This window comes from Serratia proteamaculans (assembly GCF_004684015.1).
GTDB classification, from domain to species: Bacteria; Pseudomonadota; Gammaproteobacteria; order Enterobacterales; family Enterobacteriaceae; genus Serratia; species Serratia proteamaculans_F.
Genome location: NZ_SRIA01000016.1, coordinates 1 through 56,645, shown reverse-complemented (window position 1 = coordinate 56,645; position 56,645 = coordinate 1). Strand labels below are relative to the sequence as shown.

General features: G+C 53.6%; 60 protein-coding genes and 3 tRNA genes (1 of these 63 running past the window's edge). 34 read left to right on the top strand and 29 right to left on the bottom strand.

All coding sequences use genetic code 11. The features are described from left to right. Together E5C26_RS11320 and E5C26_RS11315 are read right to left on the bottom strand one after the other, a co-directional pair. A protein-coding gene (locus E5C26_RS11320) for a DUF2000 domain-containing protein (RefSeq protein WP_135316379.1) crosses the window boundary here: on the bottom strand, positions 1-304 show its 5' portion. It extends 131 nt beyond the left edge of the window; only the first 304 of its 435 coding nucleotides appear in the window; its start codon is at positions 302-304; its stop codon lies off the left edge, out of view. A gap of 49 nt (positions 305-353) precedes the next feature. Then, the gene (locus E5C26_RS11315) at positions 354-1,223 is read right to left on the bottom strand and encodes an AraC family transcriptional regulator (RefSeq protein ID WP_240775971.1); all 870 of its coding nucleotides are present in this window, start codon (positions 1,221-1,223) and stop codon (positions 354-356) included. A gap of 136 nt (positions 1,224-1,359) precedes the next feature. Here E5C26_RS11315 and E5C26_RS11310 point away from each other — a divergent pair, with 136 nt between their 5' ends. Then, the gene (locus tag E5C26_RS11310) at positions 1,360-1,839 is read left to right on the top strand and encodes an MEKHLA domain-containing protein (protein ID WP_135316378.1); all 480 of its coding nucleotides are present in this window, start codon (positions 1,360-1,362) and stop codon (positions 1,837-1,839) included. 47 nt (positions 1,840-1,886) lie between these two features. Then, positions 1,887-2,390: a cupin domain-containing protein gene (locus tag E5C26_RS11305; RefSeq protein WP_135316377.1), complete on the top strand. Its 504-nt coding sequence runs from the start codon at positions 1,887-1,889 to the stop codon at positions 2,388-2,390. On the opposite strand, the gene E5C26_RS11300 is transcribed toward E5C26_RS11305, so the two are convergent. Then, the gene (locus E5C26_RS11300; RefSeq protein WP_135316376.1) at positions 2,355-3,209 is read right to left on the bottom strand and encodes an aminoglycoside phosphotransferase family protein; all 855 of its coding nucleotides are present in this window, start codon (positions 3,207-3,209) and stop codon (positions 2,355-2,357) included. The two genes, E5C26_RS11305 and E5C26_RS11300, sit on opposite strands and share 36 nt — an antisense overlap. 144 nt (positions 3,210-3,353) lie before the next feature. On the opposite strand from E5C26_RS11300, the gene E5C26_RS11295 reads away from it, so the two are divergent. The 6 genes from E5C26_RS11295 to gstA all read left to right on the top strand — a co-directional run bounded on the left by E5C26_RS11295 (position 3,354) and on the right by gstA (position 7,244). Next, the gene (locus E5C26_RS11295; RefSeq protein ID WP_135316375.1) at positions 3,354-3,731 is read left to right on the top strand and encodes a RidA family protein; all 378 of its coding nucleotides are present in this window, start codon (positions 3,354-3,356) and stop codon (positions 3,729-3,731) included. A 113-nt stretch (positions 3,732-3,844) separates the two neighbouring features. Further along, the gene (locus tag E5C26_RS11290) at positions 3,845-4,114 is read left to right on the top strand and encodes a hypothetical protein (RefSeq protein ID WP_026142356.1); all 270 of its coding nucleotides are present in this window, start codon (positions 3,845-3,847) and stop codon (positions 4,112-4,114) included. Positions 4,115-4,436: 322 nt separating this feature from the next. Next, positions 4,437-5,102: an HD domain-containing protein gene (locus E5C26_RS11285; protein ID WP_135316374.1), complete on the top strand. Its 666-nt coding sequence runs from the start codon at positions 4,437-4,439 to the stop codon at positions 5,100-5,102. Positions 5,103-5,193: 91 nt separating this feature from the next. Continuing rightward, positions 5,194-5,460 carry a DUF3811 domain-containing protein gene (locus E5C26_RS11280; protein WP_012144954.1) on the top strand — a complete coding sequence of 89 codons (267 nt, stop codon included), beginning with the start codon at positions 5,194-5,196 and terminating at the stop codon, positions 5,458-5,460. Between the two features lie 201 nt (positions 5,461-5,661). After that, positions 5,662-6,546, top strand: coding sequence for a 4-hydroxy-tetrahydrodipicolinate synthase (dapA, locus tag E5C26_RS11275; RefSeq protein WP_135316373.1), 885 nt, complete (start codon positions 5,662-5,664; stop codon positions 6,544-6,546). A 92-nt stretch (positions 6,547-6,638) separates the two neighbouring features. Continuing rightward, positions 6,639-7,244, top strand: coding sequence for a glutathione transferase GstA (gene gstA / locus E5C26_RS11270; RefSeq protein WP_135316372.1), 606 nt, complete (start codon positions 6,639-6,641; stop codon positions 7,242-7,244). A 46-nt stretch (positions 7,245-7,290) separates the two neighbouring features. On the opposite strand, the gene pdxY is transcribed toward gstA, so the two are convergent. The 5 genes from pdxY to anmK all read right to left on the bottom strand — a co-directional run bounded on the left by pdxY (position 7,291) and on the right by anmK (position 11,841). Then, positions 7,291-8,151, bottom strand: a complete 861-nt coding sequence (gene pdxY / locus E5C26_RS11265) for a pyridoxal kinase PdxY (RefSeq protein ID WP_135316371.1) — start codon at positions 8,149-8,151, stop codon at positions 7,291-7,293. A 65-nt stretch (positions 8,152-8,216) separates the two neighbouring features. Continuing rightward, entirely contained in the window at positions 8,217-9,491 is a 1,275-nt protein-coding gene (gene tyrS / locus E5C26_RS11260; RefSeq protein WP_115184778.1) for a tyrosine--tRNA ligase, read from the bottom strand. Positions 9,492-9,630: 139 nt separating this feature from the next. Further along, positions 9,631-10,284, bottom strand: coding sequence for a pyridoxamine 5'-phosphate oxidase (pdxH, locus tag E5C26_RS11255; protein WP_135316370.1), 654 nt, complete (start codon positions 10,282-10,284; stop codon positions 9,631-9,633). 87 nt (positions 10,285-10,371) lie between these two features. After that, the gene (locus tag E5C26_RS11250) at positions 10,372-10,674 is read right to left on the bottom strand and encodes an MliC family protein (RefSeq protein WP_135316369.1); all 303 of its coding nucleotides are present in this window, start codon (positions 10,672-10,674) and stop codon (positions 10,372-10,374) included. 45 nt (positions 10,675-10,719) lie between these two features. Next, the gene (gene anmK / locus E5C26_RS11245; protein WP_135316368.1) at positions 10,720-11,841 is read right to left on the bottom strand and encodes an anhydro-N-acetylmuramic acid kinase; all 1,122 of its coding nucleotides are present in this window, start codon (positions 11,839-11,841) and stop codon (positions 10,720-10,722) included. Positions 11,842-12,209: 368 nt separating this feature from the next. Between anmK and E5C26_RS11240 the strand changes: the two genes are divergently transcribed. Further along, positions 12,210-12,674 carry a glycine zipper 2TM domain-containing protein gene (locus tag E5C26_RS11240; protein WP_099062075.1) on the top strand — a complete coding sequence of 155 codons (465 nt, stop codon included), beginning with the start codon at positions 12,210-12,212 and terminating at the stop codon, positions 12,672-12,674. A gap of 93 nt (positions 12,675-12,767) precedes the next feature. Here the strand turns inward: E5C26_RS11240 and slyA are convergent, their stop codons facing one another. Then, positions 12,768-13,202: a transcriptional regulator SlyA gene (slyA, locus tag E5C26_RS11235; protein WP_012144945.1), complete on the bottom strand. Its 435-nt coding sequence runs from the start codon at positions 13,200-13,202 to the stop codon at positions 12,768-12,770. A gap of 180 nt (positions 13,203-13,382) precedes the next feature. Here slyA and E5C26_RS11230 point away from each other — a divergent pair, with 180 nt between their 5' ends. From E5C26_RS11230 to E5C26_RS11220, 3 genes are read left to right on the top strand one after another with little or no spacing between them, the layout of a single operon-like run. Further along, complete coding sequence (locus E5C26_RS11230; RefSeq protein WP_012144944.1) at positions 13,383-13,619, top strand: DUF1656 domain-containing protein; 237 nt, start codon at positions 13,383-13,385, stop codon at positions 13,617-13,619. 3 nt (positions 13,620-13,622) lie between these two features. Then, entirely contained in the window at positions 13,623-14,480 is an 858-nt protein-coding gene (locus E5C26_RS11225) for an efflux RND transporter periplasmic adaptor subunit (protein ID WP_135316367.1), read from the top strand. A gap of 9 nt (positions 14,481-14,489) precedes the next feature. Then, on the top strand, positions 14,490-16,514 hold the full coding sequence (locus tag E5C26_RS11220; protein WP_135316366.1) for an FUSC family protein: 2,025 nt from the start codon (positions 14,490-14,492) through the stop codon (positions 16,512-16,514). A gap of 9 nt (positions 16,515-16,523) precedes the next feature. On the opposite strand, the gene sodC is transcribed toward E5C26_RS11220, so the two are convergent. Next, the gene (gene sodC, locus E5C26_RS11215; protein WP_135316365.1) at positions 16,524-17,045 is read right to left on the bottom strand and encodes a superoxide dismutase family protein; all 522 of its coding nucleotides are present in this window, start codon (positions 17,043-17,045) and stop codon (positions 16,524-16,526) included. 240 nt (positions 17,046-17,285) lie between these two features. On the opposite strand from sodC, the gene E5C26_RS11210 reads away from it, so the two are divergent. Continuing rightward, on the top strand, positions 17,286-19,130 hold the full coding sequence (locus tag E5C26_RS11210; protein ID WP_135316364.1) for a polyurethane esterase: 1,845 nt from the start codon (positions 17,286-17,288) through the stop codon (positions 19,128-19,130). A 52-nt stretch (positions 19,131-19,182) separates the two neighbouring features. On the opposite strand, the gene E5C26_RS11205 is transcribed toward E5C26_RS11210, so the two are convergent. The 3 genes from E5C26_RS11205 to E5C26_RS11195 form a co-directional block, all read right to left on the bottom strand. Then, a complete protein-coding gene (locus tag E5C26_RS11205; RefSeq protein WP_135316363.1) occupies positions 19,183-20,079 on the bottom strand; it encodes an aldo/keto reductase in 897 nt (298 codons plus the stop codon). Positions 20,080-20,178: 99 nt separating this feature from the next. After that, positions 20,179-20,418, bottom strand: a complete 240-nt coding sequence (locus E5C26_RS11200; protein WP_135316362.1) for a DUF1289 domain-containing protein — start codon at positions 20,416-20,418, stop codon at positions 20,179-20,181. Positions 20,419-20,439: 21 nt separating this feature from the next. Continuing rightward, positions 20,440-21,369, bottom strand: coding sequence for a LysR family transcriptional regulator (locus E5C26_RS11195; RefSeq protein WP_206194261.1), 930 nt, complete (start codon positions 21,367-21,369; stop codon positions 20,440-20,442). Between the two features lie 123 nt (positions 21,370-21,492). On the opposite strand from E5C26_RS11195, the gene E5C26_RS11190 reads away from it, so the two are divergent. The 6 genes from E5C26_RS11190 to E5C26_RS11165 all read left to right on the top strand — a co-directional run bounded on the left by E5C26_RS11190 (position 21,493) and on the right by E5C26_RS11165 (position 28,719). Next, positions 21,493-22,134: an NAD(P)-dependent oxidoreductase gene (locus E5C26_RS11190; protein ID WP_135316361.1), complete on the top strand. Its 642-nt coding sequence runs from the start codon at positions 21,493-21,495 to the stop codon at positions 22,132-22,134. Positions 22,135-22,296: 162 nt separating this feature from the next. Next, positions 22,297-23,934, top strand: a complete 1,638-nt coding sequence (eptA, locus tag E5C26_RS11185; RefSeq protein WP_135316360.1) for a phosphoethanolamine transferase EptA — start codon at positions 22,297-22,299, stop codon at positions 23,932-23,934. 283 nt (positions 23,935-24,217) lie between these two features. Further along, the gene (locus E5C26_RS11180) at positions 24,218-25,006 is read left to right on the top strand and encodes a peptidoglycan-binding domain-containing protein (RefSeq protein ID WP_135316359.1); all 789 of its coding nucleotides are present in this window, start codon (positions 24,218-24,220) and stop codon (positions 25,004-25,006) included. Positions 25,007-25,045: 39 nt separating this feature from the next. Beyond that, positions 25,046-26,809: an alpha/beta hydrolase gene (locus E5C26_RS11175; RefSeq protein WP_135316358.1), complete on the top strand. Its 1,764-nt coding sequence runs from the start codon at positions 25,046-25,048 to the stop codon at positions 26,807-26,809. A 103-nt stretch (positions 26,810-26,912) separates the two neighbouring features. Continuing rightward, positions 26,913-27,533, top strand: a complete 621-nt coding sequence (locus tag E5C26_RS11170) for a TetR/AcrR family transcriptional regulator (RefSeq protein ID WP_135316357.1) — start codon at positions 26,913-26,915, stop codon at positions 27,531-27,533. Between the two features lie 88 nt (positions 27,534-27,621). Then, complete coding sequence (locus tag E5C26_RS11165) at positions 27,622-28,719, top strand: alkene reductase (protein ID WP_135316356.1); 1,098 nt, start codon at positions 27,622-27,624, stop codon at positions 28,717-28,719. Between the two features lie 68 nt (positions 28,720-28,787). On the opposite strand, the gene idi is transcribed toward E5C26_RS11165, so the two are convergent. Continuing rightward, entirely contained in the window at positions 28,788-29,327 is a 540-nt protein-coding gene (gene idi, locus E5C26_RS11160) for an isopentenyl-diphosphate Delta-isomerase (RefSeq protein WP_135316355.1), read from the bottom strand. A 323-nt stretch (positions 29,328-29,650) separates the two neighbouring features. Between idi and gloA the strand changes: the two genes are divergently transcribed. Both gloA and rnt read left to right on the top strand, forming a co-directional pair. Then, on the top strand, positions 29,651-30,058 hold the full coding sequence (gloA, locus tag E5C26_RS11155; RefSeq protein ID WP_012144931.1) for a lactoylglutathione lyase: 408 nt from the start codon (positions 29,651-29,653) through the stop codon (positions 30,056-30,058). Positions 30,059-30,136: 78 nt separating this feature from the next. After that, positions 30,137-30,817, top strand: coding sequence for a ribonuclease T (gene rnt, locus E5C26_RS11150; RefSeq protein ID WP_135316354.1), 681 nt, complete (start codon positions 30,137-30,139; stop codon positions 30,815-30,817). A 70-nt stretch (positions 30,818-30,887) separates the two neighbouring features. Here the strand turns inward: rnt and E5C26_RS11145 are convergent, their stop codons facing one another. Further along, the gene (locus E5C26_RS11145; protein ID WP_012144929.1) at positions 30,888-31,235 is read right to left on the bottom strand and encodes a Grx4 family monothiol glutaredoxin; all 348 of its coding nucleotides are present in this window, start codon (positions 31,233-31,235) and stop codon (positions 30,888-30,890) included. A gap of 414 nt (positions 31,236-31,649) precedes the next feature. Between E5C26_RS11145 and E5C26_RS11140 the strand changes: the two genes are divergently transcribed. Both E5C26_RS11140 and sodB read left to right on the top strand, forming a co-directional pair. Further along, a complete protein-coding gene (locus E5C26_RS11140) occupies positions 31,650-32,471 on the top strand; it encodes a C40 family peptidase (RefSeq protein WP_135316353.1) in 822 nt (273 codons plus the stop codon). 192 nt (positions 32,472-32,663) lie between these two features. Beyond that, complete coding sequence (gene sodB / locus E5C26_RS11135; protein ID WP_135316352.1) at positions 32,664-33,242, top strand: superoxide dismutase [Fe]; 579 nt, start codon at positions 32,664-32,666, stop codon at positions 33,240-33,242. 53 nt (positions 33,243-33,295) lie between these two features. Here the strand turns inward: sodB and cydH are convergent, their stop codons facing one another. Next, the gene (cydH, locus tag E5C26_RS11130; protein ID WP_004943739.1) at positions 33,296-33,385 is read right to left on the bottom strand and encodes a cytochrome bd-I oxidase subunit CydH; all 90 of its coding nucleotides are present in this window, start codon (positions 33,383-33,385) and stop codon (positions 33,296-33,298) included. Positions 33,386-33,708: 323 nt separating this feature from the next. Here cydH and purR point away from each other — a divergent pair, with 323 nt between their 5' ends. Beyond that, positions 33,709-34,734: an HTH-type transcriptional repressor PurR gene (gene purR, locus E5C26_RS11125; RefSeq protein WP_135316351.1), complete on the top strand. Its 1,026-nt coding sequence runs from the start codon at positions 33,709-33,711 to the stop codon at positions 34,732-34,734. Here purR and punR read toward each other — a convergent pair. Beyond that, the gene (punR, locus tag E5C26_RS11120; protein ID WP_135316350.1) at positions 34,731-35,675 is read right to left on the bottom strand and encodes a DNA-binding transcriptional activator PunR; all 945 of its coding nucleotides are present in this window, start codon (positions 35,673-35,675) and stop codon (positions 34,731-34,733) included. The two genes, purR and punR, sit on opposite strands and share 4 nt — an antisense overlap. A gap of 123 nt (positions 35,676-35,798) precedes the next feature. On the opposite strand from punR, the gene punC reads away from it, so the two are divergent. Beyond that, positions 35,799-37,007, top strand: coding sequence for a purine nucleoside transporter PunC (gene punC / locus E5C26_RS11115; protein WP_135316349.1), 1,209 nt, complete (start codon positions 35,799-35,801; stop codon positions 37,005-37,007). Positions 37,008-37,347: 340 nt separating this feature from the next. Continuing rightward, positions 37,348-38,499, top strand: a complete 1,152-nt coding sequence (gene cfa / locus E5C26_RS11110) for a cyclopropane fatty acyl phospholipid synthase (protein ID WP_135316348.1) — start codon at positions 37,348-37,350, stop codon at positions 38,497-38,499. An 80-nt stretch (positions 38,500-38,579) separates the two neighbouring features. Here cfa and E5C26_RS11105 read toward each other — a convergent pair whose 3' ends face one another. Continuing rightward, entirely contained in the window at positions 38,580-38,876 is a 297-nt protein-coding gene (locus E5C26_RS11105; RefSeq protein ID WP_174352494.1) for an I78 family peptidase inhibitor, read from the bottom strand. Positions 38,877-38,905: 29 nt separating this feature from the next. Beyond that, positions 38,906-39,556: a riboflavin synthase subunit alpha gene (locus tag E5C26_RS11100; protein ID WP_135316347.1), complete on the bottom strand. Its 651-nt coding sequence runs from the start codon at positions 39,554-39,556 to the stop codon at positions 38,906-38,908. Between the two features lie 242 nt (positions 39,557-39,798). Here E5C26_RS11100 and E5C26_RS11095 point away from each other — a divergent pair, with 242 nt between their 5' ends. From E5C26_RS11095 to E5C26_RS11065, 7 genes are all read left to right on the top strand, one after another. After that, the gene (locus E5C26_RS11095) at positions 39,799-41,175 is read left to right on the top strand and encodes an MATE family efflux transporter (RefSeq protein WP_135316346.1); all 1,377 of its coding nucleotides are present in this window, start codon (positions 39,799-39,801) and stop codon (positions 41,173-41,175) included. A 188-nt stretch (positions 41,176-41,363) separates the two neighbouring features. Next, positions 41,364-41,440: transfer RNA gene (locus E5C26_RS11090), tRNA-Val, on the top strand. 21 nt (positions 41,441-41,461) lie between these two features. Continuing rightward, positions 41,462-41,538: transfer RNA gene (locus tag E5C26_RS11085), tRNA-Val, on the top strand. Between the two features lie 21 nt (positions 41,539-41,559). Continuing rightward, a tRNA-Val gene (locus E5C26_RS11080) sits at positions 41,560-41,636 on the top strand. A gap of 141 nt (positions 41,637-41,777) precedes the next feature. Further along, positions 41,778-42,083, top strand: a complete 306-nt coding sequence (locus tag E5C26_RS11075) for a cupin (protein ID WP_135316345.1) — start codon at positions 41,778-41,780, stop codon at positions 42,081-42,083. Between the two features lie 402 nt (positions 42,084-42,485). Further along, positions 42,486-43,898 (top strand): pyruvate kinase PykF, encoded by a 1,413-nt coding sequence (gene pykF, locus E5C26_RS11070; RefSeq protein ID WP_135316344.1) that lies wholly within the window; start codon positions 42,486-42,488, stop codon positions 43,896-43,898. A 308-nt stretch (positions 43,899-44,206) separates the two neighbouring features. Further along, positions 44,207-44,443, top strand: a complete 237-nt coding sequence (locus tag E5C26_RS11065; RefSeq protein WP_061795518.1) for a major outer membrane lipoprotein — start codon at positions 44,207-44,209, stop codon at positions 44,441-44,443. A gap of 146 nt (positions 44,444-44,589) precedes the next feature. Here E5C26_RS11065 and E5C26_RS11060 read toward each other — a convergent pair whose 3' ends face one another. The 7 genes from E5C26_RS11060 to sufA all read right to left on the bottom strand — a co-directional run bounded on the left by E5C26_RS11060 (position 44,590) and on the right by sufA (position 51,556). Further along, on the bottom strand, positions 44,590-45,603 hold the full coding sequence (locus E5C26_RS11060) for a L,D-transpeptidase family protein (RefSeq protein WP_135316343.1): 1,014 nt from the start codon (positions 45,601-45,603) through the stop codon (positions 44,590-44,592). A 294-nt stretch (positions 45,604-45,897) separates the two neighbouring features. Beyond that, entirely contained in the window at positions 45,898-46,311 is a 414-nt protein-coding gene (gene sufE / locus E5C26_RS11055) for a cysteine desulfuration protein SufE (protein WP_135316342.1), read from the bottom strand. A gap of 95 nt (positions 46,312-46,406) precedes the next feature. Beyond that, complete coding sequence (sufS, locus tag E5C26_RS11050; RefSeq protein ID WP_135316341.1) at positions 46,407-47,627, bottom strand: cysteine desulfurase SufS; 1,221 nt, start codon at positions 47,625-47,627, stop codon at positions 46,407-46,409. Continuing rightward, the gene (sufD, locus tag E5C26_RS11045; protein ID WP_135316340.1) at positions 47,624-48,910 is read right to left on the bottom strand and encodes a Fe-S cluster assembly protein SufD; all 1,287 of its coding nucleotides are present in this window, start codon (positions 48,908-48,910) and stop codon (positions 47,624-47,626) included. The genes sufS and sufD overlap by 4 nt, the downstream gene beginning before the upstream one ends. Continuing rightward, positions 48,885-49,631: a Fe-S cluster assembly ATPase SufC gene (gene sufC, locus E5C26_RS11040; RefSeq protein WP_135316339.1), complete on the bottom strand. Its 747-nt coding sequence runs from the start codon at positions 49,629-49,631 to the stop codon at positions 48,885-48,887. The genes sufD and sufC overlap by 26 nt, the downstream gene beginning before the upstream one ends. Positions 49,632-49,673: 42 nt before the next feature. Next, the gene (gene sufB / locus E5C26_RS11035; protein WP_026142350.1) at positions 49,674-51,170 is read right to left on the bottom strand and encodes a Fe-S cluster assembly protein SufB; all 1,497 of its coding nucleotides are present in this window, start codon (positions 51,168-51,170) and stop codon (positions 49,674-49,676) included. Positions 51,171-51,184: 14 nt separating this feature from the next. Further along, a complete protein-coding gene (gene sufA, locus E5C26_RS11030) occupies positions 51,185-51,556 on the bottom strand; it encodes a Fe-S cluster assembly scaffold SufA (RefSeq protein ID WP_135316338.1) in 372 nt (123 codons plus the stop codon). 555 nt (positions 51,557-52,111) lie between these two features. On the opposite strand from sufA, the gene E5C26_RS11025 reads away from it, so the two are divergent. Continuing rightward, entirely contained in the window at positions 52,112-52,516 is a 405-nt protein-coding gene (locus E5C26_RS11025; RefSeq protein WP_004943694.1) for a hypothetical protein, read from the top strand. Between the two features lie 52 nt (positions 52,517-52,568). Here E5C26_RS11025 and menI read toward each other — a convergent pair whose 3' ends face one another. The 3 genes from menI to E5C26_RS11010 form a co-directional block, all read right to left on the bottom strand. Continuing rightward, positions 52,569-52,985: a 1,4-dihydroxy-2-naphthoyl-CoA hydrolase gene (menI, locus tag E5C26_RS11020; RefSeq protein ID WP_135316337.1), complete on the bottom strand. Its 417-nt coding sequence runs from the start codon at positions 52,983-52,985 to the stop codon at positions 52,569-52,571. Next, the gene (gene ydiJ / locus E5C26_RS11015) at positions 52,982-56,038 is read right to left on the bottom strand and encodes a D-2-hydroxyglutarate dehydrogenase YdiJ (protein WP_135316336.1); all 3,057 of its coding nucleotides are present in this window, start codon (positions 56,036-56,038) and stop codon (positions 52,982-52,984) included. The genes menI and ydiJ overlap by 4 nt, the downstream gene beginning before the upstream one ends. A 292-nt stretch (positions 56,039-56,330) precedes the next feature. Then, on the bottom strand, positions 56,331-56,645 hold a 315-nt coding region (locus E5C26_RS11010; RefSeq protein WP_135316335.1), incomplete at its 5' end, for a zinc ribbon domain-containing protein.

Genomic DNA, 56,645 nt, shown 5'->3' with positions numbered 1-56,645 from the left:
TGGTTTGCTGGCCATCAACCGGGAACAGGATCCGGTCCACTTCCGCTGCACGCGGCTGTTGCAACAGAGCGCCCAACTGCTCCTCACTGGCCGCCAGCACGCTGATGCCTATCGGGATTAACCCCGGCCAACATTGCCCCTGGCTGTCCGCCAACACCTCGCCCACCAGCATCGGATGGCGTTGCCCCAGCGTTAACGCCAATACCGCTGCCGCATTGGCAATATTACCCAGCGGCAAATCCTGATTAATCACAATCACACAGCGCTCGGCGCTAATCATTCCTGGGGAGATCTCTTCCATCATTGGGTTTCCTGTCGATAAGTCAGCCTGCAGGATACCCAGCCGCGATGGCTTAATCTGGAAGATTTGTGCACAGTCTACGGTAATGCGCCGGGGTCAGACGATAGGCGCGCTGGAACCAGCGGCCCAGGTGGCTTTGATCGGCAAAACCCAGTTGTGCCGCCACGTCAATCGGCTTTGCCCCTGTGGCTAACAACCGCCGCGCCTGCGCCAACCTAAGCTGAACCAAATAGGCATGGGGCGGCAAACCAAAAGTCTGGCGGAACAGGCGGGTCAGTCGGAACCGATCCAGCCCGGTTAACGCCGTCAGCGTTTCCATACGAATATCCTGATGGCTATTGGCATGCAGATAATCACGGATGCACCGCGCCTGATAGCCGGAGGTTTCACTCGGCAAGGATCGCCGCCAATGCACGTGCCGGGTCAGGCCGCACAGCAGGTTATCCAACGCAAATTGACGCTGTAATTCGCCTTCAGCCTGTTGCTGTAACTGCGAGAAAGCCCGCATCGTCACCTGCGCCAGTAGCCGGTCGTCAGACAGTGTGGCAGCGAAACTGAGGCGGAAGCTGTCAGGCACCTCGGCAAATAACTGGCGTAGCTGCAGATCCAGCCATTGCGGATTGAGGTACAGCATCTGGTAGGTGAAACCTTCTTCTGCCGGCGCATCACCGTCATGCAACTCCCCCGGCTCGAGCAAAAACACCTGGCCCGGCGTACTGCGATGACGCTGACTTCGGCAGTGGAACTGTTGCACGCCCTGCTCGGTGACCCCCACCAGGTAATCATCATGCCAGTGGGGGTCATAGGCATGCGCATGCCCGCCAAAATGGGCGCGGATCAACTCTATGCCGGTCGGCCGGTCTTTCTTTAATTCGATCCAGCTGCTCATCGCCGCCCTATTTTCGTTAAGCCAACCTTTCATATAGCAGATGTCTCCCCAGCCGTCTGGAACAAATGTGCGCGCCAGAGTTACCGACGTCATTTTCCCCTTTGGCGATCTTCTGCTTAACTGAGAGAGGGACGAACGTTGCCCTCCAGGGATCGTTAAGGGAGTTTCTATGCCATCTTCTGCGCAGATTGACCTGATTCAACAGATAGACGCCGCGTACCGCCACTGGACAGGTGACGGATTGCCCGGCCCACAGGCCGCTGTCGGCGAACGAGGGTCCTGGCTGCATCAACAAGCGCCCTACAGCCTGCTGGCCCACACCGGCGGCGGCGATCCGGTGTTTATTTATGCCAACCACTGTGCACAGCAGTGCTTTGGTTATTCCTTCGATGAGTTTATCGCGCTGCCTTCCCGCTTGAGCGCTTCTCCGGCAGACCGTGCAGAACGCCAGCAATTGCTGGATAAGGTCACTGAGCAAGGCATCGCGCAGGGATATCGCGGCCTGCGCGTCGATAAATTCGGCGACACCTTCACCATTTATGACTGCGAGGTGTGGCAGATCCCAGGCGGAGGCCAGGCCGCGCTGTTCTGGCCACAGCCCAAGCGCCGGCCGGGTTGGTATGGCCATCAGGAACATGCAAATCGATAATGGCAGGTACGCGTCACTGATTAAGTTACAATGTCACGAGGGTAACAATGAATGAACAAGCCACGCTGCTAGCCCAGCGTTTGATCCGTAACTACGAACAGATTGAAAAAACACACGACGCCCGCCCGCCGCTGTACGACAGCCTTGGTGCCCGTTTGGGGACCGGCACCGCCGCCGGCAAGCTAGGTGCTTCCATAGACGTCGTGGCGCCGGGCATGCGTTCTTGCCCTTATCACTTCCACTATGCGCAGGAAGAAATGTTTATCGTGCTGGAGGGAACCGGTACCCTGCGGGTTGCCGGAGAGCGACTGCCTATCAAAAGTGGCGACGTTATTTTTATCCCACCGGGGCCGGAATACCCGCATCAGATCATCAATACATCGGACGCACCGTTGAAATATCTTTCCATCAGCACCCGTGAAATGCCCGAACTGGTGGAATATCCGGACTCAGGCAAGTTTCTGGCGGCGGCATTGGGCGATAATGGTGAGCCGGTGCGCTATATGCAACGCCCTTCAGCCTCGCTCGATTATTGGCAGGACGAACCCTGAATCTCCTTCAGGTAGTGAAAGCCCCAACGCACGGGCGGCCTGCTCTGCGACACGAAAATCGATATCCGCTGCCTCGCCGTCTTCCATGAACCAGGCCGCGGACAATCCGGCCCAGGCGAGGATCCACTGCAGCAGCCGCTGGCGATCAAGTCCGGCCAACCGGCAGACCTGATCGACCCGGCAAAGGAAAATATCAGGATCGGTGGCGATACCGTAGTTGGGATTGCAGAAGATATTGGCGTAATCGAAAGCACGCTCGCCATACAGACGCTTGGGATCAATCGCCAACCAGCCGCGCTCAGCGAAGTCCAGCACGTTGTCATGGTGAATATCGCCGTGCAGTACCGTCTGTTCACGTGGGCTGGTCAGTAGCTCAGCCGCGACGGTGGCACTGAGACGCAACATGCCGCCATGCGCCTGCGCCGCCGGCCACAGTGAGTTGAACCACTGGTGCAGAGGAATAAGCTCCGGCAAAGGCTCGGCACGTGGCGCATGCAGGTGAGCAACCACCTGGCACAAAATCGCCGTGGCCTGTCGATCTTCGCCATCGCGTACCATCTGCGCCAGCGAGAGGCGGCCTTGCGCACGCTCTAACAAAATGCCGTCCTCATGCCAGGCCAGCACTCGCGCCGCGCCCTCGCCCTGCCACCAGCACATCAACAGCCCACCGAACTTTTCTTCCTGCTCGCGGGCAACTTTCAACATGGCGGCGGCCCCCTGATAGCGTACCGGCATCAGCAGGCTGCTGTGAGTTTCAAATGCCTGGCCATCGGGCTGCAACTGCCAGCGTTGCATATAGGGAATTAAAGCCTTATTCATTACCCTGAAACGTCCTTCACAGTTAGAAATGAATGTTAGTGATATTATTAGAGAACAATAAATCTCAGCGTACTTCCGATGTTCATCGTTCCATCCTAGCCAAGTTTGTCTATTTTTTTAATTAATCTCTCGGGGTTTTTTACCATGACATCATTAAAACGCATTAATTATCCACAGTTGCCCACACCAGGCGGCCCCTATGTTCACGCCGTGCAGCATGGTGATACGTTGTACGTTTCCGGCCTGACGGCATTTGCCACCGAAGCGCAAGGGCAAAGTACCCAACAACAGACCCAGGCTATTTTAGAACAATTGGCGACCATCACCGCCGACGAGGGAACCAATCTAAAAGCGCTGATTAAAATCACGGTATTTTTAACCGATATCGGCGATCTGTCTGCCATACGACCGGTATTGTTTGACTACTTTGATGGCGCGTTGCCGGCCTGCTCGCTGGTTGCGGTCAGCGCCCTGTTCTCACCGCAGGTCAGCGTGGAGATCGAGGCCATAGTGGCGTTATGAGATTGACAGCTAAACGCCCCCTATAAAAACCGACCCGGCGCACGTTTGTCTTTACCACCAACAGGAAACTTCTGCTAATTTACCACTAAGAAATTTATTACCGACGAGAAGTTATGCAGCAAAAGCCGGTTATGCACGAAGCCAGACAGTTAAAGCGCCTCAACGCCGCCACGCGACGACAATCCCATATGTACAAGTGGATTGCCTTTATCGCGGCGACGGACGCCGTGCTGGTGTATTTTTATGACCGTGATATGCGCAACATAACCTTTTCAGGCGCCGTCGCGCTGGTATGCGGGTATTTGTGGATCCGCGATCGCAACAAGGCGCGCGGTTACCGACGGGAGTACGACCGTAAATTTGGCAAACACAGCGGCCTTTAGCCTTGCATGGCTTCCAGCACTTTTGCGCTGTCAACGATTTGCACAAACTTGATGATGGTAGCGCGTACAATTTCAAGATTCGTTGGCATGGGGTTTCTCCGGTAGCATAAGCAGAATATTCCGGCCACGCCCCACGGACACAGGCTTACACCAAGCGGGGGTGACCGGAATAAGAACATTCTAGGTTGCTTATTCCGGTATAAAAACCGCGATTACGGCAATAGTCTGTTGCAATAGAGTAAACAATGTTTTTTTGCATTGTCATAACCCCCTCATCAACGGCCGCTATTATTTAAGTTTTTTCGACCACAAGGATAAAAACGTGCATTCTTCAACCCTGGCGCAGACCTTGTTGCAACCCTTCTCACCCTATCAGGAACTGGCACAAGCCTTGTTGCCTCTGACACTCGCTTCCGATGACGGCTCTCACGACGTGGCTCATTTGCACCGTGTTTGGAAGAACACTCGCAATATCAGCAAGCACGAAGGTGGCGACCGCCGTATCCTTTGTGCCGCGGTGCTGCTGCATGACTGTGTCGCCGTGGAGAAGAACTCACCGCAGCGCCACATGGCTTCCCGCATGGCGGCGGAAAAAGCCACGCTGATGCTGACACAACTGGGTTGGGAGCCACAGGATATCGCTGGAACCGCCCATGCCATTGAAGCTCACAGTTTCTCCGCCGCCCTTACCCCGGAAACGCTGGAAGCCAAAATTCTGCAGGACGCCGATCGCCTGGATGCCATCGGCATGATTGGCGTAGCTCGTTGTTTCTATATTGGCGGACGCATGCGCAGCGCATTATACGATGCCGCCGATCCCCTGGCGCAACAACGCCAATACGACGACAAGCATTTCTGTCTGGACCACTTCGAAACCAAGCTGTTCAAGCTGCAGGAAGGTTTCCAAACCGCAACCGGCAAAAAAATGGCCCTGCAGCGCACCGAACGAATGCGCCGTTTTCTCGACGAACTGCAAGAAGAGATGTGAACCCCGTTTCGGCATTTCCGATACGCAGCAGCATCTTCGGCCGGCTAATTGCGGTACACTGGCTGACATCTTCACTGACCAGGCTATAACAATGAAAAAACTGACGCTGAAAGACATGACGGAAAGCGAGCAACGTGAAGTAAAAACCGAGCTGGACAAGGCACGCAAAAACCTCGGTAGAGCCTTAACCAATGCCGAGAATAACAAGATCAAGGACGAAGTGGTGGCGCGTATTACCGCCGCCCGTGCGAAAATTGAAAAGGCCACCCGAGCCGAACGTAAAGCCAATCGCATTCAACCCACTGGCGAAACCTTCAACTGGACGGCCTCGATCAACAGTACCCGCCGTCCTCGTTAACCGCCGAAAACCCTGCCAAGGCGGGGTTTTTTATTTCCCCCATTTTATTAGCCAAACTCATCCGTGCTGCTTAATCATGAATAACCGTGTTATCAAGCGGTTGTAAATTGACAGGCCCATGCAGAATATTCATTATCAGCGCATCGTCCCTCGCTTGTTTTCTTATCTGGCTTCTTATTGCTCGCACTGAAGGAACTTACTATGGCCTCATTTTCCGGTATTTGGGTTGCGCTGGTTACCCCATTTAATCATCACGCTGTCGACCTGCCAGCCACTCAGAGGTTGGCTCAGCATCTTATTGCCTCCGGCGTCGATGGATTAGTGGTCTGCGGCACTACCGGTGAGGCGGCCGCGTTAAGCCAGGACGAACAGTTGGCCGTGCTCGACGCGGTGCTGGCCGTCACCCCGGCTCATCAGGTGGTGATGGGCCTGTCCGGCAATAACATGATAGACACCTTGCAAATGCAGCAGGCTATCCAACTGCGTGATATTGCCGGCGTATTAATTCCGGCACCCTATTATATTCGCCCGTCGCAATGCGGCCTGGTGGACTACTTCACCCAGCTTGCCGATGCTTCGAGCGTGCCGGTGATCCTGTATAACATTCCGCAACGTACCGGCATCACTATCGAACTGGCCACCCTGCGCCAGATAGCTCGTCATCCGCAAGTGAAAGCGATCAAAGAATGTAGCGGCAATCCTGACACCATGATGGCGCTGATTGATGACGGTGAAATCGACGTGCTGACCGGTGAAGATAATCTGATCCTCACCACGCTGTGCCTGGGGGGCACCGGCGCAATCTCGGCTTCCGCACACATTCATCCAGAACGCTTTGTACAACTGGTGCAACAGGTGGCGGAAGGTGATTTGGTTGCCGCCCGTGCAAACTTCTATGCCCTGCTGCCGATGATCCACCAGATGTTCAGCTTCCCTAACCCCGCGCCGGTTAAAGCCGCACTGGCGCAGCAAGGGCTGATCGGTAACGAATTGCGTTCGCCAATGCAAGCCGTGCCACAGGCATTGCAACAGCAAATTGCGGCAACGCTGGCGCAGTTGCAGCCGCAAGCCGAGCTGATAAATTAAATTTGTTGATTAACCCGCTGTAATTTTAACACTATAGGGCTAGGATCAGAGGTTAAGCATGCTTGTCACTCATCACTATCAAGGAGCTTTCGATGAAACTGTTCTATAAAGCCGGTGCCTGTTCTCTTTCCCCTCATATTGTATTGCGCGAAGCGGGCCTGGATTTCACAGCGGAAAAGGTTGATCTGGCACTGAAAAAGACCGAAAGCGGTGCGGACTATCTGGCTATCAACCCGAAAGGACAGGTCCCGGCATTGCTGCTCGATGATGGCAGCCTGCTGACCGAAGGCGTGGCGATTGTGCAATATCTGGCGGACCGCGTGCCGGATCGCGGCCTGATCCCTGCTGCAGGTACGCTGTCGCGTTATCATGCGATTGAATGGCTGAACTATATTGCCACTGAGTTGCACAAGGGATTCAGCCCACTGTTTAACTCGAAAACACCGGAAGAATACAAAACCATCGCGCGGGAAAATCTGGATAAAAAATTCAACTATCTGGATTCAGTGCTGGAAAAGCAGCATTTCTTGTTGGGCAATAAATTCAGCGTGGCGGATGCTTATTTGTTTACCGTGCTGCGCTGGGCGATCGCCCTGCAGTTTGATATCAAAAAGCGCACCCATCTTTCGGCCTATTTTGATCGCGTGGCGGCACGACCAGCCGTAGAGGCAACATTGAACGCAGAAAGCTTGAAATAATACCTGTGCCCCGGCGGGTTAAGCCGCCGGGGCACTTTGCCAGGCGTTACAGTTTTACCGCTTTAAATTCGCAGCTTGGCTGAACAATACGATCCTGAGCCGCGACCACCTGCAACTCATACTCCCCCATCGCCTGAGTCGTCAACATCACCTCATACACCGCCGCCGTGACGTGCTCCAGCGCCTTGTCCAACGCCTCACCCTTCAGCAAATTCACCAGCAGCAGGCCACTGGTCAGGTCACCTACACCCACCGGTTGACGCTCGCCGAAGTCCACCAACGGCCGACTGATGTGCCAGGCTTGGCTCGCGGTGACCAACAGCATTTCGAAACAGTCGATATTATAACCGGCGCGGCTCAGATGCTTGACCAGCACCAGTTTCGGCCCTTTGGCAATCAGCTCGCGTGCGGCACTGACCGCCTGCTCCACGTTGGTGACGGTGTGCTGGCTCAGCAATTCCAGTTCCAGCAGGTTGGGCGCAATCATGTCACTGCACGGCAACGCCTGCTGACAATGAAACTCCGCCACGCCCGGTGCCACGATGCAGCCTTTTTCCGGATGTCCCATCACCGGATCGCAGAAGTACCAGGCGTTGGGATTAGCCTGCTTGACCTGACGCACAATTTCCAGGATATGACTGCCCTGCTCCGGCGAACCGATATAACCGCTCAGCACCGCATCGCAGTGCTTGAGTTGATCGATATCCGCAATACCCTGGGCAATTTCCGTCAGATGGCTGGCCGGCATCACGAAACCGGTCCACTTGCCGTACTGAGTATGATTGGAAAACTGCACGGTGTTCAGCGACCAGACGTTAACGCCCATACGGCGCATCGGAAACTCAGCCGCGCTGTTGCCTGCATGGCCAAACACCACATGAGATTGAATAGATAGAATGTTTTTCATCAAAAACCTGCTCTGAGGCCTTAAAAATAAAGGGGCCGCTGAGGGCCCCTTTGCTGAAATTCTGTTTACTGCCAATCGACCAGGCAGTAATGCTTTTTGCCGCGACGCAGCAGCGTGTAGCGACCGAACAGGCGATCGGCATCGCTGAAGCTGTATTCGGCGTTGGACTGTTTCTCACCGTTGATGGTCACCGCATTGGAACCGATCATGGTACGCGCCTGGCCGCGTGAAGGCACCAGCTCGGCGTTAACCAACGCCTGCTGCAGATCGGCATCACCATCGAGCTTGATGGTCGGCATGCCGTCCTGCGCCAATTGTGCGAAGTCGGCTTCGGTCATTTCGTGCAGTGCGCCGGAGAACAGGCTCTGGGTGATACGCTTGGCCGCAGCCAGACCTTCCGCACCGTGCACCATACCGGTCACTTCTTCTGCCAGCACATACTGGGCGCGTGGCGCTTTACCGCTGTTCTTGTCTTCTTCTTCCAGCGCGTTGATTTCGGCCAGATCCATAAAGGTGAAGAACTTCAGGAAGCGGTACACGTCGGCATCGGCGGTATTGATCCAGAACTGGTAGAACTTGTACGGGCTGGTTTTTTCTGGCGCCAGCCAGACTGCGCCGCCTTCGGTCTTGCCGAATTTGGTGCCGTCAGCTTTGGTGATCAACGGCACGGTCAGGCCAAACACCTGTTGCTGGTGCATACGACGGGTCAGATCGATACCGGAGGTGATATTGCCCCACTGGTCGGAGCCGCCAATCTGCAGTTCAACCTGATGACGGTTGTACAGCTCGGAGAAGTCGAAGCCCTGCAACAGGTTGTAGGAGAACTCGGTGAAAGAAATGCCCGAGTCGTCACGGTTCAGACGCTGCTTCACCGCTTCCTTGTTGATCATCTGGTTGACGGAGAAATGCTTGCCGATGTCACGCAGGAAGGTCAGCACGTTCATGCCGCCGAACCAGTCGTAGTTGTTGGCGGCAATTGCGCTGTTGCTACCACAGTCGAAATCGAGGAACGGAGAAACCTGTTTGCGGATTTTATCCACCCATTCATTCACCGTTTCGGTGGTGTTGAGCTTGCGCTCAGCCGCTTTGAAGCTCGGATCACCAATCAGACCCGTAGCACCACCCACCAAAGCTACCGGCTTATGCCCGGCGAGCTGGAAGCGCTTCAGGCACAACAGAGGAACCAGATGGCCCAAATGCAAGCTGTCAGCGGTCGGATCGAAACCGCAATACAGTGCAATAGGCCCTTGCGCCAGTCGCTCTGCTAACGCTTCTTCATCCGTAACCTGGGCAACGAGGCCCCGCTCTTGCAGTTGTTTAATCAAGTTGCTGCTTGCCATCAATGACTCCATGTATAAACGAATGCACCTTTGTCGGTACACGACCTTTCGCCCACTGGCGAAATATTAAATTCAGAATGACGCATAGAATAAAGCGCCGGCGACATCAGTGCCAGCGCTTAAGGGGGATTTTCGCTGTTCAGGGTGCCAGTCGGTCAATTTTCCAGTCATTCCCGTCCCGTTGATACAGGAAACGGTCATGCAGACGGTTGGCGCCGCCCTGCCAGAACTCGACGGAGTCGAAATTAACCCGGAATCCACCCCAGAAACTCGGCAGAGGCACTTCGCCCTGTTGGAATTTTTGCTTCAGTTCGAGGAATTTGCTCTCCAGCACGCCGCGCGCGGAAATACGCGATGACTGCTGCGAGACCCAGGCGCCGATCTGGCTGTCTTTCGGCCGGCTGGCAAAGTATTTCATGACTTCGAAGGTGGACAGGCGCTCCGCCTTGCCGAGGAAAATCACCTGACGATCGAGCATGTGCCACGGAAACAGCAGGCTGACGTGCGGGTTATTCGCCAACTGTTGCGCCTTGCGGCTGCCCAGGTTGGTGTAGAACACCAACCCTTTGTCATCAAAATGCTTGAGCAACACAATACGCTGGTAGGGCTGGCCGTTTTCGTCCACCGTGGCCACACACATGGCGGTAGGATCCGCCAGACGGGCGTCACAAGCCTGTTTCAGCCAATGCTCGAACAGTTCCAGCGGATTGGCGGTCAGGTCGTTACGGCGCAGGCCGCCACGGGTATATTCGCGGCGCAGGTCCGCAACATCAAATTCATTATTTTCAATCATTCGGTTATCAACCAACTGAAAAATCGTGATTCTATTCTGCGCCAGCGGCGTCAGGATCTCAATCGCTCTGACGCCGCAACTGCCGGATCAATTCGTCAGCGTACAGTCGCTCATAATCACTTTGCCATTACGCTCAAGGTAGGCGTTTTGTCCCTTCGACCAAAAGGTGTACTTATCATCGCTGTATTTTGCACCGGACATGGCCAGTACCTGTTTCAGCTTCAGTTGCTCGCCGTCCATCAACATACTGACGGTGCTTTCCTTACCGTCCAGTGACACCGTCAACGGCGTAGTGCCGCACTGGTAATGCAGGGTTTGGCTATTCTGCGGCAGAACATAACTGCAGCCGGCCAGCACCAATGCGCCGGCGGCAATAATGATTTTTTTCATGCTGTTACTCCTTAGGAAAATCTATCGATTTCTATCCTAACAGAGCTAACGGCCCCCCAAAGGCAAAACCGGATAAATCCCACCCAGCAGGGTTTCACAGCTGGCACCGGTCACCGAAGGCAGGTTGCCGGGCAACCCGGACAAGGTGCGAAATGCCAGCCAGGCAAAGGCCAGGGCTTCCATATCGTCGCCGCTAATGCCGAAATCGTCAGTCAGACAGACCTCGGTGCCTGGCAACAACGCAGACATCCGGGCCATCAGCAACAGATTCCGCGCCCCACCGCCGCAGACCAGCAGACGTTCACAACCGCCCGCCAATTGTACCTGCTCGCAGATGGTGACCGCCGTCAGTTCCGTCAACGTGGTTTGCACATCCACCGGGCTGACTGCCGCCAGCCCCGCGAGCTGACGCTCCAGCCAGGCCGCGTTGAAATATTCACGCCCGGTGCTTTTCGGTGCAGGTAGCGAGAAGTAAGGATCGGCCAGCATCTGTTGCAACAGCGGCAAGCAAACGCGCCCCGCCATCGCCCAGCCACCGTCCTTATCGTAAGGCTGTGATTGATGACGCCATATCCAGGCATCCATCAGCATATTACCCGGCCCGGTATCGAAGCCACGTACCGCAGCCCCCGGCAACAACATCGACAGATTGGCGATGCCACCGATATTCAGCACCATCCGACGCTCTACCGGATGCGCCAGCAGCGCCTGATGGAAGGCAGGTACCAATGGAGCCCCCTGACCGCCATAGGCCATGTCACGTCGGCGAAAATCGCCAACGGTGGTGATATTGGTCAGCGCGGCGATGCGATTATTGTCGCCCAGTTGCATAGAGAAACGCGCATCCCCCTCGGGTTCATGCCAAACCGTCTGGCCATGACAACCGATGGCGGTGATGTCGTGCGCCGCCACACCGGTTTGCTTCAGCAAGCCCAGTACCGCCTCACCGAACAGCGTACCAAGCTGTGCATCCAGCCGCCCGACCGCAGAAAGCGTGGTCTGCTGGCCCTGACACATCCCGAGAATATCCTGCTTCAGTTGGAGCGGCATCGGATGGCTGTAACTGGCCTGTTGCGCCACCATACGTCCGTCAATTGCAGCAAGCACCACATCGACCCCATCCAGACTGGTGCCAGACATAACACCTATATAGCGGCCTGACTTCATAGCAATATCCTTTACCCTAGCGGGGAAGCAAAAATTTTGACCTGACAAATAAACCAGAATTGCCACATTAACGCCATGAACTCTGTTGTATTTTCTCACCTCTGTGAGCAATGTGCCTGTTTTTAGCCCACACCGAATATTGATAAGTACGGCTAAACAGCGCCTCAACACGCAACGGAATTTCTTCCAGGGCTGTTATAAAGCTAAACCACCGTTTATTATTGGTTGAACAGAGCAAAGTTAAGCTGCGTGCAGTGACGAGTCGTGGTGATGTACGTGGGTTTAAGCCATACTTTGTTCTATCATTTTACTGAATCTGGCCTGGCAAGGTTTCCCAGGTTATGGACTACTACCAACAGGAGTTTTATATGATCAAGCGTCTTCTCGTCGTTGCCATCGCCGCAGTTACGCTGGCAGGGTGCGCCAATGATTCCATGTCCGGCGACGTTTATTCCGCCTCGCAGGCCAAACAGGTGCAAACCGTGACTTACGGCACGCTGGTTTCTGTGCGCCCGGTCAAGATCCAGGGTAGTGAAACATCAAACACCATTGGCGCCATCGGCGGTGCCGTGCTGGGTGGTTTCCTCGGTAACACCGTCGGCGGCGGCACAGGCCGTAGCCTGGCGACTGCAGCCGGCGCTGTAGCAGGTGGCGTAGCCGGTAACAGCATCGGTGAAGCTGCCGGCCGTACTACAGGCTATGAGCTGGAAATCAAGACCGACCAGAAAGAGAACATCGTGGTGGTTCAGAAGGCGGGCGACACCAAGTTCAGCCCAGGGCAACGCGTTCGTATGGCTCGCACTGGCGACACCATCACCGTATCCCCACTGTAAGTGTAAGCTGTACTTGGCAGGTAAAACCGGAGGCTTTAGGCCTCCGGTTTCATTTCCGATGCTGTGAAATCTAATCGTAAAAAGAAGAATTTCTTATTGTTTATTTTGCAGTTCAGTAATGTTTTGTTCCAACTTGCCAATCAGACCTACCAACAATTGCACTTCGTCAGTGGTAATCCCACTCAAAATTTCGCCCCGCGTCGAACTGATCACACTGTCCACCTCCCTGATAATGGGATCGGCAGCTTCAGTCAGCTTGATACGCTTCGCTCGCCGGTCATTGGCGCAGGTGTGACGAGTAATCAGCCCCTTTTCTTCTAACTGGTCCAGAGTACGAACCAGCGACGGTTGCTCAATGCCGATCGCCTTGGCCAGCTGGATCTGCGACTGCTCCGGCGGTAAGCGATTGATACTGTGCAGGGTGACCCAATGTGTTTGCGTCAGCGCCAGCGGCTTGAGCCGATGATCGATCAGCGCGCGCCAAACACGAACTAATCGTGCTAAATCGGAACCTAATGTTGACTCCACTTACCCCTCCTTATAATTAGCATGCTAATATACCCTCCCAGAGTTTAGACTATTTTGAGTAACAAACATTAAAAACACAAATGTATATAATGTATATTGTGGAAATAGCCACCATTTTGGCCAGTTATTGTTTATTCTCTATGCAAAGACTCAACATATTCACTCATCGGGATTGTTAATGTGAATACTTCATGGCTCCATGCCTCGTCCCCGTTGCCCGATTTGGTGCTGGGCGCCTCGCTTTATTTTCCGCCCATATTTAAGGCTGTGTTGCTTGGCCTGGTTTTATGGCTACTGGTACACCACCTGTTGCGAGACTGGATTTATTCCGGCGAAATTTGGCATCCCATGCTGATGGATTTGTCTATTTTCGTCATTGCCGTCAGCGGCGCCCTGTGGCTTTTAGCGAGTTGGTAACCGATGACACATAAAACATTAAAATATTTTTCTACGGTAATCGTCTGCGCCATTGCCCTCTGTGCCGGGTGGTGGCTATGGAATTATTATATGCAATCCCCGTGGACCCGTGATGGAAAGGTACGCGCCGAACTCGTCAATATCACACCAGAAGTTTCTGGAAGATTAGAGAAAATAACCGTTCATGACAATCAGTTCATACCTGCGGGAAGTCTGATTTTTGCGATCGACCCTGTGCCATACCAGATTGCGCTCGACAATGCTGAGGCCGCGCTGGCAAAAGCGCAGTCCGATATGGCCAAAACCGACCATGAAGCGGCTCGCCGTCGCAGCCTGCCAAAAAATGTTATTTCTGCAGAAGATATGGATGAGTCAAATTTAGCAGCCCAGGCAATGAAAGCTGCTTATAAAGCCGCTCAAGCCAATCTGGAACAGGCCAAGTGGAATTTAAGTAAAACTAAAATTTATGCCCCTACCGATGGCTATATCACCAATTTACAGACCCGGGTTGGAAACTATGCCAGCGTCGGTACCCCCTTGGTCGCACTGGTCGACGTACACTCTTTTTATGTCCTCGGCTATTTTGAAGAAACCAAGTTAAAGCATATAAAAGAAGGCAACAAAGCGGATATCGTTTTATATAATGGCAATACTCCTCTCCAGGGCGAAGTAGAAAGCATTGGCCGTGCCATTTACGATCAGAGCGTTGAAAGCAGCAGTGATTTATTAATGGACGTGAAGCCCAACGTGCCTTGGGTACGGCTGGCACAGCGCGTTCCGGTGCGGATAAAACTGCTGAATGTGCCCGCTGATTTACCCCTGGTGGCCGGCACCACCTGCACCATCTCCATTCATCAGTAAGGCTAACCAGTGAACCTGCCTTTTTTGGAATGGAGCCGTACCCCCTGGGGGAAAGCCAGCGCTGGGCAATGGCGTTATGCGCTGCGCAATTCGCTGGCGATGTGCCTTTCGTTGTGGGTAGCGTTCGTCCTCAATCTTGACGAGCCTTACTGGGCCCTCACCTCAGCGGCAGTGGTCAGTTTCCCCACCGTCGGTGGCGTGATCAGTAAAAGCATCGGGCGCGTTTTCGGTAGCCTGGTCGGTGCAGCCGCATCAGTGGCCATTGCCGGCCATTGCCTCAACGATCCCTGGCTGTTCACGCTGTTCATTGCCGCCTGGATCGGACTTTGCACTTATATTTCCAATCATTATCAAAACAACGTCTCCTACGCCTTTGCGCTGGCAGGCTATACCGCCGCCATCATCGCCTTTAGTACGGTCAACGTCACCGACACCCAGCAAATCTTTGATATCGCCCAGGCGCGCGTTTGCGAAGTGATTACCGGTATTCTGTGCGGCGGGCTGATGATGATGATCCTGCCCAGCACTTCGGACGGTGAAGCGCTGTTGACCTCCCTGCGGCGCATGCACCTGCGGTTGCTGGAGCACGCTGCGATGCTGTGGCAACCCGAGATCACCGTACAGATGCGCACGTCACATGAAGGGGTTATCGGCCAGATCCTGACCATGAACCTGTTGCGCATTCAGGCCTTTTGGAGCCACTACCGGCTGCGTCGGCAAAATAACCTGCTCAACTATATGCTGCATCAGCAACTGCGTATTACCAGCGTGATCTCCAGCCTGCGCCGCATGTTGTTGAACTGGCCGGATCGCCCGGCCAACCTGGCGACCGTTTTGGATCAGTTGCTGAACGAACTGCGCAATCCCGATACCGATAAATACCGCCTGGCCCGTATCCTGCAGCAGATTGCCCCACAGGATCCTGCCGATTACCGCCATCGTGCCTTTTGGCTACGTCTACGCCATTTCTGCTGGCTGTACCTTAACTGCAGCCGCTGGTTGCAACGGCTGGAAAGCGCCACCCCGGTCAGCGAGATACAACCGCCGCGTGTGACGTCTCTGGCCCGTCACACCGACAGTTACGAGGCCGCCTATAACGGCCTGCGTACTTTTCTGTGCATTATTCTCGGCTGTGCTTACTGGATTAACACCCAGTGGGATGCCGGCAGTTCGGCCCTGACGCTGGTTGCCATCAGTTGCGTGCTCTATTCCTCCACACCCTCACCGATCAACAGCATCACCACCCTGCTAAAGGCAGTGACACTGCTTTCGATCGTCTGTTTTATGGTGAAGTTTGGCCTGATGATTCAGATAGATGACTTGTGGCTATTCTGTGCCTTTCTGTTCCCGGTGTTGGTCACCATGCAGATGCTCAAGCTGCAGAATCCCTCCTATGCTGCACTCTGGGGGCAACTGATCGTGTTTATGGGCTCGTTTTTGTCCGTCACCAACCCGCCAAGCTACGATTATCAGTCGTTTATCAATGACAGTATCGGCAAAATTGTCGGCGTGCTGTTGGCCGGTCTGGCGTTCCAGATCTTGCGGCCGAGCTCAGACAAACGCAAAAGCCGGCGCATTATCCGCGCCCTGCGGCGAGACTTTATCGATCAGCTGAGTAAAAAGCCGCAGCAAAGCGAGAGCCAGTTTGAATCGCTGATTTATCACCGCATCAGCCAATTGAATCAAAGCCAGGATCAAGAGGCACGCAGTTGGTTATTGCGCTGGGGCGTGGTGCTGCTCAACTGCAGCCATATCGTTTGGCAACTGCGTGACTGGCAGACCCGATCCGATCCACTCTCGGCGGTGCGTGATGTCTGTATTCACTGTTTGCGGGGCATTATGACGGAAAAAGGCGTACAGCACCGTTCACTGGACGCCAGCTTACAAGAGCTGCAACGCATGAGTAATGCACTGGCGCACCACCCGGAACAGGCGGCGCGCGATCTTGCCGGGTTAATTTGGCGGCTTTATTGTTCGTTGCAACAGTTACAGCAGGCTATCACCCCGCCTGACAGTGCGGCAGCAGCGAGCTAAGCAGTTTTATCACTTAATGACACCACAGGCGAAACGCTCTCCACCACCACCCAGAGGTTTCGGGTGATCGGAGTGGTTATCGCCACCCGCATGTACCATCAGCGCTTTGCCGGTTATTTCACTGATTTTTTTCAGCCGTGGAGCCAATACCGGATAACTGGCCATGCCATCGTCCGTTACGTAAATCGCCGGCAGGTCACCCAAATGGCCGTCGGCATAAGGACCCAGGTGTTTACCGGTTTTTTGCGGATCAAAATGCCCACCCGCCGCCAGTGCAGCAACCGCTTTGCCATCTTTCATCCCCGGCTCGCAACTGCCGTTTTCATGTACATGGAAGCCGTGTACGCCAGCCGGTAACGCTTTGAGTTGCGGAGTAAATAACAGCCCATAAGGCGTTTCGCTGATCGTCACCTTGCCAATTTCCTGACCAATTCCCTGTCCGGTCACCAGATTCATGTCAACATCCACCGTCGCCGCCTGAGCGACTCCGCAAGCCATCAAACCGAAGGCCGCATACCAATAATGTTTCATTAATCAATCCTCCTGGAATCACTGTGAGCTCTAAAGTATAGGGGAAGCTGCAAGCCAGCGCTCAAAACGCGCACAATTTTGGCGATCAAATTCGCATTATCAATAATTAGTACTAATAATCATTCTACCGATGTCAGTCCTCTGACCAGCTGGCGTTCGGCACACTCTGTACACCGACACAAGCTGCAACGGCTATCCAAAGATTAACCCGGCAATGCAGCGAATTCATAAGGAACTGATATGGGAATCTTTAATTATCAAGGTCTCGATGATGAGAAATCCAAAGCGTTGTTTAGCGACGCCATGGCGATCTCTACCTACGCATATCACAATATCGATAATGGTTTTGATGAGGGCTACCACAATACCGGTTTTGGGCTGGGCTTACCCTTAACGCTGGTAACGGCGCTGATCGGCAGCACACAATCTCAGGGGGGATTACCCGGTATTCCCTGGAATCCGGATTCAGAAAAGGCAGCGCTGGATGCGGTGAATAACGCCGGATGGTCAGTGATAGGTGCCGACCAATTGGGTTATACCGGCAAAACGGATGCCCGCGGCACCTATTACGGCGAAACCCTGGGCTACACCACTGCACAAGCCGAGGTGCTGGGCAAATATGACAGTGAAGGCAACCTTACAGGGATCGGCATAGCTTTTCGCGGCACCAGTGGCCCACGAGAATCCTTGGTCACCGATACTATCGGCGATCTGATCAATGACCTGCTGGCCGGATTCGGGCCGAATGGCTATGCCGATAACTACAGTCTGAAAGCCTTTGGTACCCTGCTGGGGGATGTCGCCAAATTCGCCCAGGCGCACGGTTTGAGCGGCGATGACGTTACCGTCAGCGGCCACAGCCTTGGCGGGTTGGCGGTAAACAGCATGGCGGCACTCAGTGACGATAATTGGGGAGGATTTTACTCGCAGTCGAACTATCTCGCCTTCGCCTCCCCAACGCAATACGAAACGGGTGGCAAGGTGATCAATATTGGTTACGAAAACGATCCGGTCTTTCGCGCACTGGACGGCACCACGCTGACGCCTGCTTCTTTGGGCGTTCACGATAGCCCACAGGCGTCGGCCACCAATAATATCGTCAACTTCAACGACCACTACGCCTCTGACGCCTGGAATATTCTGCCCTTCTCGATCCTGAATGTTCCCACCTGGCTATCCCATCTGCCGTTCTTTTATCAGGATGGATTGATGCGGGTGCTCAATTCAGAGTTTTACTCGCTGACCAACAAAGACTCAACGGTGATCGTCTCCAACCTTTCCGATGTCACCCGTGGCAATACCTGGGTTGAGGATCTCAATCGCAATGCCGAGCAACACAGCGGCCCGACCTTTATCGTGGGCAGTGACAGCAATGACTTAATCAAGGGCGGCAGCGGTAATGATTATCTTGAAGGCCGTGCCGGTAATGACATTTTCCGCGACGATGGTGGCTACAATATTATTTCTGGCGGTAAGGGAAACAATATTTTCGATACCCAGCAAGCGCTTAAAAATACTCAGGTAGCCTACGACGGCGAAACACTCTATTTGCGCGACGCCAGGGGCGGCATCACTCTGGCCGAGGACATCGGCACACTGCGCACGAAAGAGACCTCCTGGTTAATCTTCAGCAAAGAGCTGGACCATCAAGTGACTAGTGCCGGCTTAAAATCGAGCGAAGGGTTGAAGGCTTATGCCTCATCGCTCAACGGCGGTGCCGGCGATGACAACTTACAGGCGCGCGCCAATGACACCTGGCTATTCGGCAACGACGGTAATGACACTCTGCTTGGTCATGCCGGCGGCAATTTGACCTTTGTCGGCGGCAAGGGCGATGACGTGTTGCAAAGCAGTGGCAGCAACAACACTTTCTTATTCAGCGGGGATTTCGGCAATGACCAGGTTTACCATTTCGGTGCCAGCGACAAACTGGTATTTATTGGTACCCAAGGCGCCAGCGGCGATTTCCATGACTATGTTTCGCAGCAGGACAACGATTTGGTATTTGCCTTCGGCACAAACAAAGTGACGTTGGTTGGCATGGCGCTGGATCACCTCAGCGACGGTCAGGTGGTTCTGGCTTAATATTTCGGGCATAACAATGGGCAGCCCCGGCTGCCCAATTTCTTACCGCCGATTAAGGCACGTCGTAACCCAGAGCCGCCTTGCGAATACGGAACCACTGCTGACGGTTTAACGTCAACTGCTGTGCCTTCAGCGCCGAACGCACGCGCTCAATCTTGCCAGAGCCAATAATCGGCAGCGGTGACGACGGCAAACGCATCACCCAGGCGTAGACCACCTGTTCGATAGTCTCGGCGCCAATCTCCTGTGCCACCGCCTGCAGTTCATCGCGCAGCGGTTGGAACTCGGCGTCATTGAACAGGCGGCCGCCCCCCAAACAAGACCAGGCCATCGGCTTGATACGCAATTGCTGGCACTGATCCAGGGTGCCATCCAGAATAGCCGGCTGATGGATCGGCGAAATTTCCAGTTGATTGGTCACCAGTGAGAACGGCAGACGCGACTGCAGCAGCGTGAACTGCGTCGTGGTGAAGTTGGATACGCCGAAATGGCGTACCTTGCCACTTTTATGCAGTGCCACGAAGGCCTCGGCCACCTCATCGGCATCCATCAGCGGATCCGGACGGTGGATCAGCAACAGATCGAGATAATCCGTGTGCAAGTGCTGCAACGAGCTTTCCGCACTGTTTACGATATGTTCGCGGCTGGTAATGTAATGGCCGATTGGATTACCCGGCTTGGCAGTAGTGGCGATACCGCATTTGGACACCAACTCCATCGACTGACGCAGTGAAGGCTTCAGACGCATCGCTTCACCAAAGGCTTGTTCGCAGGCATAGCCGCCGTAAATGTCCGCATGATCGGCAGTAGTGACACCCAGCTCAATATGCTGCTCAATAAACGCCAGCAACTGTTGCGGCGACATCCCCCATTCCATCAAACGCCAGTATCCGCAAATCATGTGGGAAAATTCAGGCCCCTGCGGCGCGAGTTGTATACGGTTTACCATTATTGAAACCTCATGACAGTGTTTAATGCCAGCATACACAAGCGGATAACTCGGTGGGAAGCGGAAAGCCGCGCTTACGTGCGGCAGATCAGAAATGACTTAGAACAGCGACGGTTGTTCCGGCAAGGGTTCGTCCGGTTGTTTACTGGCTCGCTGCAGGCGCAGCAAGCGTTGGTGGCACAGGCGCAGCACGTCCCGTTTTTGTGCATCGTTCATTTGCATCCAGCCAAAGCGTTCCTCACGGCTGCGCAGGCAACCACGGCAAAAGCCGCGATCATCCGCCTGACAAATGCCGCGACAGGGGCTGGGGATGTCAAAAAACTCAAGCTGCTGTGCCACACGTCCTCCTGCGTTCTCTTGCTAATTGAAGACGCCATCGGCGCCGCTGGCAAGTGACTTTTCGGCATGACGGTGAAAATAGTCGCGTAAATACCGCAGCGCCTGACGATTTTTCTCCGGCATTGCCCGTTCGAGCGTCATGGCGTGCAGCCGCAGTGGTGCTGGTCGCCATTCAGGCATCAGTTGGATCAGTTCACCGCGCTGCAATTCATCCTCTATTTCATACAGCGGTTGAATCGAGATCCCCAGACCGCTGCGGGTGAAGGCGCGCATCACGTTCATGCTGTCGCTGACGATCTGCCCTTCCGCCAGACGCAATTTTAGCTGTTGCCCACCCTGATGATGCAAATCCAGATGCGCCCCGCTGAAAGCGCCGGAGATCCAGCGGTGTTGCACCAGGTCCTGCGGCGTCTCGGGCACCCCGTGCTGGCTGAGGTAGCGCGGAGCGGCACACAGTACCATTGGCCATTCGGCCAGCGGATGGGCAATCATATTGGCATCCGCCAGTTGACGATTGACCCGCAGTGCAATGTCGATCCGTTGTTCAATCATGTCGACGATCCGATCGTCCGCCAACACTCGCAGAGTCAGGTTGGGATGCGCCTGCAGCAATGGTGCCAGCGCCTCCGCGAGCGGACGGCCACCTATGCCAATGGTGGTAGCGATACGCAGCTCCCCCACCAGAGTGTCGCGCAGCTCGGCCAGCCGCTGCTGAGCCTGTTGCGCCTGAAACAGCATCGCCTCGCAGCCGGGGTGAAATGCCGCCCCAGCCTCGGTAAGTGCCAGCCGTCGTGTAGAACGATGTAACAAGGGCACGCCAAGCGCTTTTTCCAACGAACGCATATGCTGGCTGACCGCCGATGGCGTCATGCCCAGCCGCCGGGCCGCACCGGCAAAGGATCCTTCCGCCACCACGGTGGCGAAAACCGCCATTCGATTCAGTTTATCCACGATTATGAAGTTTTACTTACTCAAGAAAGCACGAATATGGCACTAATCAAGCCTATTGTTAAGTACTACATTGTAGATACGCGCTCAGGTGAATCTGAGCTGATACACGACAGGAGCAAACAGATGAAAGTAGCCATTATTGGAGCAACGGGTTTTGTTGGCCGCCGCGTGGTGGATGAAGCACTGAACCGCGGTTTGCAGGTCACGGCGATTGCACGTCAGCACAAAGACTTGCCCGACAACGCAAACCTGACCATCGCATTGGGCGACGTCGCCGACACCGAATGGCTGGCGAAACAGCTAACCGGCCAGGACGCGGTAATCAGCGCCTTTAACCCGGGTTGGGCGGAAGAAAATCTGTACGAGAAAACCACCAGGGGCTCACAACAGATCCTGGACGCGGTGAAAAAATCCGGCGTAAAACGCCTGTTGGTGGTTGGCGGTGCCGGCAGCCTGGAAGTGGCTCCGGGCGTTGAACTGGTCGATACCCCGCAGTTCCCGGAAAATATCCGCCCGGGTGCCCAGGCCGTGCGTGATTTACGCAACAAATTGCGCAATGAATCCCAACTCGACTGGACCTATTTGTCTCCAGCGGCCCTGCTGGAACCCGGAAAACGCACCGGGCAATTCCGTCTGGGTACCACCAAGCTGTTGATGAACGGCCTGGCACCCGCGGGTATTTCGGTGGAAGACCTGTCGGTAGCGATTATCGACGAGATCGAAAAACCGCAGTTTATTAAAGCGCAATTTACCGCCGCCTATTAATCATTCTCGCCCTAATCCCCTCGCCAGACCGCCCGGTCTGGCGACTCTCAAGCTAAACCAAAAGTAAACGTCCCCTGTAACCATGATAAATCTCTAAGGTTTTCTTAAGTTTCATCCTGTAAATTTCAGCGCATTACTCAATATCAGGATTCAGATTTGGCAATGTCGTTACGTCAACGCTTACAGTGCAACAGCCTGGGTTTTATCCTCGCCAGTGCCTTATTCTTCACTCTGTTTCAGAATGCGTTATTTCTTCATAAAGCCTGGTCGTATATCAGCTTCGATAACGTCCACAGCGTGATTTTCGCCGCCACCATGCCGGTGGTGATTTTCTGTGCGCTGAATATTATCTTCAGCGTGCTGACCGTGCCGTTTTTACGCAAGCCACTGATGATTTTCTTCCTGCTCGGCAGCGCGGCCGCCAACTACTTTATGTTCAGTTACGGCGTGGTGATCGACGGCAATATGATGCAGAACGCCTTCGAAACCAATCCCCAGGAAGCCACGGCGCTGTTGACGCCACGCATGGGCCTGTGGCTGTTGCTGCTGGGTATTCTGCCTGCAGTATTGGTGTGCTTTATCGAAATCCGTAAGACTCGCCCATGGTGGTACATGGTCGGGTTGCGGGCCGCTAACGTGATGCTCTCGGTAGTGGTGATCCTGATTATCGCCGCCCTGTTTTATAAGGATTACGCGTCGCTGATCCGTAATAACAAAAGCGTGGTGAAAATGCTGACGCCGTCGAACTTCGTTTCCGGCACCATCAAATTTACCCAGCAACGTTATTTCACCCGCAATTTACCGCTGGTGAAAATTGGTGAAGATGCACGTAAAGGGCCGTTGATTACTGCACAGCAAAAGAAAACGCTGGTTGTTCTGGTGGTGGGCGAAACGGCACGTGCCGAGAACTTCTCATTGGGCGGCTACGGGCGCGAAACCAATCCACGCCTGAAACAGCAGAACGTGGTGTACTTTAAAAACGCCAGTTCCTGCGGCACCGAAACCGCGATCTCCGTGCCTTGCATGTTCTCCAACATGCCACGCCAGGATTACGATGCCACCCAGGCAACGCATCAGGAAGGTATGCTCGACGTGCTGGCGCATGCCGGTGTTAATGTGTTGTGGCGTGAAAACGACGGCGGATGCAAAGGTGCCTGCGATCGCGTGCCGCACGTTGACATGACCAAGTTGAAACTGCCGCAGGATTGCGACGGTGACGTCTGTATGGATAACGTGCTGCTGTATAAACTGAACGACTATATCAACAGCCTGAAAGATGACGGCGTGATAGTGCTGCACCAGATGGGTAGCCACGGTCCGGCCTATTACCGTCGCAGCACGCCAGAGTTCCAGAAGTTCTCGCCCACCTGCAACAGCAATCAGATCCAGGATTGCAGCCACGAGCAGTTGGTGAATACCTATGACAACTCACTGCTGTATACCGACGCCATGCTGGACGACACCATCAAGCTGTTGCAACAGCACAGTGACAAGTTCAACACCGCGCTGGTGTATCTCTCTGACCACGGTGAATCGCTGGGCGAAAACGGCATGTATCTGCACGGTACCCCTTACGTATTTGCGCCAAGCCAGCAGACCCACGTCCCCTTCCTGATGTGGATGTCCGCGGACTATGAGCGCAACTTCAAGGTTGATCGCCAGTGCCTGAGTAACATGGCGGAAAAGGATGATGTCTCGCAAGACAACCTGTTCCATACCATGCTTGGCATGCTGAACGTGCAAACACGGGAATATCAACCGCAGCTGGATATTCTGCAGCGCTGCCGGATAAACAGTTAATACTGCGTACATTTTCACTGCCGGTACCAATAACTATCTGTTGGATACCGGCAATGAAACCAACATATGCGCCACCAGAAATAATTAGTTGAAACATAATATCCATAGTCACAACAACAACAACTCATTGATACTCAAAAATTAATATTGATAAAAATAATATATTCAAAAAACAATTTACTTCCTTGCGGCCTGAGCTACATTAAAACTAACCCTTCACGTATAATCAAAGTTACACGCCTGTCATTTTCTCTCAATTATTCTAAGTATCCCGAGGTCAGTCATGGCTCAAAATGATTACACACAATATGCGAAAGATGAACTCACCCTGAATGAAAGCATTAAAAAAGGAAATAAAAGCAACGACGCTAAAAGAATTCAAGAGTGGCTAACATTTAATCATCAACAAGTCGTTATTGATGGCGAATTTGGTCCGGCAACAGAGCAAGCCGTTAAGAACTTTCAGAAAACATTGGGACTGAACGAAAATGGTATCGTCGACCCATTGACCTGGAAAATGCTCACCAGGCCGATGCAAAACGCCTTGGCTGGCATAGGTAACACACAGTCATTCGGTGATGCGCTTAAAGTAATTGCGACACAGCATTTAAATCAGCATCCAATTGAAATTGGAGGTGAAAATCGTGGCCCTTGGGTACGCCTTTATATGCAAGGAGCCGAGGGAGAAGACCAGCTTTGGTGCGCAGGTTTCGTGAGTTTTATTCTCCAGCAAACTCGCGATAATCTTGGCCTACAAGTCATGCCTATAGCCGGTTCACAATCCTGCGATATTTTAGCTAAACAGGCGAAACAAAAAGGACGACTAGTTCCTGCAGAACTGTTCGCATCAAGGCAAAAGCGTTGGCAGGAAATGGGTCAGATACAACTCTTTCTGGTGCGCTCTGATAAATCAGACCAAGACTGGGTCCATACCGGTTTCTCTTTTAACGGTCACGACTCATTGTTCTCCACAATCGAGGGAAACACCGACCATCAGGGAAGTGCTAATGGCTATGAAGTCTGCTCGAAGATCCGCAACATCAGTAATAAAGATTTTATTAGTCTGCTTTAAACAACCATATCATTGATAGTCCGGCTGCAGGAGTTTTATATGAAAGAAGAAACTTCATCTGCTATAACAAAAAAAGATTTAATCGTTTTGCTGCATGGCTTCAATGGTTCGGCAGACAACATGAAATATATTAACGCTATTATTTTAAACAAGTGGCGGCGACAGGGACGTTCCGACCCCATACTGGTAATTCCATCAATGCCACTGAGTTTGACAGCGTTTTCGGATCCCTACCTAATCACAAAAGAGGTATTTGATCAGATTAACTCAACATGGGAAAATAATAAAAACAATATCGAAGACATTTATTTTATTGGCCACAGCACAGGCGCATTAATTGCCAGAAAAGTTTATATCTATGCTTGCGGGCAAACACCTCGCGTTCCCTTTGACCCATTGTTTATCGGCTCGGCGGCAGTACCTTGGGCATCGCGAGTTAAACGAATCGTTTTGTTGTCAGCCATGAACCGAGGATGGACAATTTCGCCGCATCTTTCGCTTAAAAATGCCTTCGTGTGGGGTATCGGTAACCTGCTGGGAAATATCATCATGATGTGTAGCAACAAAATACCCTTAGTATTTAATATTCGCCGGGGTGCCCCCTTCCTTACTCAATTGCGCCTGGAGTGGATGGCCATGCGCCGACGCGCAGCAGAATCCCCTGATGTTGCAGGTTCAGCAATTACCGTACAACTCCTTGGAACCATCGATGACATGGTTTCTCCTGAAGATAATATCGATCTCGTTGCCGGTGACGATTTTTATTATTTTGATGTTCCGGGCTCAGGCCATTCCAACATCATTGAAACGAATGATACTCCCGTCGGGAACCAGCGGCGTCGACGAGTGGAAATGGCCCTAACAGCGTCAAAGGAAAGACTTGAACAGTATTCCATTTTACCGGCAGACCATAACGAACCCACCAGGGAACCGAGAGTGACCGATGTAGTGTTCGTCATCCACGGTATTCGCGATCAAGGCTATTGGACACAAAAGATTGCTCGTCGAGTCGTTGCTCTGGCGAGGGCCAGAAATAAAAATATTGATAAAATCATGAACACTACAACGGTACCAGTGGTGAAAACCATCGTCAAAACTGAAACATCCAGCTACGGTTACTTTGCCATGCTGCCATTTTTATTGCCGCATATACGCCGCCGTCGCGTTGAATGGCTACTGGACCGCTATGCTACAAATCAGGCGCTCTACCCTAATGCCGAGTTCTCTTTCATAGGCCACAGCCATGGTACTTATATGCTCGCCAAGGCATTGCAATCTTATTCAGGCGTGTATTTTAAGCATGTCATTTTCGCCGGTAGCGTAGTACGTACAGATTTTGACTGGAAAACGATGTTTCATCAGGGACGGGTTAAAACCATGGTCAACTTCGTTGCCACGGCAGACTGGGTGGTTGCATTGTTTCCGAAAACCTTCCAAACTCTGTCTATCCCCGATCTCGGCAGTGCTGGTCATGACGGTTTTAATAGCAATAAAACGTTCAATCTTCGCTATGTAACAGGCGAGCACAGCGCGGCATTGCAGGAAAAGTATTGGCGTGACATCGCCCGCTTCATTCTCGATGGGAAAGTTCCAACGTTGCAACCTGCAGCTTGCCGTCAATCCAGGATTGTTCGCACTCTAGGAACATTTTCACCACTTGTTTTACTGGCCATCCTAGCGGTTGCGCTCGGCTTAGGCGCTATCTTTTATTGCCTGGGGAGTCATCTTGGCCAAGGCAGGTGGGGAGAAGCTGCATTGGCGATTTACCTTCTGTTGATTTGGAAGGTTGTAACCTGGTTTTGAGTGTTGAACAATCAAGAGTTACCGGGTAAATCCACCGACGATAGTGAATCTTCCCGTTACATTTTGGTCAAGACACGCATTGACCTAGACCAATCGGTCTATTATGCTGATACCCATTATGACTAAACATGCGCACTGCCCTACAGATACCCGTGAACATTTGCTCGCTACCGGCGAGACCCTCAGCCTGCGTCTCGGTTTTACCGGTATGGGACTGAGCGAACTGCTGAGCACAGCGGGCGTGCCAAAAGGTTCGTTCTACCACTACTTCCGGTCTAAGGAAGTGTTTGGCGAAGCGATGCTACAGCGTTATTTCGAACACTATGATGCGGCAATGCAACAGCTGTTTGCCGACGATAAAGGCGATGCACGCCACCAACTGTTAAGCTATTACGCTCAGGCGATCAGCTACCATTGCCGCAGCGAATGCCATAACGCCTGCCTGGCGGTGAAATTGTCTGCCGAGGTGAGCGACCTGTCGGAGCCCATGCGTCATGCGCTGGAAACCGGCAGTGCCCGGGTGATTGGTCACCTGCAGGATACGATTGAACGCGGGATCCGCGAAGGTTCATTGTCGCTAGCCATGAGCCCGGCGGCCACGGCGGAAACGCTGTATTCCCTGTGGCTTGGCGCTTCATTACGCGCCAAAATCCGCCACTCGGTCGCCCCGCTGACCAGCGCGCTGGAAAGTATTGAACTGTTGTTGCGTCCGGCGCAGCACTAAACAAAACACCCTGATTTATCATGAATTGCCGCATTGGGCGGCTTTACATTCGTTACTAGTCGACCGGTCTATTAATATAGGATGCACTATGAAGATTGAAAAGTTGTTCTCCCCGCTGAAGGTTGGCGCTGTAACCCTGCCAAACCGCGTGTTTATGGCCCCGCTGACGCGTCTGCGCAGCATTGAGCCTGGTGATATCCCTACTCCGCTGATGGGGGAATACTATGCCCAACGCGCCAGCGCGGGTTTGATTGTCACCGAAGCCACCCAGATTTCTTTCCAGGCGAAAGGCTATGCCGGTGCACCGGGGCTGCATACCCCCGAGCAGATCGCCGCGTGGAAAAAGATCACCCAGGCTGTACATGACAAGAACGGCCATATCGCCGTTCAGCTGTGGCACGTGGGCCGTATTTCCCATAACAGCCTGCAGCCGGGCCAACAGGCTCCGGTTGCCCCTTCTGCGATCAATGCCGACACCCGCACTACCGTGCGTGACGAGACCGGTGCCTGGGTACGCGTACCCACCTCTACCCCACGCGCCCTGGAAACTGAAGAGATCCCAGGCATCATTAACGATTTCCGCCAGGCGACTGCCAACGCACGTGAGGCCGGTTTCGACTTTATCGAACTGCATGCGGCGCACGGCTATCTGCTGCACCAGTTTATGGCGCCGGCCTCTAACCAGCGCACCGATCAGTACGGCGGCAGCATCGAAAACCGTACGCGTCTGACACTGGAAGTGGTTGACGCCACTATCGCTGAATGGGGTTCAGAGCACATTGGTATCCGTATTTCACCACTGGGTCCGTTCAACGGCCTGGACAACGGTGAAGATCAGGAAGATGCAGCCCTGTATCTGGTGGAAGAGCTGAACAAGCGTAACATCGCTTATCTGCACATTTCTGAGCCTGACTGGGCGGGTGGCAAGCCATATTCCGACGCCTTCCGTGACTCGGTACGCGCCCACTTTAAAGGCGTGATTGTCGGGGCCGGTGCCTATACCGCCGAGAAAGCAGAAGAGCTGATCAATAAAGGCTTTATCGATGCCGTGGCCTTTGGCCGTAGCTATATCGCCAACCCGGACCTGGTTGAGCGCTTTAAACTGAGCGCTGAGCTGAACGAACCTAAACCGGAAACTTTCTACGGTGGTGGTGCTGAAGGCTACACCGACTACCCGACGCTGTAAGTAAAATAGCAAAGCCCGCCGGTATGCCCATACCGGCGGGCTTTTTACCATTTAAGGGGAGCTGTCAGTTAGCTCGCAGCCAATCTCGCCCAACGTTTCATTTCATTGGCTCCAAGATCCTTCATTATGGTGAGAAACCAAACGGTAAACTTTTCAGGATTACGCGTTGTTTCATCCGTTAATTGCTGAATATCCGTCCACGACCAACTATGGGCCTCTTCAGGCGCCCCTTCCGGCTTGCCGTCAAATAAACCGACATAGATATGATCGAATTCGTGCTCAATCAAATCGCCGGGGACCGTAGCCTGATAGGTAAAGCTGGTAACTTGTTGTAGCTCAGTGCAGAACCCCATCTCTTCCTGCAGACGGCGCTGAGCCGCGGCCAGTGTCGACTCGCCCCAGCGCGGGTGGCCACAGCAGCTGTTGGTCCATAGCCCGGCCGAGTGATACTTACTGAAAGCTCGCTGCTGTAGCAACAGACGCCCCTGGCTATCAAAGATAAAAATTGAAAATGCCCGGTGCAGCAACCCCTGCTGATGTACCAACGTTTTTGTTTGCGAACCAATGGGATTATCATCGGCATCAACCAGAATTAACATTTCATCCATTAATTGACTCCTGTTGCGCACGCAATGATCCCACACTAAAAAAATAAACCGCCATATTAATCCGATCCAAATGTATAAATTAATCTTTGCCCTGCATCGTTATCGGGCACGCTATCCCTTGCGGTGGCTATAGTACCGGTTTCCTTTGGCCGCACGGCGACAAAGCGTGCGGTTGTGGCATTGGGTTGAACATTAAAGTGACAACGTCACATAATGCCGTACACCTCCCCTTACTTACATTGAAATCCCTTATGCGGCAACGCTATACTGGATTTGCTTCAATCCATCCGCCATTGGCAACGGCACATCCAATCAGAGGAATTATGCGCTTACTCCATACCATGATCCGCGTCGGTGATCTGCAACGCTCCATCGACTTCTATACCAAGGTATTAGGCATGCGCCTGCTGCGTACCAGCGAGAACCCGGAATACAAGTACTCACTGGCGTTTGTAGGCTATACCGATGAAAGTGAAGGTGCGGTGATTGAACTGACCTATAACTGGGGCACCGACAGTTACGAAATGGGCACCGCATTCGGTCACCTTGCACTGGGCGTAGACGATGTTGCGGCCACCTGTGACAGTATCCGTAATGCCGGCGGCAAGGTTACCCGCGAAGCCGGCCCGGTCAAGGGCGGCACCACGGTGATCGCCTTTGTTGAAGATCCTGACGGTTACAAAATCGAACTGATCGAGAACAAACACGCAGGCCATGGCCTCGGTCACTAAGATCATTCAGGGGCGCTATCTGCGTCCTTGTTTTTTCCACGTGATAACCGCCTGCAACCGGGCGCAAAATTTGCCATAATGCGCGCTGCATTCGATGAAGATAAGAAACTGATGGCCGAAAAAAGTGATCTTAACGCCCTGAGTGGCCGTTTTCGTGGGTTTTACCCCGTAGTGATAGATATAGAAACTGCCGGATTTAATGCCAAAACTGACGCGCTGCTGGAGATTGCCGCCGTTACGTTAAAAATGGATGAAGACGGCTGGTTGCAGCAGGACGAAACCCTGCACTTTCACGTGGAGCCTTTTGAAGGCGCCAACCTGCAACCCGAAGCGCTGGCTTTTAACGGCATAGATCCGAGTAATCCCCTGCGTGGTGCGGTCAGTGAGTACGATGCGTTGCACGCTATTTTTAAAGCAGTGCGCAAGGGCATTAAGGATCGCGGCTGTAACCGGGCGATAATTGTGGCGCATAACGCCAATTTTGATCACAGCTTCCTGATGGCGGCCGCTGAGCGCGCCAGCCTGAAACGCAACCCTTTCCACCCTTTCGCCACCTTTGACACCGCGGCATTGAGTGGGCTGGTGTTGGGGCAAACGGTGCTGGCCAAAGCCTGCATTGCCGCCGATATCCCGTTCGACAGTGCCCAGGCCCATTCAGCGCTGTATGACACCGAGCAAACCGCTCAGCTGTTCTGCGAGCTGGTTAACCGCTGGAAGCGTCTTGGCGGTTGGCCGCTGGCCGCCACCAATACCGACTAAGACAAAAAAATCGGGCGGCCCAGTATTAGCTGGCACCGCCCGATGACTTCCAACAATAAAACCGAGCCGATTATGGCTGCTGGTCTTCCTGCTGTTTGTACTTCTCTGCCGTTTCTTTGATCAGCTGCTGCAATTCGCCGCGCTGATACATTTCCATGATGATATCACAGCCGCCGACCAGCTCACCGTCTACCCACAGCTGTGGGAAAGTCGGCCAGTTGGCATATTTCGGCAACTCGGAACGGATGTCCGGGTTCTGCAAAATATCAACGTAAGCAAAGCGTTCGCCACAGGCAGACAGTGCCTGCACGGCTTGCGCAGAGAAACCGCAGTTTGGCAATTTCGGTGAACCTTTCATGTACAGTAGAATTGGGTTCTCAGTGATCTGGTGCTGAATTTTTTCAATCGTCGTCGTCATTATATTGCTTCCTCAAGCCAAATCTCATGGCTACAACATGCATCACATTGGCTATTGTAGCGGCTGGAACAGTCGCAAGAAAACGCCATCTTTTGCAAGGGCATTCCCCCGTTGTCAGTCGCGTCTCACCGGCAAGGCCTTTCCGGTCAAAACATATGCGCAGAATAACATTTTTAATCTGGCCATTTCACTAATATATTTTTTATCAAAACGCGCCGTTTAATAAGTCCGCTGGTGGTCATTGTTGGTTTTTTATACATCAACAGTTTGATTTTTCGGCAAAAAAAATGCTATTAACGTTTTCTCACAATATGGATTATCATTTATGAGTTCTTCGCTGTTTTATATGGCGAAATTCGGGAATACTGTCACTCATTCGATATCTGTTCCGGGGCCAAGGTTGGTAACGTCGACATGCGTTTAATTCTTACGCTTTTTGTGCTGTTGTTTACACAGCTATTCTTTAATCTGGCGCACGCAGCGCCACAGGCCCGTGTTGCCGCTGAGCAGCGCAAGAGCCACGTAAACGAAGCCCGGCCGGATGACCGCAAAAAAAAGAAAGCGGTTAAGGCCAGCAGCAAAAAAGTGAAAGTCACTACTCCGCAAAAAACCGCCAAGGTCTCCAAAGCCAAAACAGAAAAAACCGCTAAAAAGATCGTCAGCGCAAAATCGAAAAACAAAACTCATAAAATAGCCAAAATTAAAGTGACCCCGCCGAAGAAGGGCTATAAAAAAGGCTATGGCCGCCATCGCGAAAGCGGTATGGCCACCGCCAAATTGGTGGGTGACGAAAAGCCACTGAAGCTCAGCCCGGCGCACAAAAAACGCTACCAGCATGCCAAGCAAACCGCGATGGCCAAGCTGATGGATCAAATGGGTAAACCTTATCGCTGGGGTGGCACCTCACCAAGAACCGGCTTCGACTGCAGCGGTCTGATTTATTACGCCTATAAAGACATCGTTAAAATTAAAATGCCGCGTACTGCCAACGAGATGTACCACCTGCGTGACGCAGCGCCGATCAAGAAGAGTGAACTGGAAAGTGGCGACCTGGTGTTCTTCCGCATTAACAACCGCGGCGCGGCAGACCATGTTGGGGTTTATTTGGGTAACGGTAAATTCATTCAGTCACCGCGTACCGGCGAAGAAATCCGCATCAGCCAGCTCGACAACGACTACTGGCAAAACCACTACATCGGCGCACGCCGGGTAGTCACGCCAAAAACCATTCGATAATGCTCTTTGCGGCTGGCGCTGCCAGCCGCTCTCCCCTGATAATTCCCGTAAACCTCATTGTTGTACTCAATCCCTTGCCCGTTCCCCCTGTATTTCATCGCGAAAATTGCTAAGCTAAATACCCACAATAAAAACAGGTCAATCTATTGCCGTTGTTACGACGGCGGACTGGCACTGTTCCAGGAGGAAGCAATGTCGTTTGAACTACCTGCATTACCTTATGAAAAAAACGCCCTCGAGCCGCACATTTCGGCAGAAACCCTGGAGTATCACTATGGCAAACATCACAACGCCTACGTGGTAAACCTGAACAATCTGCTGAAAGGCAGCAAGTTTGAAGGATTATCCCTGGAAGAGATCGTTAAGGCCTCTGACGGCGGCATCTTCAACAATGCGGCCCAGGTATGGAACCACACTTTCTATTGGCACTGCCTGTCGCCACAGGGCGGCGGCGAGCCTGAAGGTAAACTGGCCGCGGCGATTAATCAGGCTTTTGGCTCTTTCGCTGCCTTTAAACAGCAATTCAGCGATGCCGCAGTGAAAAACTTTGGCGCAGGCTGGACCTGGCTGGTGAAAAAACCGGATGGTTCGCTGGCCATTGTTAACACCTCGAACGCGGCGACACCGCTGACCGGTGATGGTAAACCGCTGCTGACCGTCGACGTTTGGGAACACGCCTACTACATCGATTACCGCAACGCGCGACCTGTCTACCTGGAAAACTTCTGGGCACTGGTTAACTGGGCATTTGTGGAAAAGAACCTGGCATAACGCGGGGAAAAACAATCAGGCGCAGCGGGCTGCGCCTGTTTTACTTGAGGGGATCAGTTCAAAGCAGCGGTGAAGCTGAAAGCAATAATCACGGCCAGCGCACAAACGGTGGTGAACAGTGACATTTTCAGATCGGTATCCATTACAACTCCTTTTCAGATTGGGTTTCCCAAGGGTAAAAGGCACACAATTAATGCGTCAAACCATTTTCACACAGTTGAACAATAAAATCTTGTTATCATTTCCCGGTTTATTATACCGATTACCTCTTCCACTTTGGCTCAATATGGGACAAAATTCGCAGTTCACAACTGTGTACCGGCAAAATGCCCCTCCTGACCAAGCGCTGACGACTTCAACACACTAAAAACTCAGTTTTCGCTTCTTTGGAGAAGGATCTACGCAGGCAAACGATTAACATCACACTTACATGCTGCAACATGTGAGTTCAGGAGTCATTCTTTACATGGCAACGATTAAAGATGTGGCCAAACGCGCTGGCGTTTCCACCACCACCGTTTCGCACGTCATCAATAAGACTCGTTTCGTCGCCGAAGAGACTAAAGCGGCCGTAGGCGCTGCGATTAAAGAGCTGCATTACTCACCCAGTGCCGTAGCGCGCAGCCTGAAGGTCAATCACACCAAATCGATTGGCCTGCTGGCCACCTCCAGCGAAGCCCCCTACTTTGCCGAAGTGATCGAGGCAGTAGAAAACAGCTGCTACAGCAAAGGCTATACGTTGATTTTGTGCAACTCGCACAACAATCTGGACAAACAGCGGGCCTATCTGGCGATGCTGGCACAAAAGCGTGTCGATGGCCTGCTGGTGATGTGCTCGGAATACCCAGACCAATTGCTGGGCATGCTGGAAGACTACCGCAACATCCCAATGGTGGTGATGGACTGGGGCGCAGCCCGCGGTGATTTTACCGATAGCATCATTGATAACGCCTTCGAAGGCGGCTATCTGGCCGGGCGTTATCTGATTGAACGCGGTCACCGCGATATTGGTGCCATTCCAGGCCAACTGTCGCGCAATACCGGTGGCGGCCGCCATCAGGGCTTTTTAAAAGCCATGGAAGAAGCCAATATCGAAGTCCGCGACGAGTGGATTGTTCAGGGCGACTTTGAGCCGGAATCCGGTTACAAGGCCATGCACCAGATCTTGTCGCAAAAACATCGGCCGACCGCGGTATTCTGCGGCGGCGACATCATGGCGATGGGCGCGATCTGCGCCGCCGACGAGCTTGGGCTGCGAGTGCCGCAAGACATTTCGGTGATTGGCTACGATAACGTGCGTAACGCCCGCTATTTCACCCCGGCGCTGACCACCATTCATCAGCCCAAAGAGCGTTTGGGTGAGATGGCGTTCACCATGCTGCTGGACCGTATTATCAGCAAGCGCGAAGAGTCGCAGGTGATTGAAGTGCATCCGAAGCTGATTGAGCGCCGTTCGGTCGCTGACGGCCCATTCATCGATTACCGCCGTTAATCGCTAACGCCGGAAGCCTCTGTGGTTTCCGGCGTCACTTCGCTTAACCATTCCTGATTCAGCGTTTCACTGTCCCCCAGGTAGTCCAACAGCCAGGCCATCGCCGGTGATGGCGTATTCTGCTGCCAGGTCAGGCAACAGGGGCTGGCCGGAAACGGCTGCTGCAACTGCAACGCTACCAGTTCCCCACGCTGCACCAATGGCAAGGCCTGATGCGCAGGCATCATGCCAACGCACAGACCTGCACACAGACAGTCCAGTGCCGAGGCCCAGTCCGGCACCACCAGCCGCCGTTGGTTATCCAGTGTCCAGGTGACCCGTTTGGGCAGGTTACGCGAGGTATCTTCCAGACACAGCGACGGGAAAGGCCGTAGTTGATCATCATTCAACAGGCCATCCAACGCCACCAGCGGATGCTGCGGACTGACCACGCACAGCCAGCGCATGTCGCCCATATCACGAAAGGCAAACCCGCCGCCAACCGGCACCGCACGCGTCGCCCCAATCGCCATATCAGCACGTCCATCAACCAGCGCATCCCAGACGCCGTTAAACACTTCCGGTTGAACCAACAATTCAACGTCGGGGAAATGGCGATAGAAATCCAGCACCAGTTGGCGGCAACGCTGGGGTTTAACAATGATATCTACCGCAATTTTCAGTTGCCCACGCCAACCGTTAGCTACCTGCTGACACTGGCGGCGAGTGTCGAGCATTTTTTTGATGACACTGCGTGCTTCCTGCACAAACACCACGCCGGCCGGGGTCAGCTCCACGTCACGATGACGCCGTTCAAACAGCGGAACGGCCAGCCATTGTTCCAATTGCCGCACGGTATAACTGACCGCTGAGGGCACACGGTGCAGCTCCTGCGCCGCTGCGCTGAAGCTGCCGGTGCGGGCGACCGCGTCTACAACATCGAGAGAATATTCAGACCACATGAGCTTGCCTTCAATTTTTTTAATAGCACCTCGCAAATATTACCGTTTCACAAGCAGAGATCCAGCCGGATACACTTGCCGGCGCTAAAAACCTGCGACATTAAAATATTAACGAGAAATACCATGCGAAATTCCTTTGGTTTTATGTTCTACCTTGCCGGCCTGAGTATGCTGGGTTATCTGGCCACCGACATGTACCTGCCCGCCTTTGGTGTGATGCAGCAAGACCTGCAAATTTCCGCCGGGGCGATCAGCGCCAGCCTCAGTATCTTCCTGGCCGGCTTTGCCTTTGCTCAACTGCTGTGGGGGCCGCTTTCCGACCATCTCGGCCGTAAACCGGTATTGCTGATTGGCCTGGCGCTGTTTGCTTTGGGCTGCCTGGGCATGCTGTGGGTACAAAATGCCGTTCAACTGTGGTCACTGCGTTTTATCCAGGCGATTGGCGTCTGTTCCGCCGCCGTCACCTGGCAGGCACTGGTGATCGACCGCTACCGCGAAGGCAAGGCAAACCGCGTATTCGCCACCATTATGCCGCTGGTCGCCCTTTCACCGGCGCTGGCGCCACTGGTCGGCGCCTGGTTGCTGAACCACATGGGCTGGCGTGCCATTTTTGCCGTGCTGCTGGGCATTACCGTCATTCTCCTGCTGCCGACTCTGCTGTTGAAAGAAAACACCAAACCCTTGCCTTCCGCAGAAAATAAAAACAGCCTGACTTTCTGGCAACTGCTGAAATCCCCGGTATTCAGCGGCAGCGTTATCATCTTTGCCGCCTGCTCCGCCGGCTTCTTCGCCTGGCTGACCGGTTCCCCTTTTATTCTTGGCGATATGGGGTACAGCCCAAATGATATCGGCCTGAGCTATGTGCCGCAGACCCTGGCCTTCCTGTTAGGAGGTTATGGCTGCCGCACCGCGTTAAATCGCATTAATGGCAACACCTTACTGCCGTGGCTGCTGGTAGCTTATGGCATCAGCATGGTGGCGTTGTACTTGGTTGCCACCCTGACCGAACCCACGCTCACCACGCTGTTGATCCCGTTCTGCGTGATGGCGTTGGTCAACGGTGCCACCTACCCAATCGTAGTGGCAAATGCGTTAACCCCGTTCCCGGAAGGCACAGGCAAAGCCGCAGCGCTGCAAAACACCCTGCAGTTGGGCCTGTGTTTTGTCGCCAGCATGCTGGTATCGGCCTTTATTGACCAGCCGCTGTTGGCAACGGTGACGGTGATGGTTTCTACGGTAGTATTAGCCGCATTGGGCTATATGCTGCAACGGGGGAAAGTGATGAATGAACAGCAGGCGACGCAGCAGGAACATGCTAACTCTGCGTCATAATTGTATGTATTAATAATCACTTAAAGAATATTTTTGCCGAGTGCGATTTACAGTTGAGTAAGCGCCTCGGCAAGCCTATACTCAAAACGACCTTTTAAAATAACACTTTTATAATTTTTTTATCACAAATTGCTGTTGTGTACGCGTATGGCGTCACACTTTTTTAAGGATTGTCTTTCCGGCGTTTCTTGCGCAGGAACCTTCTTAAAATTTTCCTCTGTTCATAGTCGGATATCAGACGCCACGGAACTTTTTGCCGTAGGTAAACGTATGCTCCCGCAGAATTTGTCTAAGCTATTTTTTGGCGGGTCATAAGTCAGAAGAAGGTGATGGAGAAGCTATGAGTTCATCGTGTATAGAAGATGTGAGCATCCAGGACAACCAATGGTATCGCATCGCTAATGAAATGCTCAGCATGGCCGGTATTGAAATAAACGGCTCACGCCCTTTCGATATTCAGGTTAAAAATCCCAATTTTTTTAAACGCGTGCTGCAGGACGGTTCTCTTGGCCTGGGCGAAAGCTATATGGACGGCTGGTGGGAATGTGAACGGCTGGATATATTCTTTCAACACGTGGTCCGTGCCGGGTTGGAAAAGAAACTCCCCCGCCATTTAAAAGATATTTTGCGTATTGCTGCCGCGCGCCTCACCAATTTGCAATCGAAGAAACGCGCCTGGATAGTCGGTAAAGAACATTACGATCTTGGGAACGATCTGTTTACGCAGATGCTCGATCCGCATATGCAATACTCCTGCGCCTACTGGAAAGAAGCCACTACGTTGGAAGAAGCGCAAGAAGCCAAGCTGCGGATGATTTGCGAGAAACTGCAATTGCAGCCGGGCATGAACCTGCTGGATATTGGCTGTGGCTGGGGCGGACTTTCCGCCTATGCGGCGAAAAACTATGGTGTTTCGGTGGTGGGCGTGACCATTTCCGCCGAACAGCAAAAGCTGGCACAGGAGCACTGCGCCGGGCTGGACGTCGACATTCGGTTACAGGACTACCGCGATTTACACCTGCAGTTTGACCGTATTGTTTCTGTCGGCATGTTCGAGCACGTCGGTCCGAAAAATTACCACACCTATTTTAAGGTGGTGGAACGAAATTTAAAACCGGACGGTCTGTTCCTGCTGCACACCATTGGCTCGAATCGGACAGATATGAATGTTGACCCGTGGATCAACAAATATATCTTCCCGAATGGTTGCCTGCCATCGGTCTCGCATATTGCCCAGGCCAGTGAGGGACATTTCGTGATGGAAGATTGGCATAATATTGGCGCCGATTATGATCGCACCCTGATGGCCTGGTACGAACGCTTCAAACAGGCGTGGCCACTGCTTGCCCAGCGTTATTCAGATCGTTTCGAACGCATGTTCAGTTATTATCTGAACGCGTGCGCCGGAGCCTTCCGCGCACGAGATATTCAACTGTGGCAAGTGGTATTCAGCCCTAAAGGGGTTGACGGTGGTATTCGCGTAACGCGTTAATCTCGACGCTTCCAATAAAAGAACCCCGGCTAGCTTGCACTGGCCGGGGTTCTTTTTATGTCTTGAACAGTGCGGGTATATTAGCCGCAATACACCCGGATGATCTTATCATCACTATCGCCGAGGAAGTTCAGCCGACGCAGGTTAAAGTCCATCGTGACCGCAGAGTTATACGGTATAGCGCGCACTTGCGACTCTATCTGCACGCCTTCCAGCGCTGACATCGGTTTGCCGACATAGTTCTGATATTGCGCTGCGCCGCAGGTATCATTCTCTGCATCCGCCGCCGTGTTGGCGGTACCTTGTTCCGGCGAGCTGCTACAAGCACTCAGCGCCAACAGCGCCGTTAACATCAACGTTTTCCCATAAAACTTCACGCGATAGCTCCTCTCTGGTTTGTCGTTCGTCAGATCTTCTGCGCCAGCGCACTCGCCGCCGCCATTGCCGCTTCACGGCTCGCCAACACCCGCTCGACAGTGTCAACCACCGCCTGCGTTTGTGGATCGATTTCAATATTCACCTTATCCCCCAGGCGTTTTTTGCCCAGCGTGGTGCGCTCCAGGGTTTCCGGGATCAAATGTACGCAAAAACGGTTATTCACTACCTCACCGATAGTCAGACTAATACCGTCAATGCCAATGAAGCCTTTGTGCAGAACGTATTTCATCAGTTCCGCGTCCGGCATGCGTAGCCATATCTGACGATTATTCTCAGAGGTATAAATCTTGGCAACCTCTGCTGTACAGATAATATGGCCGGACATCAGGTGACCGCCAATTTCATCATTAAATTTGGCCGCTCTTTCGATGTTGACCACGTCACCCAATGCCAATTCACCGAGGTTGGTCAGGCGTAGCGTTTCTTTGATCAAATCAAAACTGACGCGGTTGCCCTCTACCGCAGTGACGGTCAGGCAGCAACCGTTATGAGACACCGACGCGCCAAGCTCCAGCCCGGGCAGCAGTTCAGTAGGCATCTCAATGACGTGAGTGCGGAAGTTGGATTTTTCATCAATGGCGACCAGCGGCGCGGTGCCTTGTACGATACCGGTGAACATGTGGGCCTCTTCTTTCTAAAAATGTTTAAAGCGCTTGGGGCAGTTTGCCCCAGTTGACGATGAAAACCAAACCCGAGGCGACAAAAAATCTGCAGCTGCGCATTTAATAACTATTTCATCACAGCATTTGCTTAACCACGCCGAGCGGGTACAATCTTTTTGACAAAATTCCGCTATTTTTAATTGTTGTCCTTTCGCGACGACCTTTCCCTCCATCATAAATAAATAGAAAAGGTGTATGCGTGCAGAAGTACTTAATTGAAGCGCGTAGCTTATTGGCCCTCGCTATCCCGGTGATCATCGCGCAAATATCACAAACCGCAATGGGCGTGGTTGATACCATTATGGCCGGTGCCTACAGCGCCACAGATATGGCGGCGGTTGCCGTTGGTACCTCAATCTGGCTACCGGCTATCCTGTTCGGCCACGGCCTGCTGTTGGCACTAACGCCGGTGATTGCACAGCTGAACGGCGCTGGCCGACGCGATCGCATCGCTCATCAGGTGCGTCAGGGCTTTTGGCTGGCCGCCGCCGTCTCACTGCTGGTGATTATCGTGCTGTATAACAGCAAGTTTGTCATCGACATGATGCACAACATCGACCCGCAGTTGGCGGATAAAGCGGTGGGCTATCTGCATGCCATCATGTGGGGCGCGCCGGGTTATCTGTTCTTCCAGGTGCTGCGCGGCCAATGCGAAGGCCTGTCGAAAACCAAACCAGGCATGGTGATTGGCTTTCTCGGCCTGCTGGTGAATATCCCGATTAACTATATTTTCATCTACGGCAAATTCGGCATGCCGGAACTGGGCGGCGTCGGTTGCGGCGTGGCAACCGCCAGCGTTTACTGGTTTATGTTCCTGGCGATGCGTTGGTACGTGAAACGCGCCCCTTCACAACGCGATATTCTGCCACACGAAGGCAGCAGCATGCGGCCGGACTGGCCGGCGATGAAACGCTTATTCGGCATTGGCCTGCCGGTAGCGCTGGCGCTGTTCTTTGAGGTCACGCTGTTCGCTATCGTCGCCCTGTTGGTGTCGCCACTGGGCATTGTTTCCGTAGCCGGGCACCAGATTGCACTTAACTTCAGCGCACTGATGTTTGTGTTGCCATTGTCACTGGGTGTCAGCGCAACTATCCGCGTCGGTTATCGGTTGGGTGAAGGCTCGGTTGAAGGTGCGCGAATTGCTGCCTATGCAGCTATTGCCGTCGGTATCGCCATGGCCTGCTGCACCGCGCTGTTTACCGCCACCTTCCGTGAACAAATTGCCCTGCTGTATAACGACAGCCCGGCGGTAGTTGCCATGGCCTCGCACCTGATGCTGCTGGCGGCTATTTACCAGATTTCCGACTCTATTCAGGTGATCGGCAGCGGCATTCTGCGTGGCTATAAAGATACCCGTTCAATCTTCTTCATCACCTTTATAGCCTATTGGGTCCTGGGTCTGCCGAGCGGTTATGTGCTGGCGCTGACCGATATCCTGGTACCGGCAATGGGGCCAAGCGGATTCTGGATTGGCTTTATCATTGGCCTGACCTTCGCCGCCATCATGATGGCCATGCGTATGCGCTGGCTGCAAAGACAACCGGCGGCACTGATCCTGCAGCGCTCCACCCGTTAAGACTGGCCACCGGTTGGCATCGCCTGCCGGTGGCTTTGGCACCATCACTGCGGAAAAAATCACCGCACTGCACACAAGCGCAGCAATCGCGTGAAATACCGGATAAAATTACGTTTTTCTCCTTGCCAGCACGCAGGTTGCTCGTTAATATTCGTCCCCGCTGTCAGCCATGACAGACAGGAAAAAATGCGTCCGTAGCTCAGTTGGTTAGAGCACCACCTTGACATGGTGGGGGTCGGTGGTTCGAGTCCACTCGGACGCACCAAATTCCTAAAAGCAGTACAGTGCGTCCGTAGCTCAGTTGGTTAGAGCACCACCTTGACATGGTGGGGGTCGGTGGTTCGAGTCCACTCGGACGCACCAAATATCTAAAAGCAGTGCAGTGCGTCCGTAGCTCAGTTGGTTAGAGCACCACCTTGACATGGTGGGGGTCGGTGGTTCGAGTCCACTCGGACGCACCAAATCATTGTTTCCTCAGTTTCACCCTATCGACTCGCGCTTCCTCTACCGTTAACTCGCCAGTACGATCCCGTAGCTTTGCTCCTGTCACCGCAAGCGGTATCAGGTATCATCAAGGCGAATACCTTATCAGGACCGAATCCATGCTGACATTTACCGCCCAGACCCCGTTCGAGAAACTCGACAACGGACTCATCCGTCGACAAGGCATCATGAGCAACGGCGCCCGTGCCACCGAAGTGAAATTCGACGCTGGTACCTTTGGTCAGTTGCAAAAGCGTGATTTCGCTCTGCAAACGCAGGTGGTTTCCGGTGAGTTTGAATTTACCCTGGGCAACGACATTCAGGTGGTGGTCGCCGGTGAAAGCATCATGATCCCTGCCAACACCGCCAGCGGCTGTTTCTGTCTGACGGCAGGTACCCTGTGGGAAATCACCACTACAAGCTGATTGGCAGTACCTGTACTGACAAAGCGGTTATTTGCGCAACAAACCCCAGCTAAGGGTTTGCATTTGCGCCCTATTTACTGCTGATTTGACGGAACCGAGGTTTTGCATCGGTTTTTTATTTTGTTTCCCGCCGCTTAGCCTTTATAATGCGCAACGTCTTTCAGTTGAATGGTTTCAGCCCTTGATCTGCGAAAACGCAATAACAACACATTTTCATCTCATCACGTTGCGCAGCATCCCCGCATCCCGGCGCGGGTTGAATTTTTCCGCCCCATTTCGACTCTGGTCACCTATCCTTAACTGTGTTTTGCACCACCAGGCACGACTCAAATCCCTTATCAGTGGCCTGACCGCTGGTTTTATTCGTTTTATTATCCATCACAACTTGTAGAAAAATCCGTCATGAAAAAGACCAAAATTGTTTGTACCATCGGTCCAAAAACCGAATCGGAAGAAATGCTGACCAACCTGCTGAATGCGGGCATGAACGTAATGCGCCTTAACTTCTCCCACGGCGATTATGAAGAGCACGGCAACCGCATCAAGAACATGCGCGCCGTGATGGCGAAAACCGGTCAGAACGCCGGCATCCTGTTGGATACCAAAGGCCCGGAAATTCGCACCATGAAACTCGAAGGCGGTAAAGACGCGGCGCTGGTTGCCGGTCAGACCTTCACTTTCACCACCGATCAGAGCGTTATCGGCAACAACGAACGCGTTGCGGTAACCTACGCAGGCTTTAGCGCTGACCTGAAAATCGGCAACACCGTATTGGTGGATGACGGCCTGATCGGCATGGAAGTCACTAACGTGACCGAAAACGAAGTTGTCTGTAAGGTACTGAACAGCGGCGACCTGGGCGAAAACAAAGGCGTTAACCTGCCGGGCGTTTCCATCCAGCTGCCTGCACTGGCCGAAAAAGACAAACGCGACCTGATTTTCGGCTGCGAACAGGGCGTGGACTTCGTTGCCGCTTCCTTCATCCGCAAGCGTTCTGACGTGCTGGAAATTCGTGAGCACCTGAAAGCGCACGGCGGCGCGCAGATCCAAATCATCTCCAAAATCGAAAACCAGGAAGGCCTGAACAACTTCGACGAAATTCTCGAAGCGTCTGACGGCATCATGGTTGCTCGTGGCGATCTGGGCGTTGAAATCCCGGTTGAAGAAGTGATCTTCGCTCAGAAGATGATGATCGAAAAATGTAACCGTGCACGTAAAGTGGTGATCACCGCCACCCAAATGCTCGATTCCATGATCAAGAACCCGCGCCCTACCCGCGCAGAAGCCGGCGACGTTGCTAACGCCATTCTGGACGGTACCGACGCCGTGATGCTGTCTGGTGAGAGCGCCAAGGGCAAGTACCCACTGGAAGCCGTTACCATCATGGCGACCATCTGTGAGCGCACCGATCGCGTGATGCCAAGCCGTATCGACAGCCTGCATGACAACCGCAAGCTGCGCATCACCGAAGCCGTATGCCGTGGTGCGGTTGAAACCGCAGAGAAACTGGATGCTCCACTGATCGTGGTTGCCACCAGCGGCGGTAAATCAGCCAAGTCCGTGCGTAAATACTTCCCTAACGCCGTGATCCTGGCGCTGACCACCAACGAAACTACCGCTCATCAGCTGATTCTGACCAAGGGCGTGATCCCACAGATGGTCAAGGAAATCGCCTCTACCGACGACTTCTACCGCATCGGTAAAGAAGCGGCACTGGCCAGCGGTTTGGCGCAAAAAGGCGACGTTGTGGTGATGGTTTCTGGTGCTCTGGTACCAAGCGGCACTACCAATACTGCCTCGGTTCACGTGCTTTAATATAAAACGTGACATAATTATTTTGACAAAAACGCCGCTTAGCGGCGTTTTTTTTAGCACTGGTAAACCGTTTTCTCAAAAACGCAACCGTGGATTGCTCATTATTTAGCTAATTATAAATCGGAGTTGTCCCATGGAATCCAGCTGTTTTCCCTACATTTTTTAACTATTTTTCAAAAGAAGATGCAAGTTTGAGCGAACGATCAAAATAAAGCACTCCAATCCAAAAAAATTATTCTCTTTCGAAAAAAGTTTGTGTAATACTTGTAACGCTACATGGAGATTAACTCAATCTAGAGGGTGTTATAATGAATCGTACTAAACTGGTACTGGGCGCGGTAATCCTGGCTTCCACTATGCTGGCTGGCTGTTCAAGCAATGCTAAAATCGATCAACTGTCTTCTGACGTTCAGACTCTGAACGCTAAAGTTGACCAGCTGAGCAACGACGTGAACGCAATGCGTTCTGACGTTCAAGCAGCTAAAGACGACGCAGCACGTGCTAACCAGCGTCTGGACAACCAAGCACACGCTTACAAAAAGTAAGATAGCTTCGGTTATTGAAAACGGCGCACAATGTGCGCCGTTTTTTTGTCTGCAAGTTATCCCCTCTGTTCTGTTCCCCCTGCCGCCAGGCGAAAAAAAGGGCTCAGCACGCTGAACCCCTCGGGATTTTCCATTAAGACCGCGTTTTAATTCACCGAACTGATGGGTGCGCTCTTGAATAGGCCTTTATTCGCTTCCTGCGAGGCTACAGGCGTTAAACTGACCTCAGATGGGTTCTGACCCAGGTTAACCAGTACCGGCATGCCAGAGCGGCGTACAACCGCGCTGTCGAACACAGCCTTATCGGTCTGGGCATCCCCCACAAAAGCTTTCTCGGTTTTCGACAACGTAATTGGCATGGTCTGCGGATCGTCGCTTTCAACTTTCGACAGTGGCTGATGCACTTCTACGTAGCGTTTACCGTCCGGCTCAACGGAAATTTTCACCGGGTCGTTGATTACCTGCACGCGGGTGCCACGCGGAACCATGTTAAACAATGCTTCGATATCCGTTGGGCGCAGGCGGATACAGCCGGAGCTGACGCGCATGCCGATACCAAAGTTGGCGTTGGTGCCGTGGATCAGGTATTCACCGTGCCCCATGGCCAGACGCATGGCAAACAGACCCATTGGGTTTTCAGGACCGGCAGGTACTACGCCAGGCAGCTTCACCCCTTTTTCCAGGTAACGTTTACGGATATTGGCCGTCGGCGTCCAGGTCGGGTTCGGGATTTTCTGGCTGACAGAGGTCACCTGCAGCGGTGTGTGCATCCCCGTCTGGCCAATACCGATAGGATAAACAATCACTTTGTTCTCGCCTTTCGGGTAGTAGTACAGACGCAGTTCGGCCAGGTTGACCACGATCCCCTCACGCTTGGTATCCGGCAACAGCATCTGGGTCGGAATAGTTAATACCGAACCTGGCTTGGGCAGGAAGGGATCGGTGCCCGGATTGGCTTCCAGCATGCCCAGCAAACCAATTTTATAGTCAGCGGCAATCGCCTCCAGCGGGCGGCCATCATTGGGTACGGTATAGGTGGTGTTCTCGCCAATCAGACGGCTGTCCGGCGGCGGCAGCGGGTATTCGCTCGCACTGGCGGCCTGGGTGCCAGTCAGTACGGTGGCAAATAGCATGCCCATTAAACTCAACGCACGTTTCATTATCATCCCTATTATGCTTATTACGGTTCGGCCACAAGGCTAACGGGCACTTGGCGGCGGGTAAATCAGACAAGACCTGATTAATACTAGCAATGCTGACGTCAAAGGCAATAAGTCCTCTAAAAATCAACATGTTATAACGTAATCGCTTTATAGATTTGTCAATGTAACGTCAAGGGGTAAGCTGCTGATATGCCACTGATTTGCGGGGCTGATGGCGGGACTTGCTGGAGTTTGTAAAGACTCATTGACACAGGAAATACCAGTAACGCATCAATGAGTCTCACCACTATGTCAGAATTTGGCAGCCTGACTGCGGATAGCGCGGATCATCGCCTCCAACCCTTGCGAGCGTGACGGCGTCAGGTGCTGACTCAACGCCAATTCGGCGAAGAAGGGGCGAACATCCAGCTCGACGATCTGCTGCGGCGTCATTTGGTGATAAAGAATAAACACCACGGCCAACAACCCTTTGACGATTGCCGCATCACTGTCGCCATGGAATTCAACACGCCCCTGCTCATCAAGCTGCATCACAATCCATACCTGGCTCTGACAGCCGGAAATCAGATTGCCCGCCTGGCGTTCAGTATCGTCGAGCGCCGGCAGCTTGGTGCCCAGCTCAATGACATACAGGTACTTATCTTCCCAATTCAGGCAGCGGGAGAAATTACGCACTAACTTATCTTTGTCCGGCAAGTTCGCCATGAGGATCCTTTCAATCATTCAGGGGCCGGCATGCCGACCCCATGTCACTGACTACAGGCATTGATTCACCCGGAGGGATTAAGCTCCGGTCTGTCCTATCCCAGCAGTTTTTGGATGCGCTGTAACCCGGCCACCAGCCGGTCTACTTCATCACGCGTATTATATAACGCCAATGAAGCGCGACACATGCTCGGCACATTATAGAACGCCATCAGCGGCATCGCGCAATGGTGTCCGGTACGAATGGCAATGCCGTACTGGTCCAGGAAGCTGCCGACGTCAAAGGCGTGGTGCTCGCCCAGGTTAAAGGCAATCACCCCGGCACGTTTTGCCGGGCCGTAGATTTTAAGCGTGGGTACCTGTTGCAGAGCCTCCAGCGCGTAATGCATCAGCGACTGCTCGTAGTCACCAATCGCCCCCAGCCCCAGCGCATTCACATAGTCAATTGCCGCACCCAGCCCCATCATGCCGGCGGTGTTGGGTGAACCGGCCTCAAAGCGCCAGGGTGGCTCAGCGTAGGTAGTCCCTTCCGTCAGGCTGACCTGTTGGATCATCGACCCCCCCCCTTCCCAGGGGGGCATTTGCTGCAACAGCGCCTGACGACCGTAAAGAATACCTATGCCGGAAGGCCCATACAGCTTATGCCCGGAGAACACGTAGAAATCGCAATCCAGCGCCTGAACATCTACCCGCTGGTGCATCACCGCCTGCGCACCGTCGATCAGTACCTTCAGACCGGCCGCTTTTGCCTGCGCCGTAATCTCCTGCACCGGGTTCACCGTGCCCAACACGTTGGACACCTGGGTCAATGCCAGCAGTTTGGTGGACGCATCAATCAAACCCGGCAACTGGGCCAAATCCAGAGTGCCATCGGGCTGTAGTGGCCAGACGCGCAGGTTCAACCCGCGTTCCTGCGCCAGCATCTGCCAGGGTACGATGTTGGCGTGGTGCTCCATCTCGGTGATAATAATGCTGTCACCGGGTTGCAAAAAGTGGCGGCCAAAACTGTTGGCGACCAGATTGATGCCTTCAGTGGTGCCCTTGACGAACACAATCTCTTCCGCCGAAGCCGCATTGATAAACGCCGCCACCTTTTCACGCACCGCTTCCATTTCCTGCGTTGCTTCGGCGCTTAACGTGTGGATGCCACGGTGCACCGCTGCGTAGCCATGACGGTAAAAATCCAGCTCGCGATCGATCACTGCCTGCGGTTTCTGCGCGCTGGCGGCGCTGTCTAGGTAAGCCAGCGGCTGACCATTGACCTCACGCGCCAACAGCGGAAATTCACTGCGTACCCGTTCAATTGGAAAACTCATGCAGCCTCCCCCGGCAGGCGCTGCGCAATCCGCGCCAGCACCGATTCACGGATGGTGTCGTTGCCAATCCCCTCGGTCAGTTCCGCGGCAAAGGCAAAGATGATCATCTGCTGCGCCGCATGCTTGTCGATGCCACGCGATTGCAGATAAAACAGCTGCTCTTCATCGATGCGCCCAACGGTAGCACCGTGACTGCACTTCACGTCGTCGGCATAGATTTCCAGTTGCGGCTTGGTATCCACCTCCGCCACCTTGCCCAGCAGCAGGTTGTGGTTGGTCATCTGACCGTCGGTTTTAATCGCGTGTTTGGCCACTTTGATCATGCCGTTAAACACCGCTTTGGCGCGATCGCTGACCACCACTTTGTGCAGTTGGCGGCTCTCGCAGTAACCCTTGTTGTGCTCCAGGTAAGTGCGAGTATCGCAGACCTCTTTACCGACCGGCAGCACCAGGCTGTTGATCGTCAGGTTGGAGCCTTCACCGTTGAGCTGTGCGCTGGTGTTATGCCGCGTCAGCCCAGCCCCGAGCAGGAAACTGTCGCTCTTCACCCGCGCATCACGGCCAATCACCAAATCGTTATGGGCGAAGTGGTAGCTCGGCTGGCTTTCAAATGCCAGTTTGCAGTGCTGCAGTTGAGCATTGTCACCCACGTTAGCGGTCAGGCGTGCGCCAGTGAAATGCGCGGCGTCGTTAAGGCTGACGTAATGTTCGATAACCTCCGCCTGCGCATTACGCGCAACCTCAAGATGATGGCGGTGATGGACGGTATTCACTTCACCTTCAGCGCCGCGTCCACTGCTGATATGCAGCAGATACAACGGCCGCTGGGCAATTTTGCCGGCCGCCACGCGGATAATGCTGGTTTCCTGCGCCAGACTTTCGGTCAGATGCAGGAATATTTCGGCCTGGATCGGCTCCGGCAAGGCCTGTAGCGTGCCATAGGGGGCCACGTCAAACTGGTAATCGCCCAGTTCGCTGTCACTCAATGCCGCGCTGAAACGCCCGTCGATAAACACCAGGCGATAAGCATCGATATCCAGCGCCAGTGCATCCCGCTGAGCGGCAGTGACCGGCTCGAGCGGCGGCTCCAGAAACTGTTGCTCCAGCAAACCTTCAAGCGGAGTGTATTTCCAGTTTTCATGCTTGCGGGTCGGCCAGCCCAGGCGCAAGGCCTGCTGCCAGTGTGCCAACGCATGGGCGGAATGCTCGCCACCGCGGGCTTCAAACAGACTGTAGAGTTGCTGCAGCGCGCGCGAATTATTGTTCGTCGGTAAGCCAGCCATAGCCCTGCTCCTCCAACTGTTTCACCAGGGTGAAATCGCCAGACTTAACGATGCGCCCCTGGGAAAGAACATGAACGTAATCCGGTTTGATGTAGTCCAGAATGCGCTGGTAGTGCGTGACGATGATGAACGAGCGCTTGCCGTCCCGCAGTGAGTTAACGCCATTAGCGACAATTTTCAGCGCATCGATATCCAAACCGGAGTCGGTTTCATCCAGAATGCACAGGTCCGGTTCCAGCGCGGCCATCTGCAGGATGTCATTGCGCTTTTTCTCGCCGCCGGAGAAGCCGACGTTAACCGAACGGGTCAGCAGATCGGGCGGCATATTCAACAACTCAATTTTTTCTTCGATAAAATCAGCGAAATCAAAGCGATCGAGCGGCTCCTGCTCGCGATATTTACGCACCGCATTAACCGAAGTCTGCAGGAAGAAATGGTTGCTGACGCCGGGGATCTCCACCGGATACTGGAACGCCAGGAACACCCCTTCACCGGCACGGTCTTCCGGTGCCAGTTCAAGCAGGTCCTTGCCTTTGAAGGTCACTTCTCCCGCGGTCACTTCGTACTCTTCGCGCCCGGCCAGGGTCGCAGAAAGCGTGCTTTTGCCCGAGCCATTCGGCCCCATGATGGCATGCACTTCACCCGGTTTGATTTCCAGACTCAGGCCCTTGAGGATCTCGTTGCCTTCCGCGCTGACTTTTAAATTCTTGATACTTAACATGCAGTGTCCTTAGGTCGCGCTTTCGCGCTGTAAATCCGGCGGTTAGCCCACGCTGTGTTCCAGGCTGATGGCCAATAACTTCTGTGCCTCAACGGCGAACTCCAGCGGCAGCTCAGAGAACACGTCCTTACAGAACCCGTTGACGATCATCGAAATGGCATTGTCTTCGCTGATGCCGCGCTGCAGACAATAGAACAGCTGGTCATCACCAATTTTTGAGGTCGTCGCCTCGTGTTCCAGCTGCGCGCTGTTGTTGCGTGCTTCAACATACGGGAAGGTATGAGCGCCGCTATCCGGCCCGATCAGCATCGAGTCGCACTGGGTAAAGTTACGCGCGTTTTCCGCCCCCGGCAGGATCTTCACCAGACCGCGATAGGTATTCTCGCTGTGTCCGGCGGAGATGCCTTTGGCAATGATGGTCGAACGGGTGTTCTTGCCGATGTGGATCATCTTGGTGCCGGTGTCCGCCTGCTGATGGCCGCTGGTCAGCGCCACCGAGAAGAACTCCCCGATTGAATTGTCGCCCTGCAAAATCACGCTCGGGTATTTCCAGGTGATCGCCGAACCGGTTTCCGACTGGGTCCACGACATTTTCGATCCCGCGCCTTCACACAGCGCGCGCTTGGTCACGAAGTTGAGGATACCGCCCTTGCTGTCGCCGCCAGAGAACCAGTTTTGCACCGTCGAATATTTCACTTCGGCGTCCTTGTGCAGGATCACTTCCACCACTGCCGCATGCAGCTGGTAGCTGTCGCGCACCGGAGCAGAACAGCCTTCGATGTAGCTGACATAGCTGCCTTCATCGGCGATCAGGATGGTGCGCTCGAACTGGCCGGTTTTGGCGGCGTTGATACGGAAATAGGTCGACAGCTCCATCGGGCAACGCACGCCCTTCGGCACATAGACAAAGGTACCGTCGGAGGCCACCGCCGCATTCAGGGCGGCAAAGAAGTTATCGTTGGAAGGCACTACGCGACCGAGGTATTTGCGCACCAGATCCGGGTATTCATGAATGGCTTCGCCGAACGAGCAAAAAATCACCCCGCTCTCCGCCAGCTTTTCACGGTAGGTGGTCGAAACTGAGACCGAGTCGAAGATAGCGTCCACTGCCACTTCGCTGCCCTCACGCACCGGGACACCGAGCTGGTTAAACGCCAGTTCAACCTCGCTGGTCAGGTAATTGTTGTCCGTCGGTGCGCCAGGTTGCTGCTCCGCACCGGGCTGCGAGCCGCAGGCGTCATCACAGCTGCCGCAGGACGGCGCCGAATAATAGCTGTAATCCTGATAGTTCAGGCGCTCGTAGTTCGCTTTCAGCCAGTGCGGCTCTTCCATCTGCAGCCAGGCACGGTAGGCTTCCAGACGGAATTCCAGCATCCACTCAGGTTCGTTACGCTTGGCCGAGATCGCGCGCACCACGTCTTCGTTGATGCCCATCGCCAACTCGTCGGTGGCCAACTGGGTAAAAAACCCTTCTTTGTAGCGACCTTCGCTGACCCAAGCCTGCACTTCATTAGGCATTTCTACATTGCTTCGTGTCATGTTGATTGCATCGCTCAAACGCCAAAACTCTCGCCGCACCCGCAGGCATGCTGAGCTTTAGGGTTATTAAATTTGAATATCTGATTCAGCCCTTCACGGACAAAATCCACCGTGGTGCCATCGATAAACGGCATGGCTTTCAACGGCACATACAATTTGGCGCCATCGCGCTCAAACAGCAGGTCGTCGTCAGCAGGGGCACGGGTGAGATCCAGCACATAGGCAAACCCGGCGCAGCCTGACTGCTTCACCCCGAGTTGCAGCCCCTTCACCTGCGGATCCTGCAGCATTAGTTTCGTAATTTGTTGTACGGCATTGTCACTGAGCAAAATGCCTTGCCAGACATTTTCGTCCAGAGAAAAGGTGCCGACATTTTCCGTTTGCATATGGCCTACCTCACACTCGTGTTTTTCCACAGCCAATCTGGGTTGCTACTATGTTAGTGATAACGATTATCACTTCAACCGTTTGTTTTACAGGGGTATCCGCTAAAAGCCCGGATTTTCACTTCGGCATGCGGCAAGCGCGCGGGACAGTCAGCGCGCCAGGCGCTGCCGGTCGGAAATGGAATCATTTTATCCTTATGAATTTACTGCACATCCTGTATCACCATTGCGTTTACCCATTGGCTCGAACGCTTTACAGGGCCGGGCTTTTTCTGTCGATTTAAACATTCATAGAAAATACCTATTTCTGCATTTTGTCTGTCTTAAAAATGCGTTTATCGACAATAAGGCGCATTTCACGCCATTCCACTGACCCGACCGAGCCGACAAAAACGGCCACCTCTGATTAAAGTTTAGTCGTTACTGGCTATATTGGGTCGCTACTGCCCCTATGCATCCCCTGCCGACAATAAATAATTCAACAGAATGATTGATCACCCACGCGCCAGTAAATATGATAATGATTATCATTCAATTCAAATTGGGCGTGGGCAAATGAATATCTCGATGAATGCGTGGCTGTTGGGAAAAATTGATGACTACAAATTCAGCGTGCGCGACGCCACGGTAGACTTCTATATGGCGGAGGCGTCACTTCGGCGGCCTGAGTGCAACATCAACCACCTGAAACGTTACAACAACGTCAGTCTGAACATGGCTAATCTGTGTCTGGAGAATGGCGATGATGAAAGCTACCTGCATGCGTTGAGCAAACTGCATAATCGGCTGATCGTGGAAATCAATAATCCGCAGCGCTGCCAGCTATTCCGGGTCCAGAGCTATCATTTTGCCCGTCATACCCTGACCCTGATCTGCCAGAAATATGCGATGGAAGGCACCTGGGAGAAGGCCAACGCCTTCCAGAAGGACTTCGTCAAGCGGGTGCCTTTTCAGCTGTAAACCGGCCGAACGAAGAAACACCCGCAGGCAGGGCTGCCTGCGGGGTAAAGGCTTAATCTATGACTGCAGTAGTCAGGCGTGAGGTGCAGCACAGGCGATCGCGCGAATCGAAGATTTCGATCTGCCACACCTGATGACGACGGCCAACGTGCAGCGCACGGCACACACCGCGGACTTCGCCTTCAAATGCTGCCCGCAAATGGTTGGCGTTGATTTCCAACCCCACCACCTTCTGCTCACCTTCGCAGCACAGATAACCGGCCATCGACCCCATCGACTCTGCCAGCACGACCGATGCCCCGCCGTGCAGCAGGCCAAACGGCTGCCGGGTGCGCTGGTCGACCGGCATGGTGGCCTCGAGGAAGTCCTCTTCCAGCCGGGTAAACCGGATGCCGACATGGCTGACCATGCAGCCTTCACCGGCCTGGTTTAATTGTTCCAGCGTCGTTTCTCTTTTCCACAGTTTCACTCAATCATCTCCAGAAGTGCCTGTAATGGGTGTCGTACCGCGTTACCCTCAATGCGTTTGACCTGGCTGCGGCAGGAATAGCCGGTCGCCAGGCAACGCTGCCGTGGCAAACGTTGCAGCGCCTGGTGCCATGATAGCTCATAAATGCCGAGTGAATTCTGCAGGTTATTGACTTCATGCCCGTAAGTCCCCGCCATACCACAACAGCCGACGCTGACATTTTCCAGCCTGGCGCCAAAACGCGCAAAGATCGACGTCCAATGTTGGCTGCTGGTCGGTAATGCCGTGGTCTCGGTGCAGTGGCCGAACAGATACCAGGCTTCACCGGTCGCCGGCTGCTCGGCACGCTCGGCCAGCAACTGTTGCAGCCATTCGTGCACCAATTGCACCTGGAAGTCGCCACGAGTTTCCCCAAGGATCTCGTTATATTCGTCGCGGTAACACAGCACCAGCGCCGGATCGACCCCCACCAGCGGCATGCCGAGCTTCGCTACCCGGTTGAGAAAATCGGCGGTCTTGCGCGCGGTGCGGGCAAAGCGCGTCAGGAAACCTTTGATATGCTGCGCCTTGCCGTTGGGTGAGAACGGCAACAGCACCGGCCGATAGCCCAATTTTTCCACCAGCCGCACAAAGTCCGCCACCACTTTGGCATCGTAATAGCTGGTAAACGGATCCTGCACGATCAATACATGCTGTTCGCGTTGTTGCGGGTTCAGCGCCTCAAGCTGTTCCAGCGTCATGGTGAGCGCGCCGTGGCCGGAGAGCTGTTGGCGCAGCGTCGGGCTGGAGAGCATCGGCAAATCAACCATACCGATACTGTTGCGGCTCAGCTCACGCACCCAGGGCTGGCGGAAGAAGAAGTTAAACACTTTGGGCGCTTTCGCCATCAGCGGGGTATAACTCTCTACCCCGGCGACCATATAGTCACGCGCCGGTCGCAGATAACGGGTGTGATAAAGCTGCAGGAAACGCGAGCGAAAGCCGGGTACGTCAATTTTAATCGGGCACTGAGTGGAGCAGGCCTTACAGGCCAGACAGCCGGACATCGCCTCTTTCACCTCGTGCGAGAAATCGTACTCTCCTTTACTGGCGTACCAACTGTTGCGAGTTTTCTCGATCAGAGCCCTGAAGCTGACACGTTGCTTCGGCAGCTGCTTTTCCAGTTCCAGCGGATCGACACCCTGTTCGGACAGCAAACGCAGCCATTCACGCACCAGCGCCGCCCGCCCTTTTGGCGAGTGAATGCGGCTGCCGGTGATTTTCATTGACGGACACATTGGGCTGCGGACGTCAAAATTGAAACACAAACCGTTGCCGTTACACTCCATGGCGCCACGGAACGAGGTGCGAACCTCGACCGGAATACGACGATCGAGGGTACCGCGTTTGGCGGCGTCCACTTTCATCATCGGCGCATCGACGCCAAGCGGCGAGCAGATTTTGCCGGGGTTGAGCCGGTTGTCCGGGTCGAAAGCGGCCTTGATACGGCGCAGCTCCAGGTACAGCTCATCGCCAAAGAACGCCGGGCTGTATTCGGCGCGGAACCCTTTGCCATGCTCCCCCCACAGCAAGCCGCCATACTTGGCGGTCAACGCCACCACCTGGTCGGAAAGCTGCTTCATCAGCACTTCCTGCTGCGGGTCGCACATGTCGAGAGCCGGACGCACGTGCAACACACCGGCATCCACATGGCCAAACATGCCGTAGCTGAGGTTATGACTGTCGAGCAACTCACGGAATTCAACGATGTAGTCGGCCAAATGCTGCGGTGGCACACAGGTGTCCTCGGCAAACGGGATCGGCTTGGCACGCCCTTTGGCATTGCCCAATAACCCCACCGCCTTTTTACGCATGTTGTAAATGCGCTCGATGCCGTCCAGATCGCCACAAATCTGATAGCCAATCACTCCGCCCTGTCGCTCGGCGATTAGCTCGTCCAGTCGCAGGCACAAATCCTCCATCTGCTGGTCGATCAGTGCCTTGTCATCGCCGGCAAACTCAACGATGTTCAAGCCCAGCATCTCTTTATCCGGCACGTTGGTGATCAGTTCATTGACCGAATGCCAGACAATATCTTCGCGCGCCAGGTTCAGCACCTTGGAGTCGATAGTCTCGACCGACAGCGCTTTGGCTTCCACCATAAAAGGCGCGTTGCGCAGGGCGGAATCAAAAGAGTCATATTTAACATTCACCAACCGGCGCACCTTCGGCAGCGGCGTAATATCCAGCCGCGCCTCGGTGATAAACGCCAGTGTCCCTTCGGCGCCGGTCAAAATACGGGTCAGATCGAAGGTTTGCAGGTCCTCACTGAACACATGACGCAGATCGTAACCGGTCAGGAAGCGATTAAGCTTGGGGAATTTTTCCAGGATCAACGCCCGCTGATCGCGGCAGCTGTTGAGCACCCGGTTATAAATGCGACCTTCAACCGTGTCTTCGTTGGCAATCGTTTCCGCGAGTGGCGTCGGCATGGCGCGGGTGTCAATCATATCGCCACCCAGCAGCACCGCCCGCAAGCCCAATACGTGGTCGGAGGTTTTTCCGTAGACCAGCGATCCCTGACCGGAGGCGTCAGTGTTAATCATGCCGCCGAGCGTAGCGCGGTTACTGGTGGAAAGCTCCGGCGAGAAGAAATAACCGAACGGCCGCAGATACTGGTTAAGCTGATCCTTGATAACCCCAGCCTCTACCTTGACCCAGCCCTGTTCGACGTTGATTTCAAGAATGCGGTTCATATGGCGCGACATATCCACCACAATACCGCTGTTGAGCGACTGCCCGTTGGTCCCGGTCCCGCCACCCCGTGGGCTGAAGGTCAGCGCAGTGAAGCGCTCTTCGGTCGCCAGGCGTGCAATCAGTGCCACATCCGCAGTGGAACGGGGAAACACGACTGCGTCAGGCAGCAACTGATAGATACTGTTATCGGTCGCCATCGTTAGCCGGTCGGCATAGCTGGTAGCGATATCGCCGTTAAACCCGTTTTGCCTCAACGCTTCCAAAAAATCGAGCACCCGCTGAACGAGGCCAGGCGCCTGAGAAATCTGTGGGATCATTCGCTTTTTGACCCTGTCTGTCTAATTTTTATGCGTCATTATGCACGCTGAATCAGGCCTTTATTCAGACCCACCCTGTTTTTTGTTTGAGATAAAAACTAACATACTCGTTTAGTGAAGGCATGCAGATTATTGCAATTGTCCTGCCGCAAAATCGCTCACAACAAAAGATGCGCCGTGCTGTCGTTTTTCATCAACGTGCACCATGATTAAACGATCCCAAGGAGTTAACTGACCAGATTGACTGCTCCCTGCCCTAAAGGGCGAGGATTCCCACTTCACTGAGTCGAACCTAAGCCGCTTGATGCGATTCAGGATTTACAGACTCTCCGTGAGCTAACGCTGCCAGCCCGGCAGCTTTTATATTCCGTGCCGCATTAGTGTCACGGTCATGGCTTGTTTGGCATTCCGGACAATTCCATTTACGAACATCAAGAGGCAATTTTTTCATGGTGAAGCCGCAACAACTACAACGCTTTGAGGACGGGAAAAACGGGGCAATTGCGACCAGTGAACGCCTGCCCCATTCAGCCTTGTATGCGAGCTGGCGCACAAACTCGCCCCAGCTTGCATCGGCTATCGCTTTCGACAGCTTAGGGTTGCTGAT

Coding starts and splice junctions, on each gene's coding strand:
- E5C26_RS11315 (WP_240775971.1), bottom strand. CDS start 1,223: ATGAAAGGTTGGCTTAACGAAAATAGGGCGGCGATGAGCAGCTGGATC.
- E5C26_RS11310 (WP_135316378.1), top strand. CDS start 1,360: ATGCCATCTTCTGCGCAGATTGACCTGATTCAACAGATAGACGCCGCG.
- E5C26_RS11305 (WP_135316377.1), top strand. CDS start 1,887: ATGAATGAACAAGCCACGCTGCTAGCCCAGCGTTTGATCCGTAACTAC.
- E5C26_RS11300 (WP_135316376.1), bottom strand. CDS start 3,209: ATGAATAAGGCTTTAATTCCCTATATGCAACGCTGGCAGTTGCAGCCC.
- E5C26_RS11295 (WP_135316375.1), top strand. CDS start 3,354: ATGACATCATTAAAACGCATTAATTATCCACAGTTGCCCACACCAGGC.
- E5C26_RS11290 (WP_026142356.1), top strand. CDS start 3,845: ATGCAGCAAAAGCCGGTTATGCACGAAGCCAGACAGTTAAAGCGCCTC.
- E5C26_RS11280 (WP_012144954.1), top strand. CDS start 5,194: ATGAAAAAACTGACGCTGAAAGACATGACGGAAAGCGAGCAACGTGAA.
- dapA (WP_135316373.1), top strand. CDS start 5,662: ATGGCCTCATTTTCCGGTATTTGGGTTGCGCTGGTTACCCCATTTAAT.
- gstA (WP_135316372.1), top strand. CDS start 6,639: ATGAAACTGTTCTATAAAGCCGGTGCCTGTTCTCTTTCCCCTCATATT.
- pdxY (WP_135316371.1), bottom strand. CDS start 8,151: ATGAAAAACATTCTATCTATTCAATCTCATGTGGTGTTTGGCCATGCA.
- tyrS (WP_115184778.1), bottom strand. CDS start 9,491: ATGGCAAGCAGCAACTTGATTAAACAACTGCAAGAGCGGGGCCTCGTT.
- pdxH (WP_135316370.1), bottom strand. CDS start 10,284: ATGATTGAAAATAATGAATTTGATGTTGCGGACCTGCGCCGCGAATAT.
- E5C26_RS11250 (WP_135316369.1), bottom strand. CDS start 10,674: ATGAAAAAAATCATTATTGCCGCCGGCGCATTGGTGCTGGCCGGCTGC.
- anmK (WP_135316368.1), bottom strand. CDS start 11,841: ATGAAGTCAGGCCGCTATATAGGTGTTATGTCTGGCACCAGTCTGGAT.
- E5C26_RS11240 (WP_099062075.1), top strand. CDS start 12,210: ATGATCAAGCGTCTTCTCGTCGTTGCCATCGCCGCAGTTACGCTGGCA.
- E5C26_RS11225 (WP_135316367.1), top strand. CDS start 13,623: ATGACACATAAAACATTAAAATATTTTTCTACGGTAATCGTCTGCGCC.
- sodC (WP_135316365.1), bottom strand. CDS start 17,045: ATGAAACATTATTGGTATGCGGCCTTCGGTTTGATGGCTTGCGGAGTC.
- E5C26_RS11210 (WP_135316364.1), top strand. CDS start 17,286: ATGGGAATCTTTAATTATCAAGGTCTCGATGATGAGAAATCCAAAGCG.
- E5C26_RS11205 (WP_135316363.1), bottom strand. CDS start 20,079: ATGGTAAACCGTATACAACTCGCGCCGCAGGGGCCTGAATTTTCCCAC.
- E5C26_RS11190 (WP_135316361.1), top strand. CDS start 21,493: ATGAAAGTAGCCATTATTGGAGCAACGGGTTTTGTTGGCCGCCGCGTG.
- eptA (WP_135316360.1), top strand. CDS start 22,297: ATGTCGTTACGTCAACGCTTACAGTGCAACAGCCTGGGTTTTATCCTC.
- E5C26_RS11180 (WP_135316359.1), top strand. CDS start 24,218: ATGGCTCAAAATGATTACACACAATATGCGAAAGATGAACTCACCCTG.
- E5C26_RS11175 (WP_135316358.1), top strand. CDS start 25,046: ATGAAAGAAGAAACTTCATCTGCTATAACAAAAAAAGATTTAATCGTT.
- E5C26_RS11170 (WP_135316357.1), top strand. CDS start 26,913: ATGCTGATACCCATTATGACTAAACATGCGCACTGCCCTACAGATACC.
- E5C26_RS11165 (WP_135316356.1), top strand. CDS start 27,622: ATGAAGATTGAAAAGTTGTTCTCCCCGCTGAAGGTTGGCGCTGTAACC.
- idi (WP_135316355.1), bottom strand. CDS start 29,327: ATGGATGAAATGTTAATTCTGGTTGATGCCGATGATAATCCCATTGGT.
- gloA (WP_012144931.1), top strand. CDS start 29,651: ATGCGCTTACTCCATACCATGATCCGCGTCGGTGATCTGCAACGCTCC.
- rnt (WP_135316354.1), top strand. CDS start 30,137: ATGCGCGCTGCATTCGATGAAGATAAGAAACTGATGGCCGAAAAAAGT.
- E5C26_RS11145 (WP_012144929.1), bottom strand. CDS start 31,235: ATGACGACGACGATTGAAAAAATTCAGCACCAGATCACTGAGAACCCA.
- E5C26_RS11140 (WP_135316353.1), top strand. CDS start 31,650: ATGCGTTTAATTCTTACGCTTTTTGTGCTGTTGTTTACACAGCTATTC.
- sodB (WP_135316352.1), top strand. CDS start 32,664: ATGTCGTTTGAACTACCTGCATTACCTTATGAAAAAAACGCCCTCGAG.
- cydH (WP_004943739.1), bottom strand. CDS start 33,385: ATGGATACCGATCTGAAAATGTCACTGTTCACCACCGTTTGTGCGCTG.
- purR (WP_135316351.1), top strand. CDS start 33,709: ATGGCAACGATTAAAGATGTGGCCAAACGCGCTGGCGTTTCCACCACC.
- punR (WP_135316350.1), bottom strand. CDS start 35,675: ATGTGGTCTGAATATTCTCTCGATGTTGTAGACGCGGTCGCCCGCACC.
- punC (WP_135316349.1), top strand. CDS start 35,799: ATGCGAAATTCCTTTGGTTTTATGTTCTACCTTGCCGGCCTGAGTATG.
- cfa (WP_135316348.1), top strand. CDS start 37,348: ATGAGTTCATCGTGTATAGAAGATGTGAGCATCCAGGACAACCAATGG.
- E5C26_RS11100 (WP_135316347.1), bottom strand. CDS start 39,556: ATGTTCACCGGTATCGTACAAGGCACCGCGCCGCTGGTCGCCATTGAT.
- E5C26_RS11075 (WP_135316345.1), top strand. CDS start 41,778: ATGCTGACATTTACCGCCCAGACCCCGTTCGAGAAACTCGACAACGGA.
- pykF (WP_135316344.1), top strand. CDS start 42,486: ATGAAAAAGACCAAAATTGTTTGTACCATCGGTCCAAAAACCGAATCG.
- E5C26_RS11065 (WP_061795518.1), top strand. CDS start 44,207: ATGAATCGTACTAAACTGGTACTGGGCGCGGTAATCCTGGCTTCCACT.
- E5C26_RS11060 (WP_135316343.1), bottom strand. CDS start 45,603: ATGAAACGTGCGTTGAGTTTAATGGGCATGCTATTTGCCACCGTACTG.
- sufE (WP_135316342.1), bottom strand. CDS start 46,311: ATGGCGAACTTGCCGGACAAAGATAAGTTAGTGCGTAATTTCTCCCGC.
- sufS (WP_135316341.1), bottom strand. CDS start 47,627: ATGAGTTTTCCAATTGAACGGGTACGCAGTGAATTTCCGCTGTTGGCG.
- sufD (WP_135316340.1), bottom strand. CDS start 48,910: ATGGCTGGCTTACCGACGAACAATAATTCGCGCGCGCTGCAGCAACTC.
- sufC (WP_135316339.1), bottom strand. CDS start 49,631: ATGTTAAGTATCAAGAATTTAAAAGTCAGCGCGGAAGGCAACGAGATC.
- sufB (WP_026142350.1), bottom strand. CDS start 51,170: ATGACACGAAGCAATGTAGAAATGCCTAATGAAGTGCAGGCTTGGGTC.
- sufA (WP_135316338.1), bottom strand. CDS start 51,556: ATGCAAACGGAAAATGTCGGCACCTTTTCTCTGGACGAAAATGTCTGG.
- E5C26_RS11025 (WP_004943694.1), top strand. CDS start 52,112: ATGAATATCTCGATGAATGCGTGGCTGTTGGGAAAAATTGATGACTAC.
- ydiJ (WP_135316336.1), bottom strand. CDS start 56,038: ATGATCCCACAGATTTCTCAGGCGCCTGGCCTCGTTCAGCGGGTGCTC.